The organism is Paraburkholderia domus, assembly GCF_905220705.1.
GTDB lineage: Bacteria > Pseudomonadota > Gammaproteobacteria > Burkholderiales > Burkholderiaceae > Paraburkholderia > Paraburkholderia domus.
This window is the reverse complement of the sequence record NZ_CAJNAT010000015.1, coordinates 55,988-112,010: the sequence shown is the minus strand read 5'-3', so window position 1 is coordinate 112,010 and position 56,023 is coordinate 55,988. Positions and strand designations below refer to the sequence as shown.

Below are 56,023 nucleotides of genomic sequence, written 5' to 3'. Positions count from 1 at the left end.
GCGCTTATCGTTGCTGGACCGGCAGCCGCTGTCGCTATCGGGCACCCTGCCTTCGCATGCGGCAATCTCACCCGACGGCCGCTCGCTGGTGGTCGCGCTGTCTGGCGGTGGCGCCTACAACGTCATGTCCATCTGCGCCGATGGCCGGCTCGGCACTGTATCTGGAATTCTGAAGGAAACCGGCTGCGGACCGGATCGCACACGCCAAAGCGCCGCACATCCGCAGATGGTGTTGTTCAATTCAACGGGCGAACATGTTCTGAGTGCAGACCTGGGCTGCGATCGGATCAGCGTGTTGATCCTCGCCGACGGCCAACTGACCGCATCCGGACGCACCGCGACACTACCCGGCAGCGGCCCGCGCGCGCTTGCGATACATCCCGGAGGCCGATGGCTGTATGCGCTCAACGAGCTTTCCGCGACGGTGGCGTGCTACGGCTACGATGCAGGGCTCGGTGTTATCGGGCAAAAGCTGGACGCGATTTCCGTCGCCCCCGCGGATGGCGATGGAGTCAACCTTGGAACATCCACGGCACTCGCGCTGCATCCCTCAGGACACTTTCTCTATGCCGCTTACCGCCGCGCGGCACAGGGTGATTCGCTCACCGACACCATCCGAGTGTTTCGCATCGACAGCGGCAGCGGGAAGCTAGCCCCGGTTCAGTCGTGGAACGAGGACGTAAGCGCGCCGCTTGGGTTGGTATTTGCGCCGAACGGCGAAAGCCTGCACGTCATCAATCATCAGGCGGACAACATCTTGCGTTTGAATATTGACGCTGCGAGCGGCATGCTGAATCTACCGCACCGGGTTGCCAGTGCACCGTCGCCGGCGTGTTTGGTGATTGCGGCGCGACCGATTGGTAGACAAATATGTCCAATATCGACAAGGTGAAAGAGATTCGGAAAAACGGAGCCCATTTCCCACCGCACCCACCGCATACGCACGCCGCCAACATGGTGGCCGACGCTACGTGGGAATCGTCGAATGCTTGACCAGCAAGCCGTGCTCGGTATTCCACGTCTCGGCCCCAACCGCGCCAGAGCAATTTTCGAACGGCGATGATGATTCAGGACGTTTTCCGTCATGGAACCGGACGTTATCCGAACGCCTAACGCCACCGGTCGTCGCCCAAAATAAAAAACGGGTTTCTGAAATTCTTCAGAAACCCGTTTTCGTACAACTGGTGCCGGCTGCAGGACTCGAACCCGCCACCTCATGATTACAAGTCAAGCGCTCTACCTGATGAGCTAAGCCGGCATGAGGCCGTGATTCTACTTCATTTTACGATCTTGAGGCGAGCCCTTCCGCCACCTTTCGTTCCATCATCGTCAGGCTGCGGGCCATCCGTCGCGCTTTCCGCTTTGGCGGCGGCGGCATCGGCTGCCGGCGACGCTTCGACCGCGCGCGGCGCAGCCGGCGACGCGGTTTCGTCTACCAGCTCCGCATCGGCGCCTGAATCCTGCGCTTCGCCGCCCGCCGACTCGACCGGGAACGCCATGCCCTGCCCGTTTTCACGCGCGTAGATCGCGAGAATATTGGCGATCGGCACTTCGATCTTGTGCGACTTGCCGGAGAAGCGCGCGCTGAACTCGATCCATTCATTGCCCATCTGCAACTGGCTGGTCGCCTCGAAGCTGATGTTCAACACGATCTCGTTATCGCGCACGAACTGGCGCGGCACGCGCGTCTGATTGTCGACCCGGACCGCGATATGCGGCGTGTAGCCGTTATCCGTGCACCATTCGTACAACGCGCGCAGCAGATACGGCTTGGTAGAAATCTCTTGCATCAACAGTCCTCTTACCGGGTTCGGGCGCACACGGAAAACAATCGAGACGCGGCGCCCTCACCCCAAATCCAAACTCGCCAAACTCAACGACGCATCACCTTTTCCGAAGGCGTCAGCGCTTCGATATAAGCCGGGCGGCTGAAAATGCGCTCGGCGTACTTCATCAGCGGTGCAGCGTTCTTCGACAGCTCGATGCCGTAGTGATCCAGACGCCACAGCAGCGGTGCGATCGCGACGTCGAGCATCGAGAACTCTTCGCCGAGCATGTACTTATTCTTCAGGAAGATCGGTGCGAGCTGCGTCAGACGATCGCGGATCGCGAGACGTGCCTTCTCGTGATTCTTCTCGGCGGCCTTGCCCTTTTCGTTTTCGAGCGTGCCGACGTGAACGAACAGTTCCTTTTCGAAGTTGAGCAGGAACAGGCGGGCGCGGGCGCGCTGAACCGGATCGGCCGGCATCAGTTGCGGGTGCGGGAAGCGCTCGTCGATGTACTCGTTGATGATGTTCGATTCGTACAGAATCAGGTCCCGTTCGACGAGAATCGGCACCTGACCATACGGATTCATCACGGCGATGTCTTCCGGCTTGTTAAACAGGTCGACGTCGCGGATCTCGAAGTCCATGCCCTTTTCGAACAACACCAGCCGGCAGCGCTGGGAGAACGGGCAAGTTGTGCCGGAATACAGAACCATCATGTTTACGTTTCCTCAAAAAGCTGAAAGGCCAGCGCGCGGAAAAACCGTTCAACAGGTTTTTCCTGGCGCCGGCCCCACGCCGGGTAACGGCGTGATTATTTGATATGTTTCCAGTACGCGGCGTTCAGTCGCCAGGCGAAAAAGCTCAGGACCCCGAGGAACAGCAGCACCCACACGCCAAGCTGTTTGCGGGTTTTCTGCGTCGGTTCGGACATCCATGACAGGTACGACACGAGGTCGGCCACAGCAGAATCATAATCTACCGGCGACATCGTCCCCGGCGTGACCTGCTGGTAGCCGACAAATTTGTGTACCGTCTCGCCTGTTTTTTCGTCGATTTCATCACCGAACTTCGCGGTACGTTGCCCCTGAAGCTGCCACAGCACGTGAGGCATGCTCACGTTCTCATACACCAGATTGTTCCAGCCGGTCGGCCGCGTATTGTCGCGATAGAAGCTGCGCAGATACGTGTACAGCCAGTCCTTGCCGCGCGCCCGCGCTTCCACCGACAAATCCGGCGGACTCGCGCCGAACCACGCTTTCGCGTCGTCCGGGCGCATCGCCACGGTCATGGTATTGCCGATTTTATCCGTGGTGAACAGCAGATTCGACTGGATTTCACTCGGCGCAATGCCGAGGTCGGTCAGCCGGCTGTAGCGCATCAGGTTCGCGCTATGGCAATTCAGGCAATAGTTTACAAACAATTGTGCGCCGTGCTGCAACGAAGCAAAATTCTCCGCGTTATCAGGCGCGCGGTCGAGAGGGAAATTCTCGTCCGCGTGCACCGGTCCAGCCAGCACCGCGAGCAGTGTCGCGCCGATCAGCGCGCACGTCGAAAGCAGTTTTTTCATCTTCGTGTTCTCCGGGCTCGCGATTAGTGGGGCTTGAACCGCACCCGCTCGGGCGGCTGCTTGAACGTGCCAAGCCGCGTCCAGACGGGCATACCGAGGAAAAACGCGAAGTAGATCAGCGCACAGATCTGGGCAATCAACGTCGAGGCGGGCGACGGCGGTTTGGTGCCAAGGAAGCCCAACGTCAGGAAAGCGAGCACGAAGATCCCGTAGAACACTTTGTGAAAAAACGGCCGGTAACGAATCGATTTCACTGGCGAGCGGTCGAGCCACGGCAGGAAGAACAGCGAGATCACCGCGCCGCCCATCACCACCACGCCCCAGAACTTCGACTCGGTGAACGCCATGGCCAGAACCACCAGCACCGCGAGCACCGGCAAGCCGAGCTTCCACTTGCCGCGCGCGCGCACCAGAGCAAACAGCCCGAGCAACGCGACGATGATCATCAACACGATCTTGAATGGATCGGTGGTAGCGCGCAGCATCGCATAGAAGGCGGTGAAGTACCACACCGGCGCAATTTCCTGCGGCGTTTGCAGCGGATTGGCGGGAATGAAGTTGTTTGCTTCAAGGAAGTACCCACCCATTTCCGGCGCGAAAAAGATGATCGCGGCGAAAATGAACAGAAACACGGTGACGCCCATGAAGTCGTGCACAGAGTAGTACGGATGGAACGGGATGCCGTCGAGCGGGATGCCGTCCGGACCCTTCTTCGCCTTGATCTCGATGCCGTCGGGGTTGTTCGAACCCACTTCATGCAGCGCCACGAGGTGAGCGACCACGAGGCCGATCAGCACCAGCGGAATCGCGATCACGTGAAACGCAAAAAAGCGGTTCAGCGTGACGTCCGAGACCACATAGTCGCCGCGAATCCACAGCGACAGATCCGGCCCGATGAACGGAATCGCCGAGAACAGATTCACGATCACCTGCGCGCCCCAGAACGACATCTGGCCCCACGGCAGCAGGTAGCCAAAGAACGCCTCGGCCATCAGGCACAGGAAAATCGCGCAGCCGAACACCCACACCAGTTCGCGCGGCTTGCGGTACGAGCCGTACATCAGCCCGCGGAACATGTGCAGATACACGACGACGAAGAACATCGACGCGCCCGTGGAGTGCATATAGCGGATCAGCCAGCCCCACGGCACCTCGCGCATGATGTACTCGACCGACGAGAACGCGAGCGTCGCGTCGGGCTTGTAGTTCATCGTGAGGAAGATGCCGGTGACGATCTGATTGACCAGCACCAGCAACGCGAGCGAACCAAAGAAGTACCAGAAGTTGAAGTTCTTCGGCGCGTAGTACTCGGAAACGTGCTTCTTCCAGGTAGACGTCAGGGGAAAGCGCCGGTCGATCCAGCCGACCAGCCCGGTCGTCTCCACGTCATGTTCGATCGCCATTACGCTTCTCCTTTTTCGTCCTTGCCGATCACGAGGCCGGTGGCCGACGTGAACATGTAAGGCGGGATGTCGAGGTTCTGCGGCGCAGGTTTGTTCTTGAAGACGCGGCCGGCCATGTCATAGGTCGAGCCGTGGCACGGGCACAGGAAGCCGCCTGGCCAGTCGTCCGGAAGATTGGGCTGCGGGCCCTCCTGGAAGCGCGGTGTCGGCGTACAGCCCAGATGGGTGCACACGGCGACGGCGACGAAAAGGTTCTTGTGATCGGTGCGTGAACGGAATTCGTTGTTGCAGTACTCCGGCAACGGCATCGAAAAAGGATTCTTGGTGTGGGGATCCGCTACTTCGTTATCGGCTTTCTGAACATCGGCGAGCATTCTGTCGGTGCGGTTGATGATCCACACCGGCTTACCGCGCCAGGCTACGGTCTTCATGTCGCCGGGCTTGAGATCACTAATATCGACTTCGACCGGGGCACCTGCTGCCTTGGCCTTTTCAGATGGTGCAAACGAACTAACAAAGGGTACGACAGTGGCAACGCCTCCTATGCCACCTGCTACGGTCGTCGCTATCAGCCAGCTACGGCGGCTGCCGTCGACGCGTTCATCTTCCTTGTCTCGCATCACACGCCCCACTTCTGAGTTGGATTTTTCCTTCACGTCTCTTCTACCGCCGCTAGTTTGCGCGAATGGAGTCGCCATTTACAAGGGCCGATTGCCAAAAACCGTGCGAACCCCTTGATAAGTCAGGGTTTCTCCGTACGGATCGCAAACTTTTTTGCACCTCCTTTTAAGTGTTCTCTGCGTTATTCATGCCTTTTTCTTCTCTAATGCCGATTTTCAATTCAAACGGGATTGGAGATATCGATAAACAGGTGTTCGATATCGAACTCCTCGGACAGATGCTTGCCCACCGCCTGCACGCCGAAACGCTCGGTGGCGTGATGGCCGGCGGCAAGGAATGCGACACCGCTTTCCGCCGATGTGTGCATCACCGACTCCGACACTTCGCCGGTCAGGTAGACGTCAGCGCCGGCATTGATCGCGGCGTCGAACATGCCTTGCGCGGCGCCCGTGCACCAGCCCACGCGGCGCAGTTCGCGATCCGGGTCGCCGAACACGAGCGGCGTGCGGCCGAGCGTCTGCTCGACTTGCGCCGTGAAGTGCGCGAGCGTGATCGGCATCGGAAACGTGGCGAGCCAGCCGAGATCGTTCTCGCCGAAGCGCGCGTCGCTGATCCAGCCCATCTTCGCGCCGATCTGCGCGTTGTTGCCGAACTCGGGATGGTCGTCGAGCGGCAGATGGTAGGCGAACAGGTTCAGGTCGTTGGCGATCAGCAGCTTCAGCCGCGCGTGTTTGCGCCCGGTGATCTGCGGCGCTTCGTTGCGCCAGAAGTAGCCGTGATGGACCAGCACCGCGTCCGCGCCCCAGTCGAGCGCGGCCTCGAGGAAGGCCACCGAAGCGGTCACGCCGGTCGCGAGCTTATTGACGCGGCGACGCCCTTCCACCTGCAATCCATTGGGGCAATAGTCCTTGAAGCGCGCGGTTTCAAGAAGATTGTTCAAGTACAATTCAAGTTCGATCCGATCCATATAAACCTCTAGTCTTCAGATGCTTAGACGCTTTTGGCTGTTCTTCGCCCAAGCGGTGACCGTGTTGTTGGCGCTGATGTTCATCATTGCGACCCTCAAACCGCAGTGGCTCCAGCGTCAAGGGCAATTCGGCAAGCAACTCGCCGAACCGATCGTCGCCCTGCGGGAAGTGGCGCCAGGCATCGGTACCGGCCCGGCACAGGCGTCCTATGCAGATGCCGCGCAAAAAGCCATGCCCGCGGTCGTCAATGTGTTCTCCAGCAAGGATGGCTCACTGCCACCCGACCCGCGCGCTAAAGATCCGCTGTTCCGCTACTTCTTCGGCGACAAGAACAAAGGTAAGCAGCAGGAGCAACCCGCGTCGAATCTCGGCTCGGGGGTAATAGTGAGTTCGGAAGGTTACATTCTAACGAACCAGCACGTCGTGGACGGCGCTGATCAGATCGAAATCGCCTTGGCCGATGGTCGCACCACCAATGCGAAGGTGATCGGCGTCGATCCTGAGACCGATCTGGCCGTGCTGAAGGTCAACATGACCAACCTGCCCACCATCACGCTCGGCCGCATGGACCAGACGCGCGTGGGCGACGTGGTGCTGGCGATCGGCAATCCGTTCGGCGTCGGCCAGACGGTGACCATGGGCATTGTCAGTGCGCTCGGGCGCAATCACCTCGGCATCAACACCTTCGAAAACTTCATTCAGACCGACGCGGCTATCAACCCCGGTAACTCGGGCGGCGCTCTGGTCGACGTGAATGGCAACCTGCTCGGCATCAATACCGCGATCTATTCGCGCTCGGGCGGCTCGCTCGGCATCGGCTTTGCGATCCCTGTCTCGACCGCGCGCAGCGTGCTGGAGAGCATCATCACGACAGGCTCGGTCACGCGGGGCTGGATCGGCGTGGAGCCGCAGGACGTGACGCCGGAAATCGCCGAATCGTTTGGGCTCGAGCAGAAGTCGGGCGCGATTGTCGCAGGTGTGCTGAAGAACGGGCCGGCCGACCGGGCGGGCATCAAGCCGGGCGACATCCTGGTGAGCGTGAACGGCCAGGAGATCACCGATACCACGCGTCTGTTGAATGTCATCGCACAGATCAAGCCGGGCACGGCCGCGAAGGTTCATCTGGTGCGCAAGAGCCGCGAGATGGATCTGGACGTGACCATCGGCAAGCGCCCGCCTCCGCCGAAGCAACAGCCCGAGGACAACGGCGGCGGCGATCAGGACGACGACGGCGGTTGATTTCGCGGGTAGTAGCAGTGGTCAAAGGCATTGCGGCGGCTGACGCGGGCAACGGCAACCCACCCGTAGCTGAACGAGAAGCAAACGCAACGGAGCCGCGGGCAACGCAGCTAGCCAAACGGCGACGCCGTCGCAAAACAAAAAGGGCAGTCCATCGCGGACTGCCCTTTTTGTTTGCCCCGGCCGTCTGTCAGACGGTTAGCGTAATGAATGTGTAAAATGCATGGCGTTCAATTCGGCGGACTTGCGTCTTCAACAGCCACCGGTTGCTTGCCGACAATCAACCGCGCCGCAATGATCCCCGCCTCGTACAGCACGATCAGCGGAATTGCCAGAATCAGCTGCGAGAACACGTCCGGCGGCGTTACTACCGCGGAAATCACGAACGCGCCCACGATCACGTAAGGACGGATTTCCCTGAGCTTCTTGATGGTCAGCACGTTCATGCGGACCAGCAGCACCACGACAATCGGCACTTCGAACGTCACCCCGAACGCGAGGAACATAGTCAGCACGAAGCTTAGATAGTTGTCGATATCGGTGTTCATCTCCGCGCCGAGCGGCGCGTTGTAGTGCGCCATCACGCGGAAGATGGTCGGAAACACCACGAAGTACGCGAACGCCATGCCGCACAGGAACAGCGTGTAGCTGCTGCCCACCAGCGGCCCGACCAGCTTCTTCTCATGCTGGTACAGACCCGGCGCGACGAACGCCCAGATCTGGTACAGCACGACCGGCAGCGCAATCACGAAGGCGACCATCATGGTCACCTTCATCGGCACGAAGAACGAGCCGGTGACGTCGGTGACGATCATCTTGCCGTCCTTCGGCAGATTCTGCATCAAGGGCCGCGCCAGCAGCCGGAAGATGTCCGGCGCCCAATACACGAGCCCGACAAACACCACGATGACGGCAAGGCCGGCGCGAATGATACGGTCGCGCAATTCAACGAGGTGGGAAATGAAGGTCTCTTCAGTGCCTTCGTCCTGGGTTTGCTGGGGGTCGCTCACACCGGCCCTCGGTTAGAGATTGTCGTTCTGATCATCAGAAGAACCGCGTCGGACGACGCATAGTGGCCGGCGTATGCCGCGCCACGCGCGCAGCGCCCGACTGCACGCGCGTGCGGCGCGTGGTGGCCCGCTTGTACCAGGTGGGCATGGCCGTCTGCTTGACGCGCCAGTTCTTGCGTCTCGGGCCTGCCGGTGGTGTGCTGGTTCGCCATGGCGAATTGCCGGCATCTTCAAGCGCGCCGCCGGCAATGCTCGGCGATACCGACGTACCGCTATTCCACGCGTCGTTCAGTTCGGTTTCATGCTTGCGCAAATTGTCCTGAACGGAGGTTTCGACGTTGCTTGCCGCCGCCTCGAACTCGGTCTTCATGCGACGCAATTCGTCGAGTTCGATTTCGCGGGTGACTTCGGCCTTCACGTCGTTGATATACCGCTGCGCACGGCCGAACAGTGCGCCGGCCGTGCGGGCGACGCGAGGCAGGCGCTCAGGCCCGAGTACGACCAGCGCGACGACGCCGATCAGCGCCATCTTGGTTAGACCGAGGTCCAGCATGAAGTGGAATGTCCGTCAGTAACGCGGTTGGGCCGCGGCTTAGCGGTAATCGCCGGAACGCGGCGTCTTTTCCTTCGCATCCACATCCACGGTGCCGTTACGCGGCAGTTCGCGCTGCTGCGCTTCACCTGCGGGCGTTTCAGCTTCCTTCATGCCTTCCTTGAAGCCCTTCACCGCGCCACCCAGATCCGTGCCGATATTACGCAGCTTCTTCGTGCCGAACACGAGCGCTACGATCAGCAACACGATCAGCCAATGCCAAATGCTAAACGAACCCATGACTACTCTCCTTAACCCCGACACCGCAGCGTGATGCGGCAAAAATTCGTGCGCCTTGCGGCGTGACTCGAAGCGCGTACGCTTCATCTATACATGACTGCAGGCTGTTCCGATTCAACCCGCGACCGGTGTGTCATTGTGACCTGACAATCGCGTCGGCGTCGTTACAGCGCAGCAAAAACAACGGCCCCGTTATTGTTGACGGCCAAAACTCACCGCGCGCCTCGCGGCCCGCTGTTATTTGTCAGCCCATTCGCTGCCACGGACGCGGCCCTGCGAGGATGTGCGCGTGCAGGTGATACACCTCTTGCCCGCCGCCCGGACCGGCATTGATTACCGTACGAAAACCGGTTTCGCCGCCGGTGTACGCCACACCCAACTTATCGGCCAGACGTGCTACCAGAACAAGCATTCTACCAAGCAGCGGCGCATCGCTTTCTGTGCAATTCGACAGCGTGGCGATGTGTTTGCGGGGAATCACCAGCACGTGCGTTTCAGCTGCCGGACGAATGTCGCGGAAGGCAACAAACTCTTCGTCTTCGTGAACTTTGGTCGACGGAATCTCGCCGGCGGCGATCTTGCAGAAAAGACAGTTTGGGTCGTGGCTCATCGTATTCCTGACACAGTATGGCTAGAGCGCGAAGCGTGATGCGGCACAGCCCATGTTTCCCCCGGCAGCAACCGGACTCAACTCAAAACCATGCACGCGGATTCGCAAGCGGCTTGTTATCGTACAGATACAGCCAGCCTTTGATAATACGGTACAACATCCAGATACTGACGGCCCACAGAACCGGAATACCGATCACCACGAACAGCAGGACGCCACCAATCGCATAACCCAGCAAGGCCATCCAGAACGAGCGGATCTGCCACTCGAAATGCGCTTCGTAGGGCGTGCCCACCACATCGGGCCGTTTCACGTAGTTGATGATGATCGCGATCAGAATCGTCAGGCCGCCCGTCAGCCAATGAACCGCATACAGTGCGTACAGCACATGTGTGAGCGTGCGCAGACTGCGTTCGCGCTCTGGCTCGATCGCGTTGCGGTAGACCGGCGGCGGATAATTTCCTTGCGACTGTTCCATGCTTGCGTCCTCCCGAGGATACGATCCTATGCGTTCAGTGCAATGTGGGTGCCGACGTTCGCCACTTCAAGACGCGGCGACAATCAGTCGCCGTTCTGCTCGCGCTCAAGGCTCTTGCGCAGCGCCTTTTCCTCGAGGCCCGACAGGCCTTCACGACGCTCGAGTTCGGCAAGCACGTCAGCCGGGCTCAGGTCGAAATGCGACAGCATCACGAGACAGTGAAACCACAGGTCCGCCACTTCGCCGACCAGCGCTTTCGGCGCACCGCCGTGGCGCGCGTCTTTGGCGGCCAGCACGACTTCGGTGGCTTCTTCGCCGATTTTCTTGAGAATCGCGTCATCGCCCTTGTGGAACAGGCGCGACACGTACGAAACGTCCGGATCGCCGCCCTTGCGGCTGTCGATGATGGCCGCGAGGCGCAGCAGTGTGTCGTTGGTAGACGAAGTGGATTGCGTGGATTGCGTCATTTGTAGATGTGTTCGGGGTCTTTCAACACGGGATCGACGGCGACCCAGCCGCCATCTTCAACCGTGCCTTCGAATTTCTGGAAAAAGCACGAGTGACGGCCGGTGTGACACGCGATGCCCGATACCTGCTCGACCTTCAGCAGCACGACGTCTTCGTCGCAATCGAGCCGCACTTCATGCACATGCTGGACGTGGCCGGACTCTTCGCCCTTGAACCACAAACGCTGGCGCGAGCGCGAGAAGTACACCGCACGACCGGTTTCGACGGTTTTCGCCAATGCGTCGCGGTTCATCCACGCGAACATCAGCACATCGTTGGTCGACGCTTCCTGCGCGATCACCGGCACGAGGCCGTTCGCGTCCCACCTGACCTTGTCGATCCAATCTACTGCCGAGGGATTCACCACGTCACAACCTCACCGAAATGCCTTGATCGGCCATGAAGCGCTTGGCCTCGCCCACGGTGTGTTCGCCGTAGTGGAAGATGCTGGCGGCCAGTACTGCGTCCGCGTGGCCGTTCTTGATGCCGTCGGCCAGATGCTGCAGCGAGCCGACGCCGCCCGAGGCGATCACCGGAATCGACACCGCGTCGGACACCGCCCGCGTGAGCGCGAGATCGAAGCCGCTCTTGGTGCCGTCGCGGTCCATGCTGGTCAGCAGGATTTCACCCGCACCCAGTTCGGCCATCTTGCGCGCCCATTCGACGGCCTCGAGGCCGGTCGCCTTGCGCCCGCCATGCGTGAAGACCTCCCAGCGCGGCGGTTCGCCGTCTGCGGAGACGCGCTTCGCGTCGATGGCGACGACGATGCATTGCGAGCCGTATTTGTCCGTCGCGTCGCGCACGAGTTGCGGATTCGCGACCGCCGACGAGTTCATGCTGATCTTGTCCGCGCCCGCGTTCAACAGGCGCCGCACGTCTTCGACAGCGCGCACGCCGCCGCCGACCGTCAGCGGAATGAACACCTGGGAGGCGACCGCTTCGATGATCGGCAGGATCAAATCGCGCTGATCGGAGGTGGCGGTGATGTCGAGGAAGGTCAGTTCGTCGGCGCCCTGATCGTCGTAGCGGCGCGCGATTTCGACTGGGTCGCCCGCGTCGCGCAGTTCGACGAAGTTGACGCCCTTGACCACGCGTCCAGCCGTGACGTCGAGACAGGGGATGATGCGTTTAGCTAGAGCCATGATCTTGCAATTCTGCCAATACCGCTGATGAGGCCGCTCGCGAAACCTCCGACGAGCGGCACAGTGCCGGCGCGGCTAGCCGCGTCGCGCCGCAAGTGCGCAAATACAAGCATGCAGCTTGACGCGCTTTTCAGGACGCGCCGTTGCGTCCGCTTTCAAGTCCGCTGCCGCGTCGATTCTGAGTCGATCGCGACGCCTTAAGCCTGAAGCCTTACCTTAAGCGTCGTCCGATTCGCGCAACCGGTCTGCGAGGGTTTGCGCAGCCGCGAAGTCCAGATCGCCCGAGTAGATCGCCCGGCCGCAGATCACACCTTCGATGCCTTCGTCCTCGACTTCGCAGAGCGACTCGATGTCCGTGAGGTTCGACAAACCGCCGCTCGCGATCACCGGAATCTTCACCGCGCGTGCGAGACGCACCGTGGCTTCGATGTTGATGCCCTGCAGCATGCCGTCGCGGCCGATGTCGGTGTAGATGATCGACTCGCAGCCGTAGTCCTCGAACTTGCGCGCCAGATCGGCCACTTCGTGACCGGTCAGCTTGCTCCAGCCGTCGGTGGCAACCTTGCCGTCCTTCGCATCCAGACCGACGATGATATGGCCGCCGAAAGCCGTGCACGCATCCTGCAGGAAGCCCGGATTCTTCACCGCGGCCGTGCCGATGATGACGTACGACAAACCGTCGTCCAGATAGCGCTCGATCGTGTTCAGGTCACGGATGCCGCCGCCCAACTGGACGGGAATCTCGCCCCCTACTTCCTCGATGATCGCGCGAATCGCCTCTTCGTTTTTCGGCTTGCCGGCGAACGCGCCATTCAGGTCGACGAGGTGCAGACGGCGGGCGCCGCGATCGACCCAATGCCGGGCCATCGCCGCCGGTTCCTCGGAAAATATCGTCGCCTGGTCCATATCGCCCTGTTTGAGGCGTACACAGTGACCATCTTTCAGGTCGATGGCGGGAATCAGCAGCATAGCAATCGGGTGTTGTCTGGGAGGTGGTTGAAGGTCGGCGGCAGCGGCTGACAAGCCAGCACGCCACAACGCCGTTTCGCTAGTTTAGTACAACTCTTTCGACGCCCTTGCGGCACGCCGTATTGGAGCGAAATCGTCTTGCTGCGATTGTGGCGCATGGCCGACGCCCCGCTTGTGGCGGAACGGCGCACGGCAACAGGATGAAGACAGGCGCTCACGGGTTCCAGTGCACGAAGTTGCGATACACGCGCAGCCCCGCTTCGGCGCTCTTTTCCGGATGGAATTGGGTCGCGAAGATGTTATCCCGCGCCACCGCCGAGGTAAAGGGCACACCGTACACCGTTTCGCCCGACGTGTGGGCGGCATTGTCCGGCACGACGTAATAGCTGTGCACGAAGTAGAAGAACGCGTTGTCCGCAACGCCGTCCCACAACGGATGCGGCTGCGCCTGGCGCACGCGGTTCCAGCCCATTTGCGGGACCTTGAAGCGCGAGCCGTCGTCCTGCACCTGACCTTCGAGGTCAAAGCGCAGCACCTTGCCGGGCAACAGGCCGAGGCCAGGCGTATCGCCCTCGGCGCTCCAGTCGAACAGCATCTGCTCGCCGACGCACACGCCCATCAGCGGCTTGCTGCGCGATGCTTCGATGACCGCTTCCTGCAGGCCGGATTCGGCCAGACTGCGCATGCAATCGGGCATCGCGCCCTGGCCGGGCAGCACCACGCGGTCGGCCGAGCGGATCGCTTCGGGCTGATCGACGATCGCCACGTCCGCCTCCGGCGCGGCTTTGCGCAGTGCCTGAGCAACCGAGCGCAGGTTGCCCATTCCGTAATCCACAATCGCTATCGAAGTTTTCATTTCAAGTTAGGCAGCAATGCCTTCAATCCATCGACGATGAATTCCACCGCCAGCGCCGATAACATCAAACCCATGAGCCGCGTGCCGATGTTGATACCCGTGCGACCTACCCAGCGGGCAATCGGTTCAGCGAGGCGCAGCGAAAAAAAACAGATCGCCGCCAGCAAGGCGCCGATCGCGATCAGGCTGAGCCGGTCGTACCAGTGCGCCGAGCCGGCCGCATAAATAATCGTGGTGCTGATCGCACCCGGGCCGGTCAGCAGCGGGATCGCCAACGGCACGACCGCGATGTTGTCCTTCTGCTCGGCTTCATCGCGCTCTTCCGGCGTCGAACGGCTGTTGCCGATCTGCGCGTTCAGCATGTTGATCGCCATCAGCAGCATGATGATCCCCCCGCCCACTTCGAGCGACCCGACCGAAATGCCGAAGAAGCTGATGATCTGCTGGCCGAGCAGCGTGGTCACCGCAATCACGCAGAACACCGAAATCGCTGCGATGCGGATAGTTTTGCGCCGCTCGACGTCGCTCTGATGCGCCGTCAGGCTCATGAAGAACGGGATGGCGCCGACCGGGTTGATCAGCGCCAGCAGCGAAATAAACGACTTCAGAATATCCATCGCACACCGGGCACACGCAAGCGCAGCCGGTCCTGGTTCTAGTTCTGGTCAATGAGCGGGTAAATGAGCGCTTAAAGGCTGCCCTTGGTCGACGGAATCTGCCCCGCCGCGCGTTCGTCCATTTCGACGGCCATACGCAATGCACGCCCGAAGGCCTTGAACACCGTTTCCATCTGGTGATGGGCGTTCAGGCCGCGCAGGTTGTCGACATGCAGCGTGACGCCAGCGTGGTTCACGAATCCACGGAAAAATTCGATGGAGAGATCGACGTCGAATGTACCGATGCGCGCGCGCGTGAACGGCACATGGAATTCGAGGCCCGGACGGCCGGAAAAGTCGATCACGACGCGCGACAGCGCTTCGTCGAGCGGCACGTAAGAATGACCGTAGCGGCGGATGCCCTTGCGGTCGCCGATTGCCTTCGCAACGGCCTGACCGAGCGTGATGCCGACGTCTTCGACCGTATGATGGTCGTCGATTTCGAGGTCGCCATGCGCTTCGATGTCGAGATCGAACAAACCATGCCGTGCGATCTGGTCGAGCATGTGATCAAGAAACGGCACACCGGTGGCCAGCTTCTGCTGACCGGTGCCGTCCAGATTGATCTTCACACGGATCTGCGTTTCGCTGGTGTTGCGAACGACTTCCGCAAGGCGCATGGTAATTCCTCGAATCTAGCTAGAAAGCGATAGTAGTGTGGGATGGGAAAACGGCGGGCCGCGCGCGCTTCCCACCGTGGGGGACAGCGCTCACGCGGCCATTCGGCACACCGTTCAGTGCAGCACGAGTTTCAGTCCGGCGATCAACTGGGCGTTTTCTTCGGGCGAACCGACGGTCAAACGCACGCAATTGACCAGCAATGGATGCATTTTACTCACGTTTTTGATCAAAACCCGTGCTGCCAGGAGCGTTTCGAACATAACGGATGCGTCAGGCACCCGCACCAGCAGGAAGTTACCGGCGCTCGGGAACACTTCGGCGCCCGGCAATTGGGCCACGGCGTGCGCGAGTTTCGTGCGTTCTTCGCGCAGTTGCTCGGCCTGGGCGTCGAGCACGTCGACGTGGTCGAGCAGAAAATCGGCGGCGGCTTGCGTCAGCACGTTGGTGTTGTATGGCGGCCGCACCTTGTCGAATTCGGTGAGCCAGGCGGGCTTGCCAACCAGATAGCCAAGGCGGATGCCGGCCAGACCGAGCTTGGACACGGTACGCATGACAACAACGTTGTCGAACGCGTCGGCGCGCGGCAGCCAGCTTTGCTGCGCAAACGGCTGGTACGCCTCGTCGATCACCACGAGGCTTTTGTTCGCCGCGGCGATGATGCGCTCCATGTCGGCGTCGTCGTACAGCGTGCCGGTCGGGTTGTTCGGATAGGCCAGATAGACAATCGCCGGTTCATGCTCGGCGATCGCGGCCAGCATCGCTTCGGCGTCGAGCGTGAAATCGGCCTTCAGCGGTACGCCGATAAATTCCAGATTCGCCAGCTTCGCCGACATCTGATACATCACGAAACCCGGCATTGGCGCCAGCACCTTGGCGCCCGGCTTCGCGCACGCCACCGACACCATACTGATGATTTCATCCGAGCCGTTGCCGAGCAGCACGTCGCAACCGGCGGGCACACCCATCACGTGCTTGATCTTTTCGATCAATGCTTCCGGGCGCGGCGCCGGGTAACGGTTCAGTGCGACGCCGGCCAGATGCTCACCCAGATGGGCGGCGAGCACCGGTGGCAGCGAAAACGGATTTTCCATCGCATCGAGCTTGATATAGCCCGTGGCGTCCGGAACCGGGTAGCTCGTCATCGCGAGCACGTCGCGGCGGATGATGTCTTGAGGTGTCGTCATAAGTCAGTGGACTGGGCCGCAGCGAGACGCCGGCCGGGTTTCGGCGGCTTGCGGACTGCCCCAGGTTGGTCTCTATTGTCGTTATTGAACGGAAAACCGCGCGAAATCCGTCGGCAAAGTTCACGGGCATCGGTTCGATGCCCGCTCGCGCCGCGCTCAGACTCGCCGCGTTCAGCCGCGCCTAGCCGTTCTGCCGCATCCGGTATTCGGCGCTGCGCGCGTGTGCCTGCAGGCCTTCGCCATAGGCGAGTTCAGCGGCGATCTCGCCCAGCGTCTGAGCACCTTCCGCACTGACCTCGATCACGCTCGATCGCTTGAAGAAATCGTAGACGCCCAACGGTGACGAGAACCGTGCGGTACGCGACGTAGGCAGCACGTGATTCGGCCCCGCGCAGTAGTCGCCGAGGCTTTCGCTGGTATAGCGGCCAAGGAAGATCGCACCGGCATGGCGGATCAACTGACCCCATTGATGCGGCTCCAGTGCGGAGATTTCGAGGTGTTCCGGGGCGATGTCGTTGGCGATCGCGCAGGCTTCGGCCATATCGCGCACCTTGATCAACGCACCGCGGTTTTCGAGCGAGGTGCGGATCACGTCCTGGCGCGGCATGCTGGGCAGCAGTTCGTTGATCGCATCGCGCACGCGGGCGATGAATGCATCGTCCGGGCACAGCAGGATGGATTGCGCGAGCTCGTCATGCTCGGCTTGCGAGAACAGGTCCATCGCGATCCAGCGCGGATCCGTCGTGCCGTCGCACAACACGAGAATTTCCGACGGCCCGGCGATCATGTCGATCCCGACCGTGCCGAACACGCGGCGCTTGGCCGACGCGACATACGCATTGCCCGGGCCGCAGATCTTGTCGACTGCGGGCACCGTTTCCGTGCCGTACGCCAATGCGCCCACCGCCTGCGCTCCGCCGATCGTGAACACCCGATCCACGCCGCCCAGCAATGCAGCCGCCAGCACCAGCGGATTCTTCACGCCATCCGGCGTAGGCACGACCATGACGATTTCGCGCACACCGGCCACACGCGCCGGAATCGCGTTCATCAGCACCGACGACGGATACGCCGCCTTGCCGCCTGGCACGTAGATACCCGCGCGGTCCAGCGGCGTAACCTTCTGGCCGAGCACGGTGCCGTCGGCTTCCGTGTACTGCCAGCTGTGGCTGCCGCACTCGATCTTCTGCTTCTCGTGGTAACCGCGCACGCGCGCCGCCGCCGCTTCGAGCGACGCACGGCGCTTAGGCTCGAGGCCCTCGAGCGCCGCTTCGAGTTCGGACATCGGCAACTCGAGCGCCTCGACGCTCTTCGCCTCGACACGGTCGAAGCGCTTCGTGTACTCGAGCACCGCAGCATCGCCGCGTGCCTTCACGTCGTTCAGAATCTGCGCGACCGAGCGCTCGATTGCTTCGTCTTCGCTCGCCTCGAACGCGAGCACCGCGTGCAACGACTTCTGGAAGTCGGGCGAGCTGGAATCGAGTTTGCGAATCTTGATAGACATACGGGTATCCGTTTCGGTAAGGCGCGCGTTAAAAGCTTGACCACGCGCGTGGTCAAACTATTCAGGCCGACGCAGTGCCGGCCTTCGATGCGCGTTCGAACGCATCGAGGATCGGCCGCAGCGCGGCGCGCTTGAGCTTCAGCGCCGCCTGGTTCACAACGAGGCGCGACGAAATCTGCATGATCTCTTCCACCTCGACAAGATTGTTGGCGCGCAAGGTATTGCCCGAACTCACCAGGTCGACGATCGCGTCGGCGAGGCCGACCAGCGGCGCCAGTTCCATCGAACCGTACAGCTTGATCAGGTCGACGTGCACGCCCTTGGCGGCAAAATGCTCGCGTGCGGTTTCCACGTACTTGGTCGCCACGCGCAAGCGTGCGCCTTGACGCACCGCATTCGCGTAGTCGAAACCGGCGGCCACCGCGACCGACATGCGGCAGCGCGCAATATCCAGATCGACCGGCTGATACAGCCCGCTGCCACCGTGCTCGAGCAACACGTCTTTGCCGGCCACGCCGAAATCGGCTGCGCCGTATTCGACATAGGTCGGCACGTCGGTGGCACGCACGATGATCACACGCACGTTCGCGTCCGTAGTGGGCAGAATCAGCTTGCGCGAGGTTTCCGGATCTTCGGCAACCTCAATGCCCGCCGCGGCGAGCAGCGGCAGCGTCTCTTCGAAGATACGCCCTTTCGACAAAGCCAGCGTAAGCGGTGCGCTCACGGCCGGCGACGACGACGTTTGCGGCATCGAACTCATGCCTGGCTCCCCGAGATTCGGCGCACCTTGGCGCCGATGACGTTGAGCTTGGTCTCCATCCGGTCGTAACCCCGATCCAGGTGATAGATGCGGTCGATCAGCGTTTCACCTTCGGCGCGCAGCGCGGCGATCACGAGGCTCGCCGAAGCACGCAGATCGGTCGCCATCACCTTCGCGCCGGACAGCTTTTCGACGCCGGTCACGAGCGCGGTGTTACCGTCGATCGTGATGTTCGCGCCGAGGCGGTTCAATTCCTGCACGTGCATGAAGCGGTTCTCGAAGATCGTCTCGACAGCTTGCGAGGTGCCGTCCGCGATCGTGTTGAGCGCCATGAATTGCGCCTGCATGTCGGTCGGGAACGCCGGGTATTCGGACGTACGGAAGCTAACCGCGCTCGGACGCTTGTCCATACGCACGCGCATCCAGTCGTCGCCTTCGTCGATCGTAACGCCGGCTTCGCGCAGCTTTTCGGTGACGGCCTCGAGGATCAGCGGACGCACTTTACGCAGCGTGACGTCGCCGCCCGCAGCCGCGACTGCGCACAGGAACGTGCCGGCTTCGATACGATCCGGAATCACCGTGTGCTTTGCGCCATGCAGCGTGTCGACGCCCTGGATCACCAGGCGGTCCGTGCCGATGCCTTCGATCTTCGCGCCCATCGAAACCAGCAGATTCGCGAGGTCGCCGACCTCCGGCTCACGCGCAGCGTTCTCGATGACCGTCTCGCCCTCAGCAAGCACCGCCGCCATCAGCAGGTTTTCGGTGCCGGTCACGGTGATCATGTCGGTCACGATGCGCGCACCCTTCAGACGCTTCGCACGCGCTTCAATGAAGCCATGCTCGATCGTGATTTCAGCGCCCATCGCCTGCAGACCCTTGATGTGCTGATCCACCGGACGCGCACCGATGGCGCAGCCACCCGGCAGCGACACCTTGGCGTGACCGAAGCGCGCCACCAGCGGGCCGAGCACGAGGATCGACGCACGCATGGTTTTCACCATTTCGTACGGCGCGACGAGGTTATCGACCTTCGACGCATCCAGGGACACGCGCCCTTCACCGCTCTCGATGCGCACACCCATCTGGCCGAGCAGCTTCAGCATCGTGCGCACGTCCTGCAAGTCGGGCACGTTTTCCAGATGCACCGGCTCCGCGCTGAGCAGACCCGCGCACAGGATCGGCAACGCCGCGTTCTTCGCACCTGAGACGACGACTTCACCCGACAGCGGGTAGCCACCTTCAATGACGAGTTTATCCATGCCTGTCACTTCCTGATTGACCCGGACGTCAGCCGGGCCCGCTTTGACTGTGTTCGACGCGCCGCTACCCGCGTCGCGCCCTTCTTGAGTAATTCGCACTAAATTTCCAGATTACGCGTTCTGCCATTCGGCGGGCGTCAGCGTTTTCATGCTGAGCGCGTGGATTTCTTCGCGCATGCGGTCGCCGAGCGCCGCGTACACGAGTTGATGGCGCGCGATCAAACGCTTGCCTTCGAAGCTCGGCGAAACGATGGTCGCGAAGAAATGCTGACCGTCGCCCTCCACTTCGAGATGCTGGCAAGCGAGACCAGCCGCGATGTATTGCTTGACCTGTTCGGGAGTCGGCAACATGAGAGAAGCTCCTGATCAGTGGCGCAGTTTGTAGCCGGAGGCGAGCATGCGCATCGCCACCACGGCCAGCACCACAAAGAAACCGGCAACGATCGCAAGGCTCACGAGCGGATTGATATCCGACATCCCGAAGAAACCGTAGCGAAAGCCGTCGATCATGTAGAAAAAGGGATTGAGCCGCGACACTTCGCGCCACACCGGTGGCAGCGTATGCGTCGAGTAGAACACGCCCGACAGGAACGTGAGCGGCATAATCAGAAAGTTTTGAAATGCGGCAAGCTGATCGAACTTTTCGGCCCAGATGCCGGCGATCAAACCGAGCGTGCCAAGGATCGCCGCGCCGAAAATCGCGAACGCGATAATGTAAAGCGGCGCGCTGAAGCTGACCGGCACGAACCAGATCGTCACGATGAACACGCCGAAGCCGACCGCCAGCCCACGTGCCACGGCAGCGAGCACATACGCGCCGAACATCTCGTAGTGCGACAGCGGCGGCAGCAGCACGAACACCAGGTTGCCGGTGATTTTCGACTGGATCAGCGAGGACGAGCTATTCGCGAATGCGTTCTGCAACACGCTCATCATCACGAGGCCGGGAATCAGGAAGCTCGTGTACTCGACGCCCGGATAGACCTGAACGTGACCGCGCAACGCGTGGCCGAAAATCGTCAGATACAGCAGCGCGGTGATAACCGGCGCCAGCACCGTCTGGAACGCCACCTTCCAGAAACGCAGGATTTCCTTGTAAAACAGCGTGCGAAAGCCGCTCATGCAAGCCCCTCGATCACTTCCGGACCGTTCATCACCTGGACGAACACATCTTCGAGGTCGGCTTTGCGGACCTCGATTTCTTCGAACGTACAGCCTGCTGCGCGGCACTGCGCGAGAATCCGCTCGACGTCGTCATAGCTCGCCAGACGCAGCAGATGCTGACGGCCATTGCCGTTGCCCGCGCCGCTTTCCACTTCGAGCGGACGCAACTCAACCGGCAATGTACCTTGCGTAAAGCGCAGGAACAGCTGCATGCCGGCAAAGCGCTGCAGCAGCGTGCTGGTGCGCTCGAGCGCGACCACCTCACCGCGCCGCAACATCGCGATGCGGTCACACAGCGATTCGGCTTCTTCCAGATAATGGGTGGTCAACACGATCGTGTGACCCTCGCGATTGAGGCGCGAGATGAATTTCCACAAGGTTTGACGCAACTCGACGTCGACGCCCGCGGTGGGCTCATCCAGCACGATCACCGGCGGCCGATGCACCAGCGCTTGCGCCACGAGCACGCGGCGCTTCATGCCACCCGACAGCGCACGCATGTTGGCGTCGGCTTTGTCGGTGAGATCGAGGTTGGCCATGATCTCGTCGATCCACGCGTCGTTGTTGCGCAGCCCGTAATAGCCAGACTGGATGCGCAAGGTTTCGCGCACGGTGAAGAACGGATCGAACACGAGCTCCTGCGGCACTACGCCGAGCGCGCGGCGCGCGTCGCGGAAATCGCTGACTACGTCGTGCCCGCGGACCGCGATGCTGCCTTCATCGGCGCGCGCGAGACCGGCGAGTATGCTGATGAGCGTCGTCTTGCCCGCGCCGTTCGGACCGAGCAGTCCGAAGAACTCGCCTTCTTCCACCGTGAAGCTGACGCCCTTGAGCGCCTGCAAATCCTTGTAGCGCTTCTTGACGTTACGAATTTCTATGGCTGACATGACTGTGGGCCGCGTGCGTCGCGGCGCCTAAAGGAGCCCTGAGGGGGCGCAAAAATGCTGGAAGGGACGAAATTGGGGCCGGTTATGTGCCCCGAAAAACGTTTGATTATAGGGCAAAAATCAGCAGCCCCGCCGGAGCCGGGGGGATGGGAAGCGACGCTATTGGAGCGTCAATGTCGCGCCGACAACAGGGTGTCGACGCCGTAGGCTTGTGCGAGGCTGGCGAGACCAGCCGGCAGATTGACGATCTCGAACTTGATGCCGCGTGCCTGGGCGGCACGCTCCCACGCGAGCAGGACAGCAAGCGCGGACGAGTCGAATTGCGCGAGCGGCGCGCAATCCACGCCGTTCGCGCCCGCGGCGATGCGCTGCAAACCCGCATCGAGCGCGGCTTTCGCGCTCTCATGGGTCAGCGTCGCGCCGCTTTCGAAGCGGCTTGCGACGGCGTTCAGCACTTCGCTCACGACTGCTTGCCCGCAGCCAGCTGCTGATTGCGCTGCGTGAGGAACTGGATCAGTCCGTCCACGCCCTTCTGCTGGATCTGCTCGTTGAACTGCTGCTGATACGCCTGGATCAGCCACGCGCCGAGCACGTTGATGTCATACACGCGCCAGCCGTTCGGCGTCTTGTACAGACGATAGTCGAGTTCGATCGGCGAGCCGTTGTTCATCACCACCGAGCGGACCACCGTGTCAGTGTCGTCCGGGCTCATGCGGAACGGCTTGTACTGGATCTGCTGATCGCGGACCTGGGCGAGCGCGCCCGAGTACGTGCGGATCAGCAGCATCTTGAACTGCTCGACCACGGCGTTTTGCTGCTCCGGCGTAGCGGTACGCCAGTTGCGGCCCATCGCCAGTTGCGTGGTGCGGCGGAAATCGGTGTACGGCAGGATCCTTTCGTTGACGAGCTGGGTGATGTGGGAAATATCGCCTTGCTGGATCGACTTGTCGCTGCGGACCGCATCGACCACCTGTTGGGTGACGGTCTTGATCAATGTGTCCGGCGAACTGGAGTCGACGGTTTGTGCCGATGCACCGGCACTGGCGAAAGAGAACAACACAGCAAACAACGGAATCAGGAAGAATTTTTTCATATCGAGCCTTGCCTTAAAAATAGTGCAACCGTTTGAGCCGACATTAGCACGCGAGTTCAGCAGCAATCCATGCGCAAACTGCGAGAGTCGTATCGATCTGTTACGGCTGCACGATCAACGCAATTTGAATGATGGGAAGTTGAAACGCGAGGGCGGGACCAGTTGGCCGGCCGGGATCTGCGTCGTTTCGGGACCGCCGTTGAGGTCGAGCGGCGGCGATTCGGAGCTGCCGGAGGCGGCTTCAGGGGCGGCCGCCGCGCCGGTTGCACCCGTGGTAGCGCCAGCTGCCGAAGCAGCTTGCGGCGGTGTCGCAGCGGTCGCACCGGACGCGGCCGCTGCCTTCGCGGCGGCACCCTGCGTGCCTGCCGGCGCAGCAGCCGCACCGCCGTCGACGTCGTCGTACTTCGGCAGCGGTGCTTCATCGCCGTAGCTCGGCAGTGACTGCGATTGCTTACCGTCCGACAGCAAATACTGGCGGCGTTGCAGATAAGCGTTACGCACGAACGAGTACTTGTCGAGCGCGGCGCCTTCCAGCACGTCGCTCGCGCCCAGCAGATTCGCACGCGTGTTGATCACGTTCAGGCCGTACAGCGCCCAGCTCAGACCATCCGGATGAATGTAGCTGAGCGGATTCACATAGTAATTGCCGATCGAGCCGACTGCGTCGCGCACCGTGCTCGGCCCGAACAGCGGCAACACGAGGTACGGGCCTGCCGGCACGCCGTAGTGACCGAGCGTCAGGCCGAGGTCGTTGTCGTGCTTGGGCAGTTTGGCGAGCGTCGCCACGTCGAACAGACCGCCGACACCGAACACCGTGTTGATCACGATCCGCATGACGTCTTCGACGCCATCGGTGATCTTCAACTGAAGCAGGTTGTTCGCCGCAATGTAGACGTCGCCGATATTGGAGAAGAAGTTGGTGACGCTATCGCGCACCGGCTGCGGCGTGATGAATACGTAACCCTTCGCGACCGGCTTCAGTGCGTACTGGTCGAGCTTGTCGTTGACAGTGAAGATCGTGCGGTTCAGGCCTTCGAGCGGGTCGCCCTTGGTCGGCGTCGGCACGGCCGAGCAGCCGGCGAGCGTAGCGGCCGCGAGCGCGAACGTCGCTATCTGGGCAGTGCGCACGCCTCGTGTGCGTAAGGTCTGCATTTTTATTCTCCTTATTGACCGGCCGAGCCAGAAGCGGGCAGAGTCGGCGCCGCCGGCGCGGGCGCGGCGGCCGCAGGTGCAGCCGAACCCGCGCCAGGCTTGGATGCGCCCGAGTCCGCGGCCTTGCTATACAGGAATTGTCCGATCAGGTTTTCCAGCACGATCGCCGATTGTGTCATCGAAATCGTGTCACCCGCTTTAAGCATCTCGCTGTCGCCACCGGGTTCGAGCCCGATGTATTGCTCGCCGAGCAGACCCGAGGTCAGGATCTTCGCCGAGGTGTCTTTCGGAAACGGGTATTGCTTGTCGATGTCGATCGTGACGACAGCCTGATATGAGTTGGCGTCAAAACCGATCGAGTCGACCCGGCCGACCGTCACACCCGCGCTCTTCACCGGTGCGCGCGCCTTCAGCCCGCCGATATTGTCGAACTTGAGCTTGACCGGGTACGTTGCCTGAAACGACAACGAGCTCATGTTGCCGGCCTTCAGCGCGAGAAACAGCAACGCCACGAATCCCAACACCACGAACAGGCCGACCCAGAAGTCGAGAACAGTCTTTTTCATCGTCATCCCAAAGTGAATCCGCCACGCTGCTCCCGCTCCCGTCGCGCGCAACCCGAGGCGCGCCCGCAGAGCGAAAACGTGCAGCGCAGTGTTAGCTGAACATCAGTGCGGTCAGCAGAAAATCGAGGCCGAGCACCGCAAGCGACGCGTACACCACCGTCTTGGTCGTGGCGCGCGAAACGCCCTCCGGCGTCGGCTTGGCTTCGTAGCCCTGAAACAGCGCCACGAAGGTCACCGCGAGGCCGAACACCACGCTCTTGATGACCCCGGCGCCGACATCGCGCCAGACATCGACGCCACCTTGCATCTGCGACCAGAACGCGCCGGAATCGACGCCGATCAGCAGCACACCCACCACATAACCGCCGAACACGCCGACCGCGCTGAAAATCGCGGCCAGAATCGGCATGGAAATGATGCCCGCCCACAGGCGCGGCGCCACCACCACCTTCACCGGGTCGACGGCCATCATTTCCATCGCGGTGAGTTGCTCGCCCGCCTTCATCAAGCCGATTTCGGCCGTGAGGGACGTGCCGGCGCGGCCCGCGAACAGGAGCGCCGTCACCACCGGACCGAGTTCGCGCACCAGCGAAAGCGCGACCAGCAGCCCCAACGCCTGTTCGGAACCGTAACGGTTCAGCGTGTAATAGCCCTGCAAGCCAAGCACGAAGCCGACGAACAGCCCCGACACGGCGATGATCACCAGCGAATAATTACCTACGAAGTGGATCTGCTTCGTGACAAGGCGCGGCCGGCGCAGCAGCGGGAAAAACTCGAGCAGCAGCCGGAAAAAGAAGCGCGTGGCGTAGCCGGCCGTACCCAGCCCGCCGATCACCGAGCGACCGAGCGCACTGATCATGACTGACCTCCGCCAATGCCGAAGTCCGCCGCGAGCGGCGTCTGGCTGGGGTAGTGGAATTTGAACGGACCGTCCGGCGCGCCGTCGATGAATTGGCGCACCGTAGGATCGGTCGACGCCCGCAGTTCGGCGGGCGTGCCTTCGGCATGTACCCCGCCGTTGGCGAGGAAATAGACGTAATCGGCAATCGCGAACGATTCCGGCACGTCGTGCGTGACGAGGATCGACGTCGCGCCAAGTGCCTGATTCAGCGCGCGAATCAGGTTCGCGGTGATGCCGAGCGAGATCGGATCGAGGCCGGCGAACGGCTCGTCGTACATCATCAACTCGGGGTCGAGCGCAATCGCCCGGGCCAGCGCCACACGCCGCGCCATCCCGCCCGAAATCTCCGACGGCGCCAGGTCGCGCGCACCGCGCAGCCCGACCGCGTTGAGCTTCATCAACACGAGGTCGCGGATCAGTTCTTCGGGGAGGTCGGTGTGCTCGCGCAGCGCGAAAGCAACGTTCTCGAACACCGACATATCGGTAAACAGCGCGCCGAACTGGAACAGCATGCCCATTTTGCGGCGCAGCGCGTACAGGCCGTCGCGCGTTTGCGCGCCGACGTCCTGGCCATGGAACAGGATCTGGCCGCGCTGGGCGCGCACCAGGCCGCCGATCAGACGCAGCACTGTGGTTTTGCCGCAACCCGAGCCGCCCATGACCGCGACGACCTGGCCGCGCTTGAAGCGCAGATTCAGGTTCGACAGGACGAGCCGGTCGCCATAACCGAAGTCGACGTCACGCAGCTCGAGTAAGGTCTCGGGGGAGGAAGACACGAAACTGACAGTCCTTTTACACGGAAGGCGAATTATAGGGCCATCGTGCAAAAGCTGCCTTGAGGTGCCCTGTCCCTTTACTGAACTTGACGATTATTGCGTAAACGCATGTTGCAGCGCAGAAACCGCGGCAGCCGGATCGGCGGCTTCGGTCACGGCGCGCACCACGGCCGCGCAGCCCACGCCGGTCGCCAGCACGTCCGGCAGCACCTGCAGATCGATCCCGCCGATCGCCACCAGCGGCACGACGCCGTCCAGCAGGCGCACATAGCGCGCCAGGCGCTTGAGGCCCTGCGGCGCGGTCGGCATGACCTTGGTCGTAGTCGGGAACACCGCGCCCAGCGCAATGTAGCTCGGCCGGAAGTGCAAGGCCTTCAGAATCTCGTAGAAACCGTGCGTCGACAGACCGAGCCGGATGCCGGCCATGGCAAGCGCTGGGAGATCGGCGGTATGCACGTCTTCCTGGCCCAGGTGGACACCGTAAGCACCCGCCTCCAGCGCGGCTTGCCAGTGATCGTTGATGAAAACCTGGGCATCGCGCGCACGGCCCGCCGCGACACAGCGGGCGATTTCGCGCTTCAGTTCGTCGGCGGGCTCGGCCGATTTGCGGCGCAGCTGGACCGTTTTCACGCCGAAGCCCACTACCTGCTCGACCCACTCCGCAGTCGGCAGCACCGGATACAGACCGAGCCGGTCGGGGCAGCGCGCGAACGCTTGCGCCGGCGCGGCCGGCAGGCCGGCGAGGCGCGGGAAGTGCGCAATGTCGGCCGGAAATGCGTCGTCCGCTTTGGTTTCGTCGCCGTCGCGCCAGGCCAGCGCCAGCACCAGCGCGTCATGCGGATCGAAGCCGCAGTCCAGAAACGCTGCCAGCGCGGGAATCCAGTCATCCGCCAGGTGACCTTCCAGAGCGTATTTTTCGCCGCCCAGATGGAGCGTCGCCGTGTTCTCGGCGGCGACGATCACGCCGGCGCCCTGCACCTGCCAGCGCGCCACCTGCTCGCCATGCGGCTGCGCGTCGGCGACGACGATCAGGTCCCCGCCGTTCGGTTCGTCCGGCGCGGTCAGGCAGATGCGCCACGGCGCATGCGTCGGCGGCCACTCGCCCAGGCGGGCGCGGATCCGCTCGGCGGCTTCGGTGAGTTCATCGGCAGGCGGCCAGAAGAGGTCGCGGCCCGTCAAAGGCAAAGTTTGCGTCATGCGGCGCTCCCGTCTTGATGCCAGAACGGCATGCCAACCACCGGCGTGCTCGCGTGCGCGCTTTCGCGCTCGGCCATCGGCCCCGCCAGAAAAGCCTGGCGGCCCGCTTCGACGCCCAGCGCAAAGGCGCGCGCCATCGCATCGGGGTGCGTCGCCTGCGAAACGGCGGTGTTCAGCAGCACGCCGTCGAAGCCCCACTCCATCACTTGCGCCGCGTGCGACGGCACGCCGAGGCCGGCATCGACGATCAGCGGCACATCCGGCAGCCGCTCACGCAGTACACGCAGGCCGTATGGATTGATCACGCCCTTGCCGGTGCCGATCGGCGCGCCCCACGGCATCAGCGCCTCGCAGCCCGCATCGAGCAGACGGCGGCCGATCACCAGATCTTCGGTGCAATACGGCAGTACTTTGAAGCCGTCTTTGATCAGTTGCGCAGCCGCTTCGATCAGACCGACTGGATCGGGCTGCAACGTATAGTCGTCGCCGATCAGTTCGAGCTTGATCCACTCGGTTTCGAAGATTTCACGCGCCATATGCGCGGTCGTCACAGCCTCGCCGACGGTCAGGCAGCCAGCGGTATTGGGCAACAGCGGTACGCCGTGCCGCTTGAGCAGGTCGAAGAAACCGGCTTCGGCGCCGCCTTCGTTCATCTGCCGGCGCAGCGCGACGGTCACCATGCCGGGCCGCGCGGCGTCGATCGAATCGGACAGCGATTGCAGCGACGGATAGCGCGAGGTGCCAAGTAGCACGCGGCTCGCGAAGGTTTCGCCGTAGAGCGTGAGCGCGTCGGCAGTCTGGGGGGAAGTCATTTGCATAATCCTGGTCTCCGGCAATGCGGGGCGCGGGGCTTAGCCGCCGGCCACGGGTTGCACGACATCGAGCTTGTCGCCCGGCTGCAGCGCGCGCGCCGCATGCTGGGTACGTGCGACGAAATCGCCGTTCAGCGCGACGGCGAACGGCGGACGCGCGCCGAAAGCGGCGAGCGCATCGGCGACAGTCGCGCCTTCGGGCAGCGACAACGGCTTCTGATTGATATGAATGTCCATGGTGTTCGAATACGGTTCAATCGATGGCGGTAGCGGCTCGGCGTGCGCTGGTCTGCCTGCGGTCATTTCAACTGCAAGCGCGCAACGCTTATGCCGGCTCCCGCGTGGAATCCAGTTGAAACAGCTCACTCCAGCGCGCGGCACTTTGCCAGTCGGCGAAGGCATCGGCATCGCCGATGCGGCCGTCGAGCAGCGCGGCGGCGAAGCGCACAGCTTCGTCGGCGACTTCAGGCACGATCATGTAGCCATGCCGGTACAGGCCGTTCACGCGCAGCGTTTGCGCGCCATCCCACAGCAAGGCCGGACGGTGGTCCGGCAAAGTCGGGCGGCACTGCGAATTCAATTCGAGGATGCGCGCCTCGCCGAAGCCGGGATGCACGGAAAACGCCGCGCTCAGCAACTCGAGCGCCGAGCGCACGCTGACTGGCGACATGTCTTCGCCTTCCACCTCGGTAGCGCCGATCACATAGAGATCGTCCTGCTTCGGCGCGATATAGAGCGGGTAGCGCGGATGCAGCAGGCGCACCGGCCGCGTCAGCTTGATACCCGGCGCATGCACGCGTGCGACTTCGCCGCGGATGCCGCGCAGCGTGGGCAGCACCGGCTTCGCGCCCAAACCCCGGCAGTCGATCGTGATGCGCGCGGGCGGCAGCGCATGATCGTCGACCGGCGTGTTCCAGTGTGTTTCGACGCCGCGCTGGGCGAGGCCCGCGGCGAGCGCGGTCAACACCTGGCGGTTATCCAGCTGGCCTTCGCGCGGCAGCAGCCAGCCCTGGTTGAAGCGGCCCGCCAACGCGGGCTCGGCGGCGCCGAGCTGAGCACCGGCCAGTGTCACGAATCCGCCGTCGAGCAATTCAGCAGGCGCGTTCGAGCGCACCCGGCGTTCGAACAACGGCGCTTCGGTACGGTCGGCGTGATGCCATACGACCAGCGTGCCATTGCGCTGGAAGAACACCGGTTCGGGCAATTCGGCCAGCACGTGCGGCCAGGTGTCGAGCGAACTCGCGCCCAGCCGCGTGATCAGCAATTCAGCACTGGCGGCTTCGGCCAGCGGCGCCAGCATGGCGGCGGCCACCCAGGCCGCGGCTTGCGAGCCCGCGGCATCGCCGCGCTCGTAGAGCGCCACGCGATGCCCATCACCGGCGAGACGCCACGCGACCAGGCGCCCGCACAGCCCGCCGCCGAGCACTGCGAAATCGGGTTGAGCAGAACGGTTCATCGCGCCCACTCCGTGTCACAACGACAAGCAAGGCTAAAGCAGCACGGCGCGCCGACATAACCGGCGAAAGCGTGGCGAAGAGCAAAATACATGTCTGAAGAATAGGCGGTCATCGAGTCCTTTCCGTACGGCAAAAAAACGCACGTACCCAGGACGAAACCGGCGGGTGAGGCCGGCCGGGCAATACGCGCGTCCAATGACGGACGCCGCCCGGCGGGGAATGGAAGACTGGCTGCTTCCGGAAACTTCCCGCGCCGGTATTACCCGGATCGGGTGCAAAGGGTCTCTCTCAGCCTCGCCGCCGCTGCGTGAGAATCACGTAGCCTGTGGGCAAAGCACCCCTGTTTCGTCGAAGGTCATTAGACCATAAAAGGCGCGGCGCCCGCAAACCAGCGGTGCAAGCATTCGCGCGCAGTTGATCAGGCACCATCTTTCGATTCATCAATACGGCCGAATGCAGTGCTCTGGCACAATGCCATGACCGGATGCCGCCGTCGCTCGGGCTGTATGCTTGGCCGCCCGCGCGACTGCGGCATCAAGGCGAGACCTCTGAGCGGAAATTAATTTCCACTTAAGGGCTTCGCGCCAGAATCGGACGCTCACCCGGACGTGCATTCGTCGAGCACGACGCCCGGGGCACGCACCGCAAACCCGCCGTGGGCACGGCCCGACATGGACCAGCCCGGATGGGCCAGCACTTCACCAGGATGCTCATGACATCGAATACCGCTTCCAGCCCCGCGCTGCCGCCGGACGAGAAAGTCTCCGCATGGAGCCTGATCAAACCTTACTGGGTTTCAGAAGAACGAAAAACGGCGTGGGGGCTGCTCATCGCGATCATCGTGATGAATCTGCTCGTCGTGTGGATCAACGTGCGCCTGAATCGTTGGAGCGCCGACTTCTACAACGCGCTGCAAACGAAGAACGTCCACGACTTCCCGCACCTGCTGATGGTGTTCTCGGGACTCGCGTTCGGCTTCATCATCCTCGCGGTGTACGGCCGTTATCTGCGCCAGATGCTCGGCTTCCGCTGGCGCCAGTGGCTGACCACGCGTTATCTCAACGAGTGGCTGCACGATAGCGCCTTCTACCGGATCGAACGCGACCGGCTCGCCGACAACCCCGACCAGCGGATCAGCGACGACCTGCAATCGTTCGCCACCACCACGCTCTCGCTGACGCTCGATCTGCTGTCCACGGTCGTCACGCTGGTCTCGTTCATCACGATCCTGTGGTCGCTGGCCGGTGCACTGACCGTCTCACTTGGCGGCATGCCGGTGCAGATTCCGGGCTACATGGTGTGGGCCGCGGCACTTTACGCGGTAGTCGGTTCGGTCATCATCCAGAAAGTCGGCCATCCGCTCGTGTCGATCAATTACCAGGCGCAGAAAGTCGAGGCGGATTTCCGTTTCGGCTTGATCCGTCTGCGTGAAAACGCCGAGCAGATCGCCTTCTACGACGGCATGGAGACCGAGAAGAAGAACACGCACTCGCTCTTCGGCCGCATCCGCGACAACTGGTGGCAGGTGATGAAGTACACCAAGCGGCTCACCTTCGTGCTGAGCTTCTATGGTCAGATCGCGATCATCTTTCCGCTGGTGGTGGCGGCGCCCCGTTACTTCGCGGGCGCATTCACGTTCGGCGTGCTGATGCAGATTTCGAGCGCATTCGGCACCGTCAGCGATTCGTTCTCGTGGTTCATCAACAGTTACGGCACGCTGGTCGAGTGGCGCGCTACCGTGAACCGGTTGCGTGAATTTAGCCGCGTCGTCCATGCGCCGCGTCTGAAGGAATCGGTGTCGCCCGCTACCGCGCATGGCGGCATCAATCTGCATTTTGTCGACGAAGACAAGCTCTCCACCGAAGGCCTTCAGCTTGCACTGCCAAATGGCAACCCACTGTCGCGCATCCGCGATATCGCAATCACGCCGGGCTCGCGCTGGCTGGTGCGCGGTCCGTCCGGCTCGGGCAAGAGCACGCTGATGCGCGCGCTCGCCGGCTTGTGGCCGTTCGGCGACGGCTCGATCGATGCACCGGTCAACGCGCGCATGATGTTCATCCCGCAGGTCAGCTACATGCCGATCGGCACGCTGAAAGCCGCGCTCACCTATCCGTCCGCTGCAGACGCCTACACCGACGAAGAATGCCGCGAAGCGCTCGTCACCTGTCATCTGTCGGAGTACGCCGACCGCCTGCAGGAATCGGGACACTGGACGCGCGTTCTCTCGCCGGGCGAACAACAGCGTCTCGCCGGCGCTCGCGTGCTGCTGCACAAACCGGACTATCTGTTCCTAGACGAAGCGACCAGCGCGCTCGATGCGGAAAACGAAGCACGTCTCTATCACCTGTTCACCGAGCGGCTGCCGAAGGCGGCGATCGTCAGCGTCGCGCATCGCGAATCGCTAGCGGCGTTCCATGGCGAAACGCTCGACGTCGAGCGCTCGGGCGAACCGATTGCGGCGTAAACAGCTTGAACAACGTGAGCGACATGAACAGCACCGTTGACGCGAGCAGCACGACTGGCATGAGCGGCGCCGAGCTCGATCGCGTCGTGCTGATCACCGGCGCGGGCTCCGGCATCGGCGCGGCACTAGCCCGACGCATCGCCGCGCCGCGCACCGCGTTGATGCTGCACGCACGTGGCGCCGAGGACGAAGCGCGCCAACGTCTTGCGCAAGTCGCCGCCGATTGCAGCGCGAACGGCGCGCGCTGCGCGACGGCGTTCGGCGATCTGGCCGAACGCGGCGCTGCCGAACACGTGATTCATCAAACGCTTGCGAGCTTCGGCGCGCTCGATCAACTGGTAGCGAACGCCGGTCACGCGCAACGGCAAACGCTCAACGCGCTAGACGCCGATGTGTTCAGCGCCGCCTTCGCCGCCATGCCGGCCGCGTTCGCCGCGCTCGTCAAGCGCGCGACGCCCGCATTGGAAACCTCGAAGCGGGGTCGCGTGGTCGCGCTCAGTTCGTTCGTCGCGCATCGCTATCGCGCGGATGCACCGTTCGCCGCGACGGCTGCAGCGAAAGCGGCGATCGAATCGCTGGCCAAAACCGCAGCCGCCGAACTTGCACCGCACGGTGTGACAGTCAATTGCGTGGCGCCCGGCTATACCCGTAAAGATCGCGGCCCAAGTGCCGATAACGCACCGGTGTGGGCCCGTGCCGCCGAAGCGACGCCGCTTGGCCATGTCGCCGAGCCCGCGGATATCGCCGCGCTGATCGCGTTCCTGCTGTCCGATGAAGCACGTCACATCACCGGCCAGGTGATCCACATCGACGGCGGCCTCACGCTCGGCTAGGCGGCACGCCGCTCGTCAGTGCAACTCGCCGCGCGAGCCGGGCAAGGCAAGGCGCGCACATTCGCGCAACCCTCCGCGCCGCCAGGCAAGACGCCGCAACATCCAGAAACACGCGAGAAGAGTTCGGAAGCATTTGCGAAGCGGGCAAGCTGTTCCCCGCTTTGAAAAGCCCTTGTAGCAGCGACGATAGTCGTGCAGGCCGTACCACGTCCGGCCCGCCACGCCCCTCACTGCTACTGGACTCTCCGCACATGCCATTCGATCGCCGCTCCTATCCTTTGACCCAGCGCGCAGCGCTTGCTCTTGGCGCTGCCCTGCTGCTCGCGAGTGCTGCGCACGCGGCGCCTGCCGCCCAGCCCAACGAGCCGGCGGACGTTTGCCCCGCGCTCAAACACATCGTCGACGCACCCGACTTCAAGCAGTTGCACACGCAACCCGCCGCACAACTGCCGGGTATGTCGGCCGCGGACGATTGCCGCGCCAACACACACGCCTACGATTGCCACTGGCGCGCGCACTGGCAAGCCGACGGTGTCGTCAACGATCCGCTCGAAGAATTCGGCGCCGATATCGCCGCCTGCTTTCCGAACGTCGTGCACGACGTCAACACGCCGACGCGTCAGCATTTCATCGTGACCACGGATGATCGGCGCGTGAACGTGACGGCAAGCGTGCAAGGGCAAAACGAATTGCGCCTGCGCGTCACGCGCTGAGCGTGGGCCACGCTTTTCCACTATCCGCCGCCAGCCGCTGCGCCCCGTTGATATTCGCCGCACTTCCTCACCGCCACCAGGCAACGCATCATGACCTCTACGCCGAGCTTGCGCGCTTACGCTTTCACGCGGGCCTCAATGGCCGTGTGCGTCATGTTGCGGCGGCCTTGTGGATGGCTCGCCGCTTCGGCCACCCTCGTATTCGGCCTGAACGGCTGCGCGTGGACGCTGATTTCCGCGGCGGACGCCACCGGTTCCGTGATTCAAGCGGGCTACGCGATCGCGGCGAACTACTCATCGCCGACCTTCGTCAACGGTCGGCGGGCGGACGTACATAACGTCTGCATCGAAGTCAATCAGGCGGTGTCGGTCGGCGATTTCGTGCCGGCGCTGCAACTGGCGCTCGACCGGCGCGGCATTCGTTCGGATGTCTACAATCCGGGTACCTCGCCCGCCGGCTGCGAGGCTCGCCTCGTCTACAACGCAGCGATCGATTATGGCCGCCGCTCGTTCAGCGACGATGCGATCCAGTATCTGTCGATCATCGATTTGACGCTGATCCAGCACGGGCGCATTCTCGTCACCGCGCGCTATCAGACCGGCGGTCTCAACACCGACCGGTTTTCTACCGCATCGACCAAGCTCAACGGTTTGATCGACAAGATGGTGGTCGATCAAACCGATCTGGCCCGGCAGCCGATGCAAACCATCCAGACGTCGCTGGCAAACTAGGCGCACAGCCTGCTTGCTTTCTCTTACTCGAGAAAGGATTCGAAAGCGTTACGCGCTTTGCGCCACTCGCGCGGATCACTAAGATGACCTGGATGAACCCATCCATTCTGGTCGTCGACGACGACCCCGTCGTACGCGAGCTCGTCAGCGAATATCTGCTAGGGCGTGGCTTCAAGGTGTCCACGCTCGACCACGGTATGGCGCTGCAGCGCACGCTGCAGAACGAGCGTCCCGCGTTGATCGTGCTCGACATCATGATGCCGGAACTCGACGGCATCAGCGCGCTGCGCGCATTGCGCGTCGCCGGCGACGATATTCCCGTGATCCTGCTGACCGCGCGCGCCGAACCGATTGACCGCGTGATCGGCCTCGAACTCGGCGCCGACGACTATCTCGGCAAGCCATTCGAACCGAGCGAGCTGGTCGCCCGGATTCGCACAGTCCTGCGTCGCCGCGGAGCAATCGCGCCGAGCGCGCCGGAACATCGCGCGCCCTATCGCTTCGGTCGTTTCGAGGTGAATTTTCCGGCGCGCGAATTGCGCCACGACGGCGAGCGCATCCCGCTTCGTTCGAGCGAATTCGCGATGCTCAAGGTGTTCGTCACGCACGCGATGACCGTACTCACGCGCGCGCAGTTGCTGGAGAGACTGCACGGCAATAGCGAGTTGCATCGCAATCGCAGCCTCGACGTATCGATCTGGCGCTTACGGCGGCTAATCGAAGTGGATCCGTCCGAGCCTCGTTATGTGCAAACCGTCTGGGGACGCGGCTATGTGTTCGTGCCGGACGGTGAAATCGGCGCAGCGGAACGCAGCGCGCCGCCGCTTGTGTAGCGCCGTCAGAACGTGAGCACGCTCAGAAACATTCTCTGCAGCCAGCCCATCGTGGTGGCGTCGGACACCATCCCCACGCCGGCCTGCTCGATGCGCGCATTCGCGACCTTGCTCGACGCCACATAATTGCCTGCTTCGATATCCTTCGGATTGACGATGCCAGACAGGCGCAAGCGGTCGCGATTGCCGCTCATCGCGATCACCTTCTCGCCCGACACCACCAGATTGCCGGTCGACATCGTCCCGATCACGGTCACGGCCAGCGTGCCGGTCATGCCGCTGATATCGGTTAGATTGCCCTGCCCTTTGTAATCGGTACTGGCCGAACCAATGTTGAATAGCCTCGCGAGCCGCACGGCGGCGTTGGTCGACTGATCGGCGGCGGTCGCGGTGATGCTGCTCGACCGGCTCGCGGCGGCGGTCGCGCTATTGCTGCCGCTGTACGACTCCGACAAGCGGATCGTCAGCACGTCGCCGATATGCTGCGCACGCGGCGTTTCGTAGAGCAGCAACGGCGCGCCGGCCTGATAAATCGCCCCCTGCGTATTGACGTTCAGCGGCGCCGATGCGAGCGGCGGCGACATCGGCGTTTCGACGATTGAGGGCTGCTGGCTGCTCGCGCAAGCCGCGAGACAGGCAGCCGCGCCTAGCGCGACGGTGAAGCGTAGCGCAGTCATGCATGCTCCTTGGCCGGATCGGCCGGATTGAAAACAGACTTTGCGGTCGCGGTACCGGCGCTGTGTTCAACGATGCAATCGCCGCCACGCATGAGCCCGCAAACAGCGCGATGGATGAGGCGGCACATCAACCCGCCTCGGCACCGCTTGCCTGCCATTGCCGCACGACCGATTTCACCCATGCGTCCGAGCCCTTCAGCAGATAGGTGAGCGTGCCGTTGCGGGTGCCCGGCAGAAAGCACAACGTGATCGAACTCACCGCGTTTTCCCACGCGTAGACCGGCATCGCACCCGACGACGACGCGCTGTGCGTCACCAGACGCGGCGTGCCGTAACGATCCGCGAGCGCGTCGCGCAAGTCTTCGGCGGTGATCTCGTCGATCACAAAAGAAATCTCGTACAGACGCAGTGCGCTCTGGCCATCGGCACGCGCAAAGCGCAGCACATGCTCCTGTGCCGGCGCGCCATCGACGACGGCTTGCGACACCGCCCAGCCGTCGTCGGCGCGATGCGCCCAGCGGCAGGCCACGGTCAGACTCTCGTGCGATTTCAGCCGCATGCCGAGCGCGCCCGCCTGCACGTCCGTCTCGCAGACGGGCACACTGCCGAGCGGTGTGGCGCGCACGGTCGAACCCGCGCGGAATTCGTCAAGCGTGATGCCGAGCGCTATGCCGCGAAACGCGAACGGCGTGTCCTGCGAACGCCGGCGTGCCTCAGCGGAAGTACCCTTCGACGCGGCGCCAGGCGCATTTGCTTCGCGCACCACCGGCTGCGCCTGAGCGGCCATCGAGACCATGCCGCCCAGCAGCGCCAGCACACAGGCAATCCGTTTGATTGTCATGATTCAGTCGATCGCGGATGAACACATGTCGAACGGCGTGGCCGCGGCATGGCCGACGACCGGGATGATTTTCAGCGTAGCCGACGTCAGCCGGCACGGCAGCGCGGCGACGGCGCAGCCGCCGAGTGGCAGCAGCGCCGCGCCGAGCGTCAACCACGCAGCGACACGGATGAAACCGTCAGGAATGCTTGAGGTCGACACACGGGCCCCGGTGCGTCAGGCTGTCGTGTTGACGAGATGCCCGACAAGCCCCGACGGCAGCGACGGCGGCGACGGCGGCGTCTCGGTAGCGGACTCCGGTGCTTGCGGCGTGGCCGGCGAGTTGTTTGAGGTTGCGGGCTTCTCCGCGGCTCGCATGGGCGCGAGCGAAGAAAAGCGGGTTGAACTGAAATTGCTGTGGACGGTCATGATGAGCCTCGCGTGGCGCTAGGTTTCGATTTCACGCCGCCTGTCGTGGGCCCAAGGCGTTAGGCTGTTTTCGACATGCGGCGCAACGTACTGCACGACGAATCATCTCGCCGCACACGCGGTGGCGATGCACGAAGGAAAGCGCGCTTTCCGGCGGTTCTTACGACCCGTTGCAACCCATTGCCATCAGTAGCAATTGCGCGCAAATTATTTCATCAGAGGAATTTAAGCGATGCAAAATGACTTCCAAGCCGCGCCGCATGTTGGCGAAGCATTGCTAACGCATTGCCAAATATGGCAGCCCTGAAGTATGCCGTGAGCCTTTGTTGGCGTGCCTGACACCCGAACCGGCCGGATCGGAGCGGCTTTGCGTAAGCATTGGTAAGAAAACAGTCGGTCGCGCGTCGCGTGCACCAGTCTAGAATTTCGCCATGAATCCACAGGTCCTTATCGTCGACGACGACCCGGTCGTACGCGATCTGCTTTGCAAGTTTCTGCAATCGAACGGCTTCGACGCGTCGGTGCTGCACGACGGCACCCATCTGCAACGCCGGCTCGAACGTGAACGGCCGTCGGTCGTCGTGCTCGACATCATGATGCCGAACACCGACGGCTTGCGCGCGCTCACCGCCTTGCGCGCCGCCGGTGACGACATTCCGGTGATCTTCGTGACGGCGCGCGGTACGGTGGCCGATCGCATCGTCGGGCTTTCGCTCGGCGCGGACGACTATCTGACCAAGCCATTCGACCCACGCGAACTGCTCGCGCGCATCCATACGGTGCTGCGCCGCCGTGGGCCGTCCACCACGAGTGCGCCGGAAGCTCGCAAGCCGTATCGTTTCGGCCCGTTCGAACTCGACTTCGCCACGCGCTCGCTGTCGCGCGACGACTCGAAGCTGCCGCTGCGCGACAGCGAGTTCGCGCTGCTAAAGATCTTCGTCAACAATCCGTACAAGGTGCTGTCGCGTGTGTTGATTCACGATCTCGTGCATCGCGACAACCTCGCCTTCCGCGACCGCAGCCTCGACGTGCCGATCTGGCGCTTGCGTCGCGTGATCGAAGACGACCCGTCCAATCCCTGCTACGTGCAGACGGTGCGCGGCAAAGGCTATGTGTTCGTTCCCGACGCCGACGGCACGCCGTTCGCCGACGAGGCTGCCTCAAGCGCATGAAAAACCCGCTGAACACGCTGTTCGGGAGAATGGCGTTGCTGTCGACGGCGGTGTTGTTCGCCATTCAGGCCGGGTGGTTCGTGCTGGTGGTGATGCAGCCGCCGCGCCACGAAATCGACGGCTTCGCGCGCGGCATTCTGCTGGTGCTGCAGGCGGTCAACGGTGAACCGATGAAGGGCGCCGCGCTTGCGCCCGCCATGCGCGTACACCTTGTGCCCACCTGGAATATGCCGTCGAGCGTCCATCTGCACACGCCGACCATGCATCCGCTGGTCGAACTGAGCCGGCATTTGCGCGAGAACCTGCCGCCCGGCACGCAGATCGCCGTCGACGACCTGCGCCCGCCGCAGTTATGGGTGCTGTTCCCCGGCAAGTCGAACTGGGTCGTCGTGCCGGTGGACGTTCCGCCGCGCCCGCGCTTCCTGGTCGAATCCATCTCGATGCTGCTGGCCGCGCTGATCCTGTCGTTGTTCGCGGTCTGGCAGATGCAGCGGCCTCTATCGCGCGTGGCGGATGCAGCCCGCGCGTTCGGCTCGGGCGGCCGGCCGGAACCCGTGACGGTGCAAGGCCCGCGCGAACTGCGCGATCTGATCGGTTCCTTCAACGACATGATGCGGCGCCTGAATGAAGCCGGCGACGACCAGGCGGTGATGCTGGCCGGCGTGGCGCACGATCTGAAAGCACCGCTTACGCGGCTCAAGTTGCGCGCGAGCGTGCTGGTCGCGGAAAACGAGCGGGCCGGACTGATCCGCGACGTCGACTCCTTGACCAACATCGTCCAGCAATTTCTGGAGTTTGCCGGTCAGTCCGCCGATGCGGGACCGCCGGTCGAGGTCGACGAATTCCTGCGGGAACAGTTTTCCGCCAGCGACAGCACCGAGACGCCGCTGTTCACGCTCGACCTGCGCGCCGGTGCGTCGTTCACATTGCCGCGCACCTTGCTCGATCGGTTGGTCACGAACCTCGTCGACAATGCGCTCGAGCATGGCTCACCACCGGTGGATATCGCCACGGCGCGCAATGACCGGCATTGGGTAATCAGCGTGCGCGACCACGGCCCGGGTATTCCCGACGATCGCATCGCTGCGGCGATGAAGCCGTTCGTACGCCTCGACGCCGCACGTGGCGGCGAAGGTCATTGCGGCCTGGGTCTCGCGATCGTCGCGCGGCTCGCGCACGATCGTGGCGGACGCTGTCACGTGCGCAATCACGGGCAAGGCGGGCTGGACGTACGGATCGAATTGCCGGCTGGGCCAGCACAAGTGTGAGGATGATCGAGGAGGGTGGGACGGTGTTGAGCGCGGGCACTTACGCGCCCTTACTGGATGGGCTTACGCGAGGGCTGTGGCCGTATAGTCGCTCCCGGCAACCTCGATGCCGCCCTTCTCTGTCCGCCTGCTTTATGTGGGGCGGACTTTTTTTCGCCTTCACAGGTCGCAGGCTTTCGCGCACTGCAAGCGCGGAGAACGTCAGTCAGACCACCAGACGATCGTGCAAAGTGTCGATCGTTGCTTGAGACACGCCGAGGCCTTGCGTCAGATAACTCGTCATCGTGCCGTAGCTCGTCTGAACCTGATCGAACCCCGCTTGCAGATAACGCTCCTGTACGTTGAACAATGGCGACTCGATTGTTGCCGCTGCGTCGCCGTTCTGCGCGCGCAGCGTCTCGATCTGCGCCTCGATCGACTGGGCCAGGTAGACGTTGCTGAGCAGATAGTCCTGCATGATCACGTCGAGCGGCACGTTGGCGATGCTGAGCAGGAGTGCCGCGACCCAGCCGGTGCGATCCTTCCCCGCGCTTGAATGAAACAGTTGCGCGCCGGCGCCATTGGCGAGTCGCGTGAGGAGTTCGCCGAAGCCGACGCGCTGGGCGGCGCCAGTGACATAGCCGCGCGCCTGAGCTTCCAAGAACGCCACGGCGGCGCCTGCCGTATCGAACGTTGGCGCGAGAAAGTCGCTGGTACCCAGGACATCGAGCGCTTGCGATGTCGCGCCGGTTGGCAGGATGTCGGCGACGCGCGCGATTTCGCCCGGCGTGCGCAGGTCGTAGACCGAGGCGATGCCGAGATTGTCGATGGTGACCGCGTCGGCCGCGCTGAGACTCAGCGCATTCGCGCGATAGAAGGCGCCACGGCGCATCTGCTTGCCGTCGACGGTGGGATAGCCGGCCGCCGCGCCCGCCACGTCGCGGAAGTTGCTCACCGACGCGAGGCGCGGCGTCGCCGGCTGATCGGCATCGAGATTTCCGCCCCCGCAAGCCGACAGCAACGAACTGCTCATGCCGGAGAGCAGCAGCACGCTTGCCGAGGATTTCAGGAACGCGCGGCGCGATCGATGTACTCGCAAAGGCGTGCTCGCGGAGCGGCGGGATGGCGAGCAGGTTTTTGCGGTTGCGGGCATGAAGAGTGGCGAGCGCGAGCGTGAAGAGGGTTTTCGCAGCTTGAGCACTGCGGCCGCAGTTTAACGGCGGCGAATAATTTTTGGGTTACATGGTAGTAGTTAGTAAGGAACCGGAATGGAACGCCTTACCCGTCGCCATTTTTGACCACAACTGGCCGCATAACACCTCGTCCCCTTAGAATACAAAAAACCACTTTCAAGCCGCCGGAAGGCAAAAACCGCCTGGAGACCACAAAAAAACATGCCCTCTCTCCAATGGTTCACCGAACTGACCCAGCGCGAACGCCGCACCCTTTACGCTGGCTTCGGCGGCTACGCAGTCGACGCCTTTGACTTCATGATCTACTCATTCCTCATTCCGACGCTGATCGCGACGTGGGGCATGACCAAAAGCGAAGCCGGCATGATCGCGACCAGTTCGCTGATTTCGTCGGCGGTGGGCGGCTGGCTCGCCGGTATCCTCGCCGACCGCTATGGACGCGTGCGTGTTCTCCAATGGACTATCGCCACCTTTGCGATCTTCACCTGCCTGTCTGGCTTCACCCACTCGTTCTGGCAACTGCTGACCACCCGCACGCTGCAAGGCATCGGCTTCGGCGGCGAATGGTCGGTCGTGACGATCATGATGGCCGAAACCATCCGTTCACCTCAGCATCGCGCGAAAGCGGTCGGCACCGTGCAGAGCAGCTGGTCGTTCGGCTGGGCCGCGGCGGCTATCATCTATTGGGCGTTCTTCGCGCTGCTGCCGGAACAGGTCGCGTGGCGCGCCTGCTTCTGGATCGGCCTGCTGCCCGCGCTGTGGATCTTCTACATCCGCCGCAATGTCAGCGATCCGGACATTTTTCTCGAAACGCGCCGCGCCCGCGAAAGTGGCTTCGACACCTCGCACTTCCTGCAGATCTTCTCCTTCCCTCACCTTAGAACGACCCTGTTAGGCAGCGTGCTGTGCACCGGCATGCTCGGCGGCTATTACGCCATCACCACCTGGCTGCCAACCTATCTGAAAACCGTGCGCCATCTGTCGGTCTTCAACACCAGCGGCTATCTGATCGTGCTGATCGTCGGCTCATTCACCGGCTATATCGTCGGGGCGATTCTGTGCGACAAGATCGGCCGGCGCGCGTCGTTCGTGCTGTTCGCGATCGGCTCGTTCGTACTCGGCATGGTCTACACGATGCTGCCGATCACCGACGGCATGATGCTCGCGCTCGGCTTCCCGCTCGGCATCGTCGTGCAAGGGATTTTCGCGGGTGTGGGTGCGTATTTATCGGAGCTGTATCCGAATTCGATCCGCGGATCGGGGCAAGGCTTCTGCTACAACCTGGGCCGCGGTCTCGGCTCATTCTTTCCGATCCTGGTAGGGACACTGTCGCAAACCATGACGCTTGTTAAGGCCATGGGTATCGTCGCCGGTTCAGGCTATCTGCTGGTGATCGTCGCGGCAGTGCTTCTACCGGAAACCAAGGGCAAAGTGCTCGGCGCGACCAGCCCTAGCGCCTGAAATAGCTGGTCACACACATGAAAACGATTGTTCTGGGCGGCGGCGTGATCGGCGTCGCCACCGCGTTTTATCTGAGCCAGCAAGGCTGCGATGTCACCGTCATCGAGCGCGAACCGGACGTCGCACTCTCGACCAGCTTCGGCAACGCCGGCGTGATCGCGCCGGGCTATGTGACGCCGTGGGCCGCGCCCGGCATGCCAACGAAAATCCTCAAGTATCTGTTCAAGCCGGCCTCGCCGCTGATCTTCCGCCCGACTTTCGATCCGGCTCAATGGCGTTGGATCGCGCGCTGGCTGCGCGAATGCGACCTCGACCGCTTTCGCGTCAACAAGCAGCGCATGCAACGCATCGCTTATTACAGCCGCGAGTGTCTGCATGAATTCCGCCGCTGCCATCCGTTCGACTACGGCCGTAGCCAAGGCTATCTGCAATTGTTCCGCAGCGAGTACGACGTCGAACTCGCGCAACCGGCGCTGGCGGTCCTGCGCGACGCCGGTATCGTGCATCGTGAAGTCAGCGCGGCGCAATGCGTCGAGATCGAGCCAGGTTTGCGCTGGGCGCGTCAGGCACCGCTCTCTGGCCTCTATCTCCCCGAGGACGAAGCCGGCGATTGCGCGCGCTTCACCCGCGAACTTCGTGCGATCTGTGAGCGCAGCGGTGTGCAGTTTCGCTTCGACACGCTGGTGAAGTCGCTTGATGTGCAAAGCGGTGCGGTGCGTGGCGTGCGGGTCGAGAGCGAACGCGGCAGCGAGATGTTGCCAGCGGATGCTGTGGTGGTGGCGCTGGGCGTGGACAGTGCGGCGATGCTAGCGCCGCTCGGTGTGAAAGTGCCGCTCTACCCGGTCAAAGGCTACTCGGCGACGCTGCCCGTCACCGACGAAGAAAAAGCCCCACATGCGGCACTGATGGACGAGTCGCTGAAAACGGCGATCACACGCTTCGGCAATAACCTGCGCGTGGCCGGCACCGCGGAACTCGGCAATCGCCAGACGACCTTGCGCGAGCAGGCCTTGCAGACGCTGATGAAAGTGCTTCGCGACTGGTTTCCGCAAGCGGCCAATCCGACTTCTGCGCATTTCTGGGTGGGCCGCCGGCCGATGACGCCCGATGGCGCGCCGCTGCTCGGTCCGTCCGGCGTGGACAATCTGTGGCTGAACCTCGGGCACGGCTCGACGGGCTGGGCAATGTCGATGGGCTCGGGCCGGGTGGTCGCGGATCTCATCACGCAGCGTAAGCCGGAGATCGATCTCGACGGGCTGACGCTGAACCGGTATCGGAAATGACGGCACGACCTGTCACGGGGGCATAACTCGCGACCCAACGCACGGATAGAACGCTCTGCACGTCGTAAAAACGGAAAAGCCGGGTCACCCTCTCAGGTGCCCGGCTTTGTTTTTTACCGCTTTGGTGTACTGCTTATGACCCGCTTATGTGCTGCTTTGTCGTCTCCACCTCGTCCTGCAAGCATTAGCTGGTTTCCACGCAATCAGGCGGAAACCAGCAGCAACGGTGTTGCATGGGACCAGAGTACGGGCTTTGCATGGGCCCGGAGTAAGTGCTGAAGCACTAACTCCGGCCGACAGCTAAAGCGCCAACTCTGGTCGACATGAGACGTTAGCGCGGCAGTTCCGAATGTCCCATCAGGAACGCATCGACCGAACGTGCGCACTGACGGCCTTCGCGAATCGCCCATACCACCAGCGACTGGCCACGACGCATATCGCCCGCGGTGAAGACCTTGTCCACCGACGTGTAATACGCCTTATCGCCTTCAGTCGACGCACGCACGTTGCCACGGTTGTCCTTGTCGACGCCGAACGCTTCGAGCACCGGCGACACCGGTTGCGTAAAGCCCATGGCCAGCAGCACCAGATCGGCCTTCATTTCGAATTCCGAGTTCGGCACTTCCTGCATCTTGCCGTCCTTCCATTCGACGCGCGCGGCGATCAGCTTCTCGACCTTGCCGTTCTTGCCTTCGAGGCGCTTGGTAGCAACCGCCCAATCACGCGAGCAGCCTTCGTCATGCGACGACGACGTGCGCAGCTTGATCGGCCAGTACGGCCACACGAGCGGCTTGTTCTCTTCTTCCGGCGGTTGCGGCAGCAGTTCGAATTGCGTGACACTCTTCGCGCCATGACGGTTCGACGTACCGACGCAGTCCGAACCCGTATCGCCGCCACCGATCACGACCACATGCTTAGCCTTCGCGAGCAGCTGGTTCGCGACCTTGTCGCCGGCGTTGACCTTGTTCTGCTGCGGCAGGAATTCCATCGCGTAATGGATGCCTTCCAGCTCGCGGCCCGGCACCGGCAGATCGCGCGGCGTTTCCGAACCGCCAGCGATCACCACTGCGTCGAACTGTTCTTTCAGTTCGGCCGGCGTGATGGTTTCCTTGGCCGTGTTGCCGATGTGTTCCGGCAGCGAGTCCGCACGGCCGATGAACACGTTGGCGCGGAACGTCACGCCTTCGGCTTCCATCTGGCGCATGCGGCGATCGATCAGCCACTTCTCCAGCTTGAAGTCAGGAATGCCGTAACGCAGCAAACCGCCGATCCGGTCGTTCTTTTCGAACACGGTGACATCGTGCCCCACGCGCGCGAGTTGCTGCGCGACGGCCAAACCAGCAGGGCCGGATCCGACCACCGCGACCTTCTTGCCGGTCTTGTGCTTCGGCGGCAGCGGCGCGACCCAGCCTTCGGCCCACGCTTTGTCGATGATCGCGTGTTCGATGGACTTGATGCCGACCGCGTCGTCATTGATGCCGAGCGTGCACGCTGCTTCGCACGGCGCCGGGCAGATGCGGCCCGTGAACTCGGGGAAGTTGTTCGTCGAGTGCAGCACTTCGATCGCGCTCTTCCAGTCCTGATGGAACACCAGGTCGTTGAAGTCCGGGATGATGTTGTTCACCGGGCAGCCGTTGTTGCAGAACGGAATGCCGCAGTCCATGCAACGCGCGCCTTGAATCTTGGCTTCGTCGTCGGTCAGTGCCGCGACGAATTCCTTGTAGTGCTTCACACGCGTGAGCGGAGCTTCGTACGCCTCGTGGCGGCGCTCGAACTCGAGAAAACCGGTTGCCTTGCCCATGTGGTTCTCTTCTCTATCTGTATCAGGTGGGGTGATCTACACCCGCCGCGCGGACCGACTGAACGATCGGCGCGGCGGGTACGGCTAAATGTGAGGTCTGCGGTGGCAGGGTTAAGCGGCGAGCACTTCCTTGTTCGCCTTCTTGGCTGCCATCTCGCCCAGCGCGCGCTTGTATTCCGTCGGGAATACCTTCACGAACTGACGGCGCGACGCATCCCAGTTTTCGAGCAGCGCCTTTGCACGCGGCGAACCCGTGAACTGGAAGTGACGCTCGATGAGACCCTTGAGCAGGGCTTCATCCGTCGTGCCGCTGTGCCACAAGCCCTTGTCGACGGTACGTTCCTGTTCCGCCTGTTGCAGAACCGGATCAAGCGCGACCATCGACTTGTTGCACTTGCCCGCGAACGTGTTGTCCGGGTCGTACACGTAAGCGATACCGCCCGACATACCGGCCGCGAAGTTACGGCCCGTTTCGCCGAGCACGATCACCGTGCCGCCCGTCATGTATTCGCAACCATGGTCGCCCGTGCCTTCGACAACCGCCGTCGCACCCGAGTTACGCACACAGAAACGCTCGCCGGCGACGCCGCGGAAGAATGCTTCGCCTTCGATCGCGCCGTACATCACCGTGTTGCCGCAGATGATGTTTTCTTCCGACTTGCCGCGGAAATCGTTGGTCGGACGAATGATGATGCGGCCACCCGAGAGGCCCTTGCCGACGTAGTCGTTACCGTCGCCGACCAGATCCAGCGTCACACCCTTCGCGAGGAACGCGCCGAAGCTCTGACCCGCGGTGCCCTTCAACTGGATGTGAATCGCGTCGTCAGGCAGGCCGTCGTGGCCGTACTTCTTCGCGATCGTGCCGGACAGCATCGCGCCGACCGTACGGTTCACGTTGCGCACCGGCTGGATGAACGAGACGTGCTCACCCTTCTCGATCGCGGCTTTTGCCTTCTCGATCAGCACGTGATCCAGCGCCTTCTCGAGACCGTGGTCCTGCACGTCGACGTGCTTGCGTGCGACTTCCGCCGAAACCTGCGGCTGATAGAACACGCGCGAGAAGTCGAGACCCTTTGCCTTCCAGTGTTCGACACCCTTCTTCATGTCGAGCAGTTCGGCGTGGCCGATCAGGTCTTCGAACTTGCGGATGCCCAGTTGCGCCATGATTTCGCGCGCTTCTTCCGCAACGAAGAAGAAGAAGTTGACGACGTGTTCCGGCTGACCCTGGAACTTCGCACGCAGCACCGGATCTTGCGTCGCGACGCCGACCGGGCAGGTGTTCAGGTGGCACTTGCGCATCATGATGCAGCCTTCGACGACGAGCGGCGCCGTCGCGAAACCGAATTCGTCCGCGCCGAGCAGCGCGCCGATCACGACGTCGCGGCCGGTCTTCATCTGACCGTCGGCCTGCACGCGGATACGGCCGCGCAACTGGTTCAGCACGAGCGTTTGCTGCGTTTCGGCCAGACCCAGTTCCCACGGCGTGCCGGCATGCTTCACCGACGACAGCGGCGATGCACCCGTGCCGCCGTCGTGGCCAGCGATCACGACGTGATCGGCCTTCGCCTTGGCGACACCCGCTGCCACCGTACCGACGCCCGATTCCGACACCAGCTTCACCGAAATGCTCGCCGCCGAGTTGGCGTTCTTCAGGTCGTGAATCAGCTGCGCCAGATCTTCGATCGAGTAGATGTCATGGTGCGGCGGCGGCGAAATCAGGCCGACGCCCGGCACGGAATAACGCAGCTTGCCGATGTATTCCGACACCTTGTGGCCCGGCAATTGACCGCCTTCGCCCGGCTTCGCGCCTTGCGCCATCTTGATCTGGATCTGATCAGCGGACGCCAAGTATTCCGCCGTCACGCCGAAACGGCCCGACGCGACCTGCTTGATCTTCGAGCGCAGCGAATCGCCTTCCTTCAACGGAATGTCGACGATCACTTCATCGCCGATCACCGACTTCATGGTGTCGCCGTTCTTGATCGGAATACCGCGCAGTTCGTTGCGGTAACGGTTCACGTCCTCGCCGCCTTCGCCGGTGTTCGACTTGCCGCCGATGCGGTTCATCGCGACAGCCAGCGTGGCGTGAGCTTCAGTCGAAATCGAGCCCAGCGACATGGCGCCGGTCGCGAAACGCTTGACGATGTCCTTCGCCGATTCGACTTCGTCGAGCGGGATGGCCTTGGTCGGATCGAACTTGAATTCGAACAGGCCGCGGAACGTCATGTGGCGCTTGGTCTGATCGTTGATCAGATGCGCGTATTCCTTGTACGTCTGGTACGAGTTGCTGCGGGCCGAGTGTTGCAGCTTGGCGATCGCATCCGGCGTCCACATGTGTTCTTCGCCGCGCACGCGGTAGGCGTATTCGCCACCGGCGTCGAGCATGTTCGCGAGCACCGGGTTGTCGCCGAACGCATCACGATGCAGACGGATCGCTTCTTCCGCGACGTCGAACAGCCCGATCCCGCCGACCTTCGACGAGGTGCCATTGAAGTACTTCGACACCAGGCCTTCAGCCAGACCGACTGCTTCGAAAATCTGCGCGCCGGTGTAGGACATGTAGGTCGAAATGCCCATCTTCGACATGACCTTCATCAGACCCTTGCCGACTGCCTTGGTGAAGTTGTAGACCGCCTTCTCCGCCGACAGGTCGCCCTTCAGGCCCACTGCCATCTGGCTGAGCGTTTCCATCGCGAGGTACGGGTGCACGGCTTCCGCGCCGTAGCCCGCAAGCAGCGCGAAGTGGTGCGTTTCACGCGCCGAGCCGGTTTCCACGACCAAGCCCGCGCTCGTGCGCAGACCGTGCTGCACCAAGTGCGTGTGGATCGCGGCCGTTGCCAGCAAGGCCGGGATCGCAACGTTGTCGCGGTCGGTCTTGCGGTCCGACACGATCAGCATGTTGTAGCCGGACTTGACCGCATCCACAGCTTCCGCGCACAACGAAGCCAGACGCGCTTCGATGCCTTCCTTGCCCCAGGCCACCGGATAGCAGATGTTCAGTTCGTACGAACTGAACTTGCCGCCCGTGTACTGATCGATCGCGCGGATCTTCGCGATGTCCTTGAAGTCGAGCACCGGCTGCGACACTTCGAGACGCATCGGCGGGTTGATGTTGTTCGTGTCCAGCAGGTTCGGCTTCGGACCGACGAACGACACCAGCGACATCACCATGTTTTCACGGATCGGGTCGATCGGCGGGTTCGTGACTTGCGCGAACAGCTGCTTGAAGTAGTGATAGAGCGTCTTGTTCTTGTTGGACATGACCGCCAGCGGCGAATCGTTGCCCATCGAACCGACCGCTTCTTCACCGGCTTGCGCCATCGGCGCCATCAGGAACTTGAGGTCCTCCTGCGTGTAGCCGAACGCCTGCTGACGATCCAGCAAGGCAGCGGCTTCGCGGCGTTCCGTTGCGACGTCTTCGGCCTTCGGCTCGATTTCGTCGAGCTTGATCCGGACCGCGTCGATCCAGCTCTTGTACGGCTTGGCGTTGGCGAGGTTGTCCTTCAGTTCCTTGTCGTCGATGATGCGGCCGTGTTCCATGTCAATCAGGAACATCTTGCCCGGCTGCAGACGCCACTTCTTGACGATCTTCGATTCGGGAATCAGCAACGTACCCGCTTCCGACGCCATGATGACGAGGTCGTCGTCGGTGACGATGTAGCGCGCCGGACGCAGGCCGTTACGGTCGAGCGTGGCGCCGATCTGACGGCCGTCGGTGAAGGCGATCGCGGCCGGGCCGTCCCACGGCTCCATCATCGCGGCGTGGTATTCGTAGAACGCGCGGCGGTTGTCGTCCATCAGCGTGTGCTGTTCCCAGGCTTCCGGGATCATCATCATCATGGCGTGGACGAGCGGGTAGCCGGCCATCACCAGCAGTTCGAGACAGTTGTCGAACGATGCCGTGTCGGATTGGCCCGGGTAGATCAGCGGCCACAGCTTCGGCAGATCGTCGCCGAGCACGTGGCTCGCGATAGCGCCGGTACGGGCGTTCAGCCAGTTGACGTTGCCCTTCACCGTGTTGATTTCGCCGTTGTGGGCGATCATGCGATACGGGTGAGCCAGCTCCCACGCCGGGAACGTGTTGGTCGAGAAGCGTTGGTGCACCAGCGCCAGCGCCGACACCGTGCGCTCGTCTTGCAGGTCGCGGTAATACACGCCGACCTGGCCCGCCAGCAGCAGACCCTTATAGACGACCGTGCGCGCCGAGCACGACGGCACGAAGTATTCCTTGCCGTGCTTGAGCTTGAGCGCCTGGATGCGGTGGCTCGCGGTCTTGCGGATCACATACAGCTTCCGCTCGAGCGCGTCGGTCACCATGATGTCCTTGCCGCGGCCGATAAAAATCTGGCGGATCAGCGGCTCGCTCGCCTTGACGGTGGGCGAAATCGGCATGGTGTGGTCGACCGGCACGTCGCGCCAGCCCAGCACGACCTGGCCTTCGGCCTTCACCGTACGCTCCAGCTCCTGTTCGCATGCGAGACGCGAGGCGTGTTCCTTCGGCAGGAACACCATGCCGACACCGTACTCGCCGTTCGGCGGCAACACGACACCCTGCTTGGCCATTTCCTCGCGATAGAAACCGTCCGGGATCTGGATCAGGATGCCCGCGCCGTCGCCCATCAGCGGATCGGCGCCGACGGCGCCCCGGTGGTCGAGGTTCTCGAGAATCTTCAGGCCTTGCTCGATGATCTCGTGGCTTTTCTTGCCCTTGATGTGAGCAACGAAGCCGACGCCGCAGGCGTCATGTTCATTTTGCGGGTCGTACAGACCTTGCGCGGCGGGAACCGGATGAGTCGGTTGCTGGTGGTCGTTCATGGGGACACCGTCTGTGAGGGGCCGGACAGGCCGTTAAACCGTTTTTCTATTGCCGCAGTTCGCACCGCAACCACGTCGGCGACTCCGTACGCCTCAATGCTGCGCGTATCAAAAAGTACCGGAATTCGGAATATACGCGACGAATCAATGGAATAGCAAATAAAACGTGATGATAGATCCCCAATTATCAAATTGGTGCATTGCGGGCATTTTTTATTGGTGCCATATCAAAAAGGTGCAAAAGAAAACGGCATGCGAAGATGCCGTTTCAGGTGCAGCTCGTTGATGCGAAACGCTTTATTGCGTCTGCGGCGTCTCGCGAACCTTGCGCGGCCGCCCACGCGGCAGCGGCGAAACGCGCCGGTTGGCAGCCCGCGCCGCCCACTCCCGATAAGTGTCGCTGCCCAGAACCCAGCCTTTCAAGGTGGCTTGCTGAAGCTGACTGGCTTCGCGTTCGTCGAGCGGCTGCTCGCACAGTTCGCGGTAGGCGCGCTGCCGCTCGAATGGCGTATTGCCCAGCGACCAGTACAGCGGGTGATCGGTGATCAGGCTGTCGAGCGTGAGGCCGATGTGGTGACGGTAGCTCGACCAGCGATAGTCCTCGGGCGCGCTCACGAGCCCGGCGCGCACCGGCGACATCTCGACGACGCGACTCGCCAGCAGGAAATAGCGCTCGCCTTCGATTACCGTGGCGCGGTAGCGGCCCTCCCACAGCGTGCCGCGACGCGCATAACGCCGGTTGAAGTGCGCAACATAGCGGCGCCCCACTGCCTGCATGGCCTTCGGCAGACTCGACTCCTCAGTGGGCGTGACGAGCAGTTGCACAGAGCCTGGCATCAACGCATACGCGTGGATGGACAAGTGATGGTCGCGTGAAGCCGCTTTCAAACAGTCGATGAAAAGCTCGTAGTCCTGGTCATCGACAAATGCGGGCTGCTGATCTAGTCCGCGGAGGATGACGTGCTGCGGCTGGTCAGGGACATAGAGACGTGCAAGCCGTGCCATGCTGAAGTATCCAATAGTCGCGTTGGTACATACCCGAAGGTCCGAAGAGCCGCCTGCGCCCGAGGTTCGGCGCGGCGCGGCTGAGCCAGAAACCGCGCGGAGCCTAGGGAGAAAGCTCTAGCCGCCGCGTATGGTTTGTTTCAAACGTTGTAGTCATAATGAGCGGGCCTTTTTGGAGGAGCACATATGAAATTAAAACAGGCCGTAACGGGGATCGCCGCGCTAGCCTGCATGACAACGGCAGCGCATGCGCAATCGGCCGGAAGCTTTTACGTCACGACAGGCTGGTTCCATCTTGCACCTCAATCGAGCAGCGACCCGTTGAAGGTGACAAGCATAGGCGGCAGCCCGACCAACATCACTGAAGCTAACACCGGCGCATCACTGAGTTCAGCCGACACCATCGGCATCACCGCCGGCTACTTCGTCACAGATCACATCGCCACCGAATTCGTGATTGGCTACCCACCTTCGTTCGACCTGGACGGCACGGGTAGCCTCAGCCAGTTCGGCAAGCTCGGTCAAGCAAAACAGTGGAGCCCGACTCTGCTGTTCAAGTACTACTTCAACGCACCGACCGCCACGTTCCGCCCGTATCTCGGCGTTGGTGTGAGCCGCATCTGGTTCACCGACGCAAAGATCACCAACGGCGCTTTCGAACAAAACGTTCTGCATGGTCCGACCAGCGTCTCTACGGATAGTTCGTGGGAGCCGGTCTTTAATGCGGGTTTCACCTATGCATTCAACCAGCACTGGTTCGCAGGCGTCTCGATTTCGTACTTGCCGCTCAGCACGACCGCCAAGCTAAATACCGCTGCAAACACGCCGGTTGGCACGCTGAATGTGCAATCGCAAACCAAGATCAAGCTGAACCCGATCGTTTCCTACGTCAACATCGGTTACCGTTTCTAACGCGTCACGAAATTAGGGGCTGTTGACTTAGGGTAGTCGAATTTTCGTGACTTGGACAACGCCGTCATGCATCCAATGGCGGCGTTTTTTATTTTGTGCGCTAGCCGGGCGGTCGTTCGCGGCGTGGGAAGCTCATCCAGCGAGCAGGCATGAGCGTTTGTAAATTTGACCCGCCATTGGGTCGTCCCGTGCAATATCTGCTGAGGAATGTGGGTCTGCGCCACCGTGGACAGGGGATGCGGGTTTGGCACCGAAGTTGCGTTCTCATGGCATTTCCCGCGTGGCGACGTGTGCCTCGTGACAGCGTGGGATCTTTTCACCTCATCGACGGAGCGACCATGACAGCACTTCCAAACACGCGAGACGCCCTCGGCGAATCCTGGACCACTACCAGCCGCCGTGCGCGGCGCATCGCTCGCCATAGCCGCCATGCGGCCGAAGATATCGCCGGCGAACTGCGCACACTGATGTCGGAACTCGAATCCACCCTGGCGGACGGCACCCAGGCCGACGCGGTGGCGCTGCGCGGCAAACTACGCAAACAACTCGACGCCGCGCGCGAGCGCCTGAACGACACCCGCGAAGCCATGCGGGAGCGCGCCGAAGTCGCGATCTCCGACGCGGACGACTATGTGCATGAAAACCCGTGGCAGACGATAGCGATCGTCGGCGGCGCTGCGCTGATCGCGGGCGCACTGTTCGCGTCGCGGCTGCGCTAGGCGAGTTGCAGCAAGCGGCGAGACGGGTCGCCGCCCCGTGGGCTTTGGTTGCGTTGCGGAAAGCCGGCTTTGGTTGCGTGCGGAAAGCGGTTACGCCGGCACTCGTCGAGCAGCAACGCCGGCCAGCGGCAATTCGTTCAGTTGTCGTCGATCACGAACAGCCGCTGATACTCCTTCACCGCATATCGATCCGTCATGCCCGCGATGTAGTGGGCGATCAGGCGCGGTTGCTGTGACACGTCCGTCGATTGATAGCCGGGTGGCAATAGCCGCGGATCTTGCGTGAATGCATCGAACAGGCCGGCCACCACGCGGCGCGCCTTGTTGGCCATACGCATGACGCGATAGTGGCGGTACAGGTTCTTGAATAGGAAGCGCTTGAGCGCCGCCGCCTGTGCGGCGACCGCTTCGCTATGCGCAACCAGCGGCGGTGCGGCGCGCACAGCGTCCAGCGAGACTGGCGCTTGCTTTGCAAGATTGAGCGAGGTCGTATCGATCAGGTCGACGATCAAGGTATTGATAATGCGGCGCACGGTCTCGTGAATCAGCCTGCGCCCTTCGATCTGTGGAAAGTCGCCACGTGCCGCCGCGTAGTGCGTCTGCCATAACTCCACCTCGGCAAGCTGCTCCACTGTAAGCAGGCCTGAGCGCAAGCCGTCGTCGACATCGTGATTGTTGTACGCAATCTCATCGGCGACATTGGCGATCTGCGCTTCGATGGAAGGCTGCCGCCCCTCCAGAAAACGCTCGCCGAGCGCGCCGAGGCGCCGTGCGTTCTCGCGCGAGCAGTGCTTGAGAATGCCTTCCCGCGTTTCGAAACAGAGATTCAGCCCGTTGAACGCGCCGTAGTGCTCTTCCAGATCGTCGACCACCGCGAGGCTTTGCAAGTTGTGCTCGAAGCCGCCATGTTCACGCATACATTCGTTCAGCGCGCCCTGGCCCGCATGGCCGAACGGCGTATGGCCAAGATCGTGGGCAAGCGAAATGGCTTCGACAAGGTCTTCGTTGACGCGCAGATTTCGAGCAATCGAACGGGCGATCTGCGCGACTTCCAGGCTATGGGTGAGTCGCGTGCGAAACAGATCGCCCTCGTGATTCACGAACACCTGAGTTTTGTATTCAAGCCGGCGGAACGCCGTCGAGTGGACGATGCGGTCTCGATCGCGCTGGAATTCGGTGCGCGCGTTGGGCGCGGCTTCGGGATAGCGGCGGCCGCGCGATTGGGCGGAATGTGCCGCATACGGCGCAAGATGCGCTTCGAGTGCTTCCGGCGAAGGCACGCCGCTCACGGGCGTGCCTGCCGGGTCATGCTTTACATCGTCGCTGCGCCTGTCAGTCACCGGATTCTCCGAAACATGGGCGGCGCCTCGTGACGCAGGTGCGTAAAGCTTTGCTGCAATTGCCTCGCCGTCTCTAGACGGCAGCGGCCAGCGTGGCGTGCACCTCGGCGTCGGGCGCCTGGGTGATCAGCGTCTCACCGAAACGCTTCAGCAGAATGAATTTGATCGCGCCGGCTTCCGCCTTCTTGTCGACCCGCATGAGTTCGACATACCGTGAATCGCCGAGCGCAGGCGCCCGGGTGGGCAAATGCGCGGCAACGATCACGTCGACCAGACGCTTGCGCGCAGCTTCGTCGAGATAGCCCATGCGCACGGACAGGTCCGCCGCCATCACCATCCCGCAGCCGACCGCCTCGCCGTGCAGCCATTCGCCGTAGCCGAGTCCGGCTTCGATCGCATGACCGAAGGTGTGGCCGAAATTGAGGATCGCGCGCAGTCCGCCTTCGCGCTCGTCCTGGGCCACGACCGACGCCTTGATTTCGCACGAGCGCTTGACCGCCTCGGCCAGCGCTTGCGGCTCGCAGCGATTGAGCGCCTCGACGTTCGCTTCGATCCAGCTGAAAAAACCGGCGTCGGCAATCGCGCCGGTCTTGATCACTTCAGCGACGCCCGCGGCCAGTTCGCGCGCCGGCAGCGTGCGCAGCGCGCTGATGTCGGCAATCACAGCCTGCGGCTGGTAAAACGCGCCGATCATGTTCTTGCCGAGCGGATGGTTGATACCGGTCTTGCCGCCCACCGACGAGTCGACCTGCGACAGCAAGGTGGTCGGCACTTGGATGAACGGCACGCCGCGCATGTAGCAAGCCGCGGCAAACCCCGTCATGTCGCCGATCACGCCGCCACCGAGAGCGATCAGCGTGGTCTTGCGATCGGCGCGCGAGCCCAGCAGCGCGTCGAAAATCAGGTTCAGGGTTTCGAGGTTCTTGTACGCTTCGCCGTCAGGCAAAACGACCGTGGACACCTGCTTGCCAAGCGGCGCGAGCGCCGCTCGCAGCGTGTCGCCGTAGAGCGGGTCGACCGTGGTATTCGTGACGATGGTGACCGAGCTGCCGGCGATATGCGGCGCGAACAACGCGGTCTGGCCGATTAGATCGGCCCCGATATGGATGGGGTAGGCGCGCTCGCCCAGTTCGACATTGACGGTAATCATACGGTCCATTATGACGCAGGATGTTTGGCGACGCCGGCCAGCTCGAGCTGCATCAGAACCATGTTGACGAGTGCGTTGACCGAGGGCCGGCCGGTTTCGATCACAAAGTGCGCGCATTCCCGGTATAGCGGATCGCGTACTTCGTAGAGCGCCTCAAGGCGTGCTTTGGGATCTTCGGTCTGCAAAAGCGGGCGATTCTTGTCGCGCCGGGTGCGCAGCCACAGATCGTGCGGATTGGCGCGCAAATAGATCACGACGCCCCGATTTTGCAGCGCTTCGCGATTTTCCGGCCGCAGCACCGCGCCACCACCCGTGGCCAGCACGATATTGTCGCGCCCGGTCAGATCGGAAATCACGTGCGCCTCGCGATCGCGAAAGCCCGCTTCGCCTTCCAGCTCGAAGATCACCGGGATGCGCGCGCCTGTGCGCGCCTCGATTTCGTGATCGGAATCGAAGAACGGGCG

General features: G+C 62.5%; 59 protein-coding genes, 1 tRNA gene and 1 riboswitch (2 of these 61 cut by a window edge). Of the genes, 14 read left to right on the top strand and 46 right to left on the bottom strand.

Annotation, left to right across the window (positions count from 1 at the left end):
- Positions 1-892, top strand: partial view of a lactonase family protein gene (locus KHO31_RS23725; RefSeq protein ID WP_236071409.1) — the 3' portion only. It extends 422 nt beyond the left edge of the window; the window shows 892 of its 1,314 coding nt (coding positions 423-1,314); its start codon lies off the left edge, out of view; its stop codon occupies positions 890-892.
- Between the two features lie 290 nt (positions 893-1,182).
- Here the strand turns inward: KHO31_RS23725 and KHO31_RS23720 are convergent.
- The 7 genes from KHO31_RS23720 to KHO31_RS23690 form a co-directional block, all read right to left on the bottom strand.
- Positions 1,183-1,258 (bottom strand) — tRNA-Thr (locus KHO31_RS23720).
- Between the two features lie 19 nt (positions 1,259-1,277).
- Positions 1,278-1,790, bottom strand: coding sequence for a ClpXP protease specificity-enhancing factor (locus tag KHO31_RS23715; RefSeq protein ID WP_201079534.1), 513 nt, complete (start codon positions 1,788-1,790; stop codon positions 1,278-1,280).
- Positions 1,791-1,873: 83 nt separating this feature from the next.
- Positions 1,874-2,485, bottom strand: a complete 612-nt coding sequence (locus KHO31_RS23710; RefSeq protein ID WP_006052302.1) for a glutathione S-transferase N-terminal domain-containing protein — start codon at positions 2,483-2,485, stop codon at positions 1,874-1,876.
- Positions 2,486-2,580: 95 nt separating this feature from the next.
- Positions 2,581-3,336 carry a cytochrome c1 gene (locus KHO31_RS23705; protein ID WP_211624226.1) on the bottom strand — a complete coding sequence of 252 codons (756 nt, stop codon included), beginning with the start codon at positions 3,334-3,336 and terminating at the stop codon, positions 2,581-2,583.
- A 23-nt stretch (positions 3,337-3,359) separates the two neighbouring features.
- Positions 3,360-4,739 carry a cytochrome b gene (locus KHO31_RS23700; RefSeq protein WP_201079538.1) on the bottom strand — a complete coding sequence of 460 codons (1,380 nt, stop codon included), beginning with the start codon at positions 4,737-4,739 and terminating at the stop codon, positions 3,360-3,362.
- Entirely contained in the window at positions 4,739-5,359 is a 621-nt protein-coding gene (gene petA / locus KHO31_RS23695) for a ubiquinol-cytochrome c reductase iron-sulfur subunit (RefSeq protein WP_201079656.1), read from the bottom strand. Before petA ends, KHO31_RS23700 begins: the two co-directional genes overlap by 1 nt.
- Positions 5,360-5,580: 221 nt before the next feature.
- Positions 5,581-6,327: a Nif3-like dinuclear metal center hexameric protein gene (locus KHO31_RS23690; protein WP_201079540.1), complete on the bottom strand. Its 747-nt coding sequence runs from the start codon at positions 6,325-6,327 to the stop codon at positions 5,581-5,583.
- 19 nt (positions 6,328-6,346) lie between these two features.
- On the opposite strand from KHO31_RS23690, the gene KHO31_RS23685 reads away from it, so the two are divergent.
- Entirely contained in the window at positions 6,347-7,567 is a 1,221-nt protein-coding gene (locus KHO31_RS23685) for a Do family serine endopeptidase (RefSeq protein WP_201079542.1), read from the top strand.
- Positions 7,568-7,797: 230 nt separating this feature from the next.
- On the opposite strand, the gene tatC is transcribed toward KHO31_RS23685, so the two are convergent.
- The 29 genes from tatC to KHO31_RS23540 all read right to left on the bottom strand — a co-directional run bounded on the left by tatC (position 7,798) and on the right by KHO31_RS23540 (position 29,959).
- Positions 7,798-8,577 (bottom strand): twin-arginine translocase subunit TatC, encoded by a 780-nt coding sequence (tatC, locus tag KHO31_RS23680; protein WP_201079544.1) that lies wholly within the window; start codon positions 8,575-8,577, stop codon positions 7,798-7,800.
- Between the two features lie 34 nt (positions 8,578-8,611).
- On the bottom strand, positions 8,612-9,130 hold the full coding sequence (gene tatB / locus KHO31_RS23675; RefSeq protein ID WP_211621211.1) for a Sec-independent protein translocase protein TatB: 519 nt from the start codon (positions 9,128-9,130) through the stop codon (positions 8,612-8,614).
- Positions 9,131-9,169: 39 nt separating this feature from the next.
- On the bottom strand, positions 9,170-9,409 hold the full coding sequence (gene tatA / locus KHO31_RS23670) for a Sec-independent protein translocase subunit TatA (RefSeq protein WP_201079547.1): 240 nt from the start codon (positions 9,407-9,409) through the stop codon (positions 9,170-9,172).
- Positions 9,410-9,653: 244 nt separating this feature from the next.
- Complete coding sequence (locus KHO31_RS23665; RefSeq protein WP_201079549.1) at positions 9,654-10,019, bottom strand: histidine triad nucleotide-binding protein; 366 nt, start codon at positions 10,017-10,019, stop codon at positions 9,654-9,656.
- Positions 10,020-10,101: 82 nt separating this feature from the next.
- Positions 10,102-10,497 carry a DUF4870 family protein gene (locus KHO31_RS23660; RefSeq protein WP_201079551.1) on the bottom strand — a complete coding sequence of 132 codons (396 nt, stop codon included), beginning with the start codon at positions 10,495-10,497 and terminating at the stop codon, positions 10,102-10,104.
- Positions 10,498-10,580: 83 nt separating this feature from the next.
- A complete protein-coding gene (locus tag KHO31_RS23655) occupies positions 10,581-10,964 on the bottom strand; it encodes a phosphoribosyl-ATP diphosphatase (RefSeq protein ID WP_211621213.1) in 384 nt (127 codons plus the stop codon).
- Positions 10,961-11,371, bottom strand: a complete 411-nt coding sequence (hisI, locus tag KHO31_RS23650; protein WP_201079555.1) for a phosphoribosyl-AMP cyclohydrolase — start codon at positions 11,369-11,371, stop codon at positions 10,961-10,963. The genes KHO31_RS23655 and hisI overlap by 4 nt, the downstream gene beginning before the upstream one ends.
- Position 11,372: 1 nt before the next feature.
- Positions 11,373-12,146, bottom strand: a complete 774-nt coding sequence (gene hisF / locus KHO31_RS23645; RefSeq protein WP_169487579.1) for an imidazole glycerol phosphate synthase subunit HisF — start codon at positions 12,144-12,146, stop codon at positions 11,373-11,375.
- A gap of 216 nt (positions 12,147-12,362) precedes the next feature.
- Positions 12,363-13,115, bottom strand: a complete 753-nt coding sequence (gene hisA / locus KHO31_RS23640) for a 1-(5-phosphoribosyl)-5-[(5-phosphoribosylamino)methylideneamino]imidazole-4-carboxamide isomerase (protein ID WP_201079557.1) — start codon at positions 13,113-13,115, stop codon at positions 12,363-12,365.
- A 214-nt stretch (positions 13,116-13,329) separates the two neighbouring features.
- Entirely contained in the window at positions 13,330-13,971 is a 642-nt protein-coding gene (gene hisH, locus KHO31_RS23635) for an imidazole glycerol phosphate synthase subunit HisH (protein ID WP_093643455.1), read from the bottom strand.
- Positions 13,968-14,588 (bottom strand): YchE family NAAT transporter, encoded by a 621-nt coding sequence (locus KHO31_RS23630; RefSeq protein ID WP_201079559.1) that lies wholly within the window; start codon positions 14,586-14,588, stop codon positions 13,968-13,970. The genes hisH and KHO31_RS23630 overlap by 4 nt, the downstream gene beginning before the upstream one ends.
- 71 nt (positions 14,589-14,659) lie before the next feature.
- Positions 14,660-15,247 carry an imidazoleglycerol-phosphate dehydratase HisB gene (gene hisB, locus KHO31_RS23625; protein WP_201079561.1) on the bottom strand — a complete coding sequence of 196 codons (588 nt, stop codon included), beginning with the start codon at positions 15,245-15,247 and terminating at the stop codon, positions 14,660-14,662.
- Between the two features lie 114 nt (positions 15,248-15,361).
- Complete coding sequence (gene hisC, locus KHO31_RS23620) at positions 15,362-16,432, bottom strand: histidinol-phosphate transaminase (RefSeq protein ID WP_201079563.1); 1,071 nt, start codon at positions 16,430-16,432, stop codon at positions 15,362-15,364.
- A gap of 181 nt (positions 16,433-16,613) precedes the next feature.
- A complete protein-coding gene (gene hisD / locus KHO31_RS23615; RefSeq protein ID WP_201079566.1) occupies positions 16,614-17,936 on the bottom strand; it encodes a histidinol dehydrogenase in 1,323 nt (440 codons plus the stop codon).
- Positions 17,937-17,997: 61 nt separating this feature from the next.
- Positions 17,998-18,696 carry an ATP phosphoribosyltransferase gene (gene hisG, locus KHO31_RS23610; RefSeq protein ID WP_201079568.1) on the bottom strand — a complete coding sequence of 233 codons (699 nt, stop codon included), beginning with the start codon at positions 18,694-18,696 and terminating at the stop codon, positions 17,998-18,000.
- On the bottom strand, positions 18,693-20,048 hold the full coding sequence (gene murA, locus KHO31_RS23605; protein ID WP_407945961.1) for a UDP-N-acetylglucosamine 1-carboxyvinyltransferase: 1,356 nt from the start codon (positions 20,046-20,048) through the stop codon (positions 18,693-18,695). Before murA ends, hisG begins: the two co-directional genes overlap by 4 nt.
- Before the next feature lie 18 nt (positions 20,049-20,066).
- On the bottom strand, positions 20,067-20,306 hold the full coding sequence (locus KHO31_RS23600) for a BolA family protein (protein ID WP_028199637.1): 240 nt from the start codon (positions 20,304-20,306) through the stop codon (positions 20,067-20,069).
- A gap of 15 nt (positions 20,307-20,321) precedes the next feature.
- The gene (locus KHO31_RS23595) at positions 20,322-21,077 is read right to left on the bottom strand and encodes an ABC transporter permease (RefSeq protein ID WP_169487572.1); all 756 of its coding nucleotides are present in this window, start codon (positions 21,075-21,077) and stop codon (positions 20,322-20,324) included.
- Entirely contained in the window at positions 21,074-22,006 is a 933-nt protein-coding gene (locus KHO31_RS23590) for an ABC transporter ATP-binding protein (RefSeq protein ID WP_201079570.1), read from the bottom strand. The genes KHO31_RS23595 and KHO31_RS23590 overlap by 4 nt, the downstream gene beginning before the upstream one ends.
- Before the next feature lie 170 nt (positions 22,007-22,176).
- A complete protein-coding gene (locus KHO31_RS23585) occupies positions 22,177-22,470 on the bottom strand; it encodes an STAS domain-containing protein (protein ID WP_201079572.1) in 294 nt (97 codons plus the stop codon).
- Entirely contained in the window at positions 22,467-23,099 is a 633-nt protein-coding gene (locus KHO31_RS23580) for an MlaC/ttg2D family ABC transporter substrate-binding protein (RefSeq protein WP_201079574.1), read from the bottom strand. The genes KHO31_RS23585 and KHO31_RS23580 overlap by 4 nt, the downstream gene beginning before the upstream one ends.
- A 114-nt stretch (positions 23,100-23,213) precedes the next feature.
- Positions 23,214-24,251, bottom strand: coding sequence for an MlaA family lipoprotein (locus KHO31_RS23575; RefSeq protein WP_211624225.1), 1,038 nt, complete (start codon positions 24,249-24,251; stop codon positions 23,214-23,216).
- 11 nt (positions 24,252-24,262) lie between these two features.
- Positions 24,263-24,817, bottom strand: a complete 555-nt coding sequence (gene mlaD, locus KHO31_RS23570) for an outer membrane lipid asymmetry maintenance protein MlaD (RefSeq protein WP_201079578.1) — start codon at positions 24,815-24,817, stop codon at positions 24,263-24,265.
- 91 nt (positions 24,818-24,908) lie between these two features.
- On the bottom strand, positions 24,909-25,676 hold the full coding sequence (gene mlaE, locus KHO31_RS23565) for a lipid asymmetry maintenance ABC transporter permease subunit MlaE (RefSeq protein WP_201079580.1): 768 nt from the start codon (positions 25,674-25,676) through the stop codon (positions 24,909-24,911).
- Positions 25,673-26,494: an ABC transporter ATP-binding protein gene (locus tag KHO31_RS23560; protein ID WP_201079582.1), complete on the bottom strand. Its 822-nt coding sequence runs from the start codon at positions 26,492-26,494 to the stop codon at positions 25,673-25,675. Before KHO31_RS23560 ends, mlaE begins: the two co-directional genes overlap by 4 nt.
- 93 nt (positions 26,495-26,587) lie before the next feature.
- Complete coding sequence (gene thiE, locus KHO31_RS23555) at positions 26,588-27,691, bottom strand: thiamine phosphate synthase (protein WP_211624224.1); 1,104 nt, start codon at positions 27,689-27,691, stop codon at positions 26,588-26,590.
- Positions 27,688-28,503 (bottom strand): thiazole synthase, encoded by an 816-nt coding sequence (locus KHO31_RS23550; RefSeq protein WP_201079585.1) that lies wholly within the window; start codon positions 28,501-28,503, stop codon positions 27,688-27,690. Before KHO31_RS23550 ends, thiE begins: the two co-directional genes overlap by 4 nt.
- Positions 28,504-28,542: 39 nt before the next feature.
- Positions 28,543-28,740 carry a sulfur carrier protein ThiS gene (gene thiS / locus KHO31_RS23545; RefSeq protein ID WP_028199627.1) on the bottom strand — a complete coding sequence of 66 codons (198 nt, stop codon included), beginning with the start codon at positions 28,738-28,740 and terminating at the stop codon, positions 28,543-28,545.
- A gap of 88 nt (positions 28,741-28,828) precedes the next feature.
- A complete protein-coding gene (locus KHO31_RS23540; protein WP_201079587.1) occupies positions 28,829-29,959 on the bottom strand; it encodes an FAD-dependent oxidoreductase in 1,131 nt (376 codons plus the stop codon).
- Positions 29,960-30,188: 229 nt separating this feature from the next.
- Positions 30,189-30,312, bottom strand: a riboswitch (TPP riboswitch).
- A gap of 360 nt (positions 30,313-30,672) precedes the next feature.
- On the opposite strand from KHO31_RS23540, the gene KHO31_RS23535 reads away from it, so the two are divergent.
- The 5 genes from KHO31_RS23535 to KHO31_RS23515 all read left to right on the top strand — a co-directional run bounded on the left by KHO31_RS23535 (position 30,673) and on the right by KHO31_RS23515 (position 35,535).
- Complete coding sequence (locus KHO31_RS23535) at positions 30,673-32,424, top strand: ABC transporter ATP-binding protein/permease (protein WP_201079588.1); 1,752 nt, start codon at positions 30,673-30,675, stop codon at positions 32,422-32,424.
- 59 nt (positions 32,425-32,483) lie between these two features.
- Positions 32,484-33,257 (top strand): SDR family NAD(P)-dependent oxidoreductase, encoded by a 774-nt coding sequence (locus KHO31_RS23530; RefSeq protein ID WP_201079660.1) that lies wholly within the window; start codon positions 32,484-32,486, stop codon positions 33,255-33,257.
- A gap of 251 nt (positions 33,258-33,508) precedes the next feature.
- On the top strand, positions 33,509-33,970 hold the full coding sequence (locus KHO31_RS23525; RefSeq protein ID WP_201079590.1) for a hypothetical protein: 462 nt from the start codon (positions 33,509-33,511) through the stop codon (positions 33,968-33,970).
- 138 nt (positions 33,971-34,108) lie between these two features.
- Entirely contained in the window at positions 34,109-34,702 is a 594-nt protein-coding gene (locus KHO31_RS23520; protein ID WP_407945960.1) for a hypothetical protein, read from the top strand.
- 92 nt (positions 34,703-34,794) lie between these two features.
- Positions 34,795-35,535, top strand: coding sequence for a response regulator (locus KHO31_RS23515; RefSeq protein WP_201086145.1), 741 nt, complete (start codon positions 34,795-34,797; stop codon positions 35,533-35,535).
- 5 nt (positions 35,536-35,540) lie between these two features.
- Here KHO31_RS23515 and KHO31_RS23510 read toward each other — a convergent pair whose 3' ends face one another.
- The 3 genes from KHO31_RS23510 to KHO31_RS39435 all read right to left on the bottom strand — a co-directional run bounded on the left by KHO31_RS23510 (position 35,541) and on the right by KHO31_RS39435 (position 37,224).
- Entirely contained in the window at positions 35,541-36,212 is a 672-nt protein-coding gene (locus KHO31_RS23510) for a flagellar basal body L-ring protein FlgH (protein ID WP_201086132.1), read from the bottom strand.
- 127 nt (positions 36,213-36,339) lie between these two features.
- On the bottom strand, positions 36,340-37,053 hold the full coding sequence (locus tag KHO31_RS23505; protein WP_201079596.1) for a hypothetical protein: 714 nt from the start codon (positions 37,051-37,053) through the stop codon (positions 36,340-36,342).
- A gap of 3 nt (positions 37,054-37,056) precedes the next feature.
- Entirely contained in the window at positions 37,057-37,224 is a 168-nt protein-coding gene (locus tag KHO31_RS39435) for a DUF6726 family protein (protein WP_321207320.1), read from the bottom strand.
- A gap of 13 nt (positions 37,225-37,237) precedes the next feature.
- Between KHO31_RS39435 and KHO31_RS39430 the strand changes: the two genes are divergently transcribed.
- The 3 genes from KHO31_RS39430 to KHO31_RS23490 all read left to right on the top strand — a co-directional run bounded on the left by KHO31_RS39430 (position 37,238) and on the right by KHO31_RS23490 (position 39,901).
- Positions 37,238-37,483: a hypothetical protein gene (locus KHO31_RS39430; RefSeq protein ID WP_201141118.1), complete on the top strand. Its 246-nt coding sequence runs from the start codon at positions 37,238-37,240 to the stop codon at positions 37,481-37,483.
- A 409-nt stretch (positions 37,484-37,892) separates the two neighbouring features.
- Complete coding sequence (locus tag KHO31_RS23495; RefSeq protein ID WP_201079600.1) at positions 37,893-38,633, top strand: response regulator; 741 nt, start codon at positions 37,893-37,895, stop codon at positions 38,631-38,633.
- Entirely contained in the window at positions 38,630-39,901 is a 1,272-nt protein-coding gene (locus KHO31_RS23490) for an ATP-binding protein (RefSeq protein ID WP_211624223.1), read from the top strand. The genes KHO31_RS23495 and KHO31_RS23490 overlap by 4 nt, the downstream gene beginning before the upstream one ends.
- A gap of 205 nt (positions 39,902-40,106) precedes the next feature.
- Here KHO31_RS23490 and KHO31_RS23485 read toward each other — a convergent pair whose 3' ends face one another.
- A complete protein-coding gene (locus tag KHO31_RS23485) occupies positions 40,107-41,033 on the bottom strand; it encodes a tyrosine-protein phosphatase (RefSeq protein WP_211624222.1) in 927 nt (308 codons plus the stop codon).
- Between the two features lie 241 nt (positions 41,034-41,274).
- Between KHO31_RS23485 and KHO31_RS23480 the strand changes: the two genes are divergently transcribed.
- On the top strand, positions 41,275-42,534 hold the full coding sequence (locus tag KHO31_RS23480) for an MFS transporter (protein ID WP_201079606.1): 1,260 nt from the start codon (positions 41,275-41,277) through the stop codon (positions 42,532-42,534).
- 17 nt (positions 42,535-42,551) lie between these two features.
- Positions 42,552-43,817 (top strand): D-amino acid dehydrogenase, encoded by a 1,266-nt coding sequence (locus KHO31_RS23475; RefSeq protein ID WP_201086133.1) that lies wholly within the window; start codon positions 42,552-42,554, stop codon positions 43,815-43,817.
- Between the two features lie 331 nt (positions 43,818-44,148).
- On the opposite strand, the gene KHO31_RS23470 is transcribed toward KHO31_RS23475, so the two are convergent.
- The 3 genes from KHO31_RS23470 to KHO31_RS23460 form a co-directional block, all read right to left on the bottom strand.
- Complete coding sequence (locus KHO31_RS23470) at positions 44,149-45,618, bottom strand: glutamate synthase subunit beta (protein WP_201086134.1); 1,470 nt, start codon at positions 45,616-45,618, stop codon at positions 44,149-44,151.
- Between the two features lie 111 nt (positions 45,619-45,729).
- Positions 45,730-50,433 (bottom strand): glutamate synthase-related protein, encoded by a 4,704-nt coding sequence (locus tag KHO31_RS23465; protein WP_201108358.1) that lies wholly within the window; start codon positions 50,431-50,433, stop codon positions 45,730-45,732.
- A 297-nt stretch (positions 50,434-50,730) separates the two neighbouring features.
- A complete protein-coding gene (locus tag KHO31_RS23460; protein WP_054036587.1) occupies positions 50,731-51,438 on the bottom strand; it encodes a transposase in 708 nt (235 codons plus the stop codon).
- A gap of 186 nt (positions 51,439-51,624) precedes the next feature.
- Here KHO31_RS23460 and KHO31_RS23455 point away from each other — a divergent pair, with 186 nt between their 5' ends.
- Both KHO31_RS23455 and KHO31_RS23450 read left to right on the top strand, forming a co-directional pair.
- Positions 51,625-52,350: an OmpW/AlkL family protein gene (locus KHO31_RS23455; protein ID WP_201079614.1), complete on the top strand. Its 726-nt coding sequence runs from the start codon at positions 51,625-51,627 to the stop codon at positions 52,348-52,350.
- A gap of 338 nt (positions 52,351-52,688) precedes the next feature.
- Complete coding sequence (locus KHO31_RS23450) at positions 52,689-53,069, top strand: DUF883 family protein (protein WP_201086136.1); 381 nt, start codon at positions 52,689-52,691, stop codon at positions 53,067-53,069.
- A 137-nt stretch (positions 53,070-53,206) separates the two neighbouring features.
- Here the strand turns inward: KHO31_RS23450 and KHO31_RS23445 are convergent, their stop codons facing one another.
- The 3 genes from KHO31_RS23445 to KHO31_RS23435 all read right to left on the bottom strand — a co-directional run.
- Positions 53,207-54,358, bottom strand: coding sequence for a deoxyguanosinetriphosphate triphosphohydrolase (locus tag KHO31_RS23445; protein WP_236071411.1), 1,152 nt, complete (start codon positions 54,356-54,358; stop codon positions 53,207-53,209).
- Positions 54,359-54,482: 124 nt separating this feature from the next.
- Positions 54,483-55,568: a 3-dehydroquinate synthase gene (aroB, locus tag KHO31_RS23440; protein ID WP_201108359.1), complete on the bottom strand. Its 1,086-nt coding sequence runs from the start codon at positions 55,566-55,568 to the stop codon at positions 54,483-54,485.
- A protein-coding gene (locus KHO31_RS23435) for a shikimate kinase (protein WP_201079622.1) crosses the window boundary here: on the bottom strand, positions 55,568-56,023 show its 3' portion. 96 nt of this gene lie beyond the right edge of the window; 456 of the gene's 552 nt are visible here — the last part of the coding sequence; the start codon falls outside the window, past its right edge; it ends in the stop codon at positions 55,568-55,570. Before KHO31_RS23435 ends, aroB begins: the two co-directional genes overlap by 1 nt.

Bases quoted from the DNA above. Each gene is read 5' to 3' on its own strand.
- KHO31_RS23595 (WP_169487572.1), bottom strand. From the start codon at position 21,077: ATGAGCGGCTTTCGCACGCTGTTTTACAAGGAAATCCTGCGTTTCTGG.
- KHO31_RS23510 (WP_201086132.1), bottom strand. From the start codon at position 36,212: ATGACTGCGCTACGCTTCACCGTCGCGCTAGGCGCGGCTGCCTGTCTC.
- tatA (WP_201079547.1), bottom strand. From the start codon at position 9,409: ATGGGTTCGTTTAGCATTTGGCATTGGCTGATCGTGTTGCTGATCGTA.
- KHO31_RS23470 (WP_201086134.1), bottom strand. From the start codon at position 45,618: ATGGGCAAGGCAACCGGTTTTCTCGAGTTCGAGCGCCGCCACGAGGCG.
- aroB (WP_201108359.1), bottom strand. From the start codon at position 55,568: ATGGACCGTATGATTACCGTCAATGTCGAACTGGGCGAGCGCGCCTAC.
- KHO31_RS23590 (WP_201079570.1), bottom strand. From the start codon at position 22,006: ATGTCAGCCATAGAAATTCGTAACGTCAAGAAGCGCTACAAGGATTTG.
- KHO31_RS23520 (WP_407945960.1), top strand. From the start codon at position 34,109: ATGGCCGTGTGCGTCATGTTGCGGCGGCCTTGTGGATGGCTCGCCGCT.
- KHO31_RS23630 (WP_201079559.1), bottom strand. From the start codon at position 14,588: ATGGATATTCTGAAGTCGTTTATTTCGCTGCTGGCGCTGATCAACCCG.
- KHO31_RS23540 (WP_201079587.1), bottom strand. From the start codon at position 29,959: ATGAACCGTTCTGCTCAACCCGATTTCGCAGTGCTCGGCGGCGGGCTG.
- KHO31_RS23480 (WP_201079606.1), top strand. From the start codon at position 41,275: ATGCCCTCTCTCCAATGGTTCACCGAACTGACCCAGCGCGAACGCCGC.
- hisF (WP_169487579.1), bottom strand. From the start codon at position 12,146: ATGGCTCTAGCTAAACGCATCATCCCCTGTCTCGACGTCACGGCTGGA.
- mlaE (WP_201079580.1), bottom strand. From the start codon at position 25,676: ATGATCAGTGCGCTCGGTCGCTCGGTGATCGGCGGGCTGGGTACGGCC.
- KHO31_RS23465 (WP_201108358.1), bottom strand. From the start codon at position 50,433: ATGAACGACCACCAGCAACCGACTCATCCGGTTCCCGCCGCGCAAGGT.
- thiE (WP_211624224.1), bottom strand. From the start codon at position 27,691: ATGACGCAAACTTTGCCTTTGACGGGCCGCGACCTCTTCTGGCCGCCT.
- KHO31_RS23580 (WP_201079574.1), bottom strand. From the start codon at position 23,099: ATGAAAAAATTCTTCCTGATTCCGTTGTTTGCTGTGTTGTTCTCTTTC.
- KHO31_RS23535 (WP_201079588.1), top strand. From the start codon at position 30,673: ATGACATCGAATACCGCTTCCAGCCCCGCGCTGCCGCCGGACGAGAAA.
- KHO31_RS23530 (WP_201079660.1), top strand. From the start codon at position 32,484: ATGAGCGGCGCCGAGCTCGATCGCGTCGTGCTGATCACCGGCGCGGGC.
- KHO31_RS23600 (WP_028199637.1), bottom strand. From the start codon at position 20,306: ATGTTGCCGACTCCCGAACAGGTCAAGCAATACATCGCGGCTGGTCTC.
- hisC (WP_201079563.1), bottom strand. From the start codon at position 16,432: ATGACGACACCTCAAGACATCATCCGCCGCGACGTGCTCGCGATGACG.
- KHO31_RS23490 (WP_211624223.1), top strand. From the start codon at position 38,630: ATGAAAAACCCGCTGAACACGCTGTTCGGGAGAATGGCGTTGCTGTCG.
- mlaD (WP_201079578.1), bottom strand. From the start codon at position 24,817: ATGAAAAAGACTGTTCTCGACTTCTGGGTCGGCCTGTTCGTGGTGTTG.
- KHO31_RS23715 (WP_201079534.1), bottom strand. From the start codon at position 1,790: ATGCAAGAGATTTCTACCAAGCCGTATCTGCTGCGCGCGTTGTACGAA.
- petA (WP_201079656.1), bottom strand. From the start codon at position 5,359: ATGCGAGACAAGGAAGATGAACGCGTCGACGGCAGCCGCCGTAGCTGG.
- KHO31_RS23710 (WP_006052302.1), bottom strand. From the start codon at position 2,485: ATGATGGTTCTGTATTCCGGCACAACTTGCCCGTTCTCCCAGCGCTGC.
- KHO31_RS23575 (WP_211624225.1), bottom strand. From the start codon at position 24,251: ATGCAGACCTTACGCACACGAGGCGTGCGCACTGCCCAGATAGCGACG.
- KHO31_RS23655 (WP_211621213.1), bottom strand. From the start codon at position 10,964: ATGACGCAATCCACGCAATCCACTTCGTCTACCAACGACACACTGCTG.
- KHO31_RS23455 (WP_201079614.1), top strand. From the start codon at position 51,625: ATGAAATTAAAACAGGCCGTAACGGGGATCGCCGCGCTAGCCTGCATG.
- hisD (WP_201079566.1), bottom strand. From the start codon at position 17,936: ATGTCTATCAAGATTCGCAAACTCGATTCCAGCTCGCCCGACTTCCAG.
- KHO31_RS23515 (WP_201086145.1), top strand. From the start codon at position 34,795: ATGAACCCATCCATTCTGGTCGTCGACGACGACCCCGTCGTACGCGAG.
- KHO31_RS23690 (WP_201079540.1), bottom strand. From the start codon at position 6,327: ATGGATCGGATCGAACTTGAATTGTACTTGAACAATCTTCTTGAAACC.
- hisG (WP_201079568.1), bottom strand. From the start codon at position 18,696: ATGAGTTCGATGCCGCAAACGTCGTCGTCGCCGGCCGTGAGCGCACCG.
- KHO31_RS23550 (WP_201079585.1), bottom strand. From the start codon at position 28,503: ATGACTTCCCCCCAGACTGCCGACGCGCTCACGCTCTACGGCGAAACC.
- KHO31_RS39430 (WP_201141118.1), top strand. From the start codon at position 37,238: ATGCTTGAGGTCGACACACGGGCCCCGGTGCGTCAGGCTGTCGTGTTG.
- KHO31_RS23665 (WP_201079549.1), bottom strand. From the start codon at position 10,019: ATGAGCCACGACCCAAACTGTCTTTTCTGCAAGATCGCCGCCGGCGAG.
- tatB (WP_211621211.1), bottom strand. From the start codon at position 9,130: ATGCTGGACCTCGGTCTAACCAAGATGGCGCTGATCGGCGTCGTCGCG.
- KHO31_RS23495 (WP_201079600.1), top strand. From the start codon at position 37,893: ATGAATCCACAGGTCCTTATCGTCGACGACGACCCGGTCGTACGCGAT.
- KHO31_RS23485 (WP_211624222.1), bottom strand. From the start codon at position 41,033: ATGCCCGCAACCGCAAAAACCTGCTCGCCATCCCGCCGCTCCGCGAGC.
- hisA (WP_201079557.1), bottom strand. From the start codon at position 13,115: ATGCTGCTGATTCCCGCCATCGACCTGAAAGATGGTCACTGTGTACGC.
- KHO31_RS23475 (WP_201086133.1), top strand. From the start codon at position 42,552: ATGAAAACGATTGTTCTGGGCGGCGGCGTGATCGGCGTCGCCACCGCG.
- KHO31_RS23505 (WP_201079596.1), bottom strand. From the start codon at position 37,053: ATGACAATCAAACGGATTGCCTGTGTGCTGGCGCTGCTGGGCGGCATG.
- KHO31_RS23460 (WP_054036587.1), bottom strand. From the start codon at position 51,438: ATGGCACGGCTTGCACGTCTCTATGTCCCTGACCAGCCGCAGCACGTC.
- thiS (WP_028199627.1), bottom strand. From the start codon at position 28,740: ATGGACATTCATATCAATCAGAAGCCGTTGTCGCTGCCCGAAGGCGCG.
- hisH (WP_093643455.1), bottom strand. From the start codon at position 13,971: ATGAAAACTTCGATAGCGATTGTGGATTACGGAATGGGCAACCTGCGC.
- KHO31_RS23705 (WP_211624226.1), bottom strand. From the start codon at position 3,336: ATGAAAAAACTGCTTTCGACGTGCGCGCTGATCGGCGCGACACTGCTC.
- hisB (WP_201079561.1), bottom strand. From the start codon at position 15,247: ATGCGCCTTGCGGAAGTCGTTCGCAACACCAGCGAAACGCAGATCCGT.
- KHO31_RS23525 (WP_201079590.1), top strand. From the start codon at position 33,509: ATGCCATTCGATCGCCGCTCCTATCCTTTGACCCAGCGCGCAGCGCTT.
- KHO31_RS23685 (WP_201079542.1), top strand. From the start codon at position 6,347: ATGCTTAGACGCTTTTGGCTGTTCTTCGCCCAAGCGGTGACCGTGTTG.
- KHO31_RS23660 (WP_201079551.1), bottom strand. From the start codon at position 10,497: ATGGAACAGTCGCAAGGAAATTATCCGCCGCCGGTCTACCGCAACGCG.
- KHO31_RS23450 (WP_201086136.1), top strand. From the start codon at position 52,689: ATGACAGCACTTCCAAACACGCGAGACGCCCTCGGCGAATCCTGGACC.
- KHO31_RS23700 (WP_201079538.1), bottom strand. From the start codon at position 4,739: ATGGCGATCGAACATGACGTGGAGACGACCGGGCTGGTCGGCTGGATC.